The organism is Duganella sp. HH101 (assembly GCF_001758795.1).
Lineage (GTDB): Bacteria > Pseudomonadota > Gammaproteobacteria > Burkholderiales > Burkholderiaceae_D > Rugamonas > Rugamonas rivuli.
This window is the reverse complement of sequence record NZ_LRON01000015.1, coordinates 113981-169605: the sequence shown is the minus strand read 5'-3', so window position 1 is coordinate 169605 and position 55625 is coordinate 113981. Positions and strand designations below refer to the sequence as shown.

At 63.7% G+C, this 55625-nt stretch carries 56 protein-coding genes and 2 tRNA genes (1 of these 58 cut by a window edge); 42 read left to right on the top strand and 16 right to left on the bottom strand.

Going from position 1 to position 55625, the window contains the following annotated elements:
* The first annotated feature begins 581 nt into the window (after positions 1-581).
* From DUGA2_RS22505 to DUGA2_RS22470, 8 genes are all read left to right on the top strand, one after another.
* Positions 582-1463 carry a FliM/FliN family flagellar motor switch protein gene (locus DUGA2_RS22505; protein ID WP_070271680.1) on the top strand — a complete coding sequence of 294 codons (882 nt, stop codon included), beginning with the start codon at positions 582-584 and terminating at the stop codon, positions 1461-1463.
* Positions 1464-1467: 4 nt separating this feature from the next.
* Entirely contained in the window at positions 1468-1839 is a 372-nt protein-coding gene (locus DUGA2_RS22500) for a FliM/FliN family flagellar motor switch protein (RefSeq protein ID WP_210402591.1), read from the top strand.
* A complete protein-coding gene (gene fliP, locus DUGA2_RS22495) occupies positions 1836-2600 on the top strand; it encodes a flagellar type III secretion system pore protein FliP (protein WP_070271678.1) in 765 nt (254 codons plus the stop codon). Before DUGA2_RS22500 ends, fliP begins: the two co-directional genes overlap by 4 nt.
* Positions 2601-2616: 16 nt before the next feature.
* Positions 2617-2889, top strand: a complete 273-nt coding sequence (gene fliQ / locus DUGA2_RS22490) for a flagellar biosynthesis protein FliQ (RefSeq protein WP_008449457.1) — start codon at positions 2617-2619, stop codon at positions 2887-2889.
* An 18-nt stretch (positions 2890-2907) separates the two neighbouring features.
* Positions 2908-3690, top strand: a complete 783-nt coding sequence (locus DUGA2_RS22485; RefSeq protein ID WP_070271677.1) for a flagellar biosynthetic protein FliR — start codon at positions 2908-2910, stop codon at positions 3688-3690.
* Positions 3683-4822: a flagellar biosynthesis protein FlhB gene (locus tag DUGA2_RS22480; protein ID WP_008449453.1), complete on the top strand. Its 1140-nt coding sequence runs from the start codon at positions 3683-3685 to the stop codon at positions 4820-4822. The genes DUGA2_RS22485 and DUGA2_RS22480 overlap by 8 nt, the downstream gene beginning before the upstream one ends.
* On the top strand, positions 4819-6906 hold the full coding sequence (locus DUGA2_RS22475) for a flagellar biosynthesis protein FlhA (protein ID WP_008449450.1): 2088 nt from the start codon (positions 4819-4821) through the stop codon (positions 6904-6906). Before DUGA2_RS22480 ends, DUGA2_RS22475 begins: the two co-directional genes overlap by 4 nt.
* A gap of 141 nt (positions 6907-7047) precedes the next feature.
* The gene (locus DUGA2_RS22470) at positions 7048-7623 is read left to right on the top strand and encodes a PEP-CTERM sorting domain-containing protein (RefSeq protein WP_070271676.1); all 576 of its coding nucleotides are present in this window, start codon (positions 7048-7050) and stop codon (positions 7621-7623) included.
* 96 nt (positions 7624-7719) lie between these two features.
* On the opposite strand, the gene DUGA2_RS22465 is transcribed toward DUGA2_RS22470, so the two are convergent.
* The 3 genes from DUGA2_RS22465 to DUGA2_RS22455 all read right to left on the bottom strand — a co-directional run bounded on the left by DUGA2_RS22465 (position 7720) and on the right by DUGA2_RS22455 (position 11576).
* A complete protein-coding gene (locus DUGA2_RS22465) occupies positions 7720-8670 on the bottom strand; it encodes a hypothetical protein (RefSeq protein WP_070271675.1) in 951 nt (316 codons plus the stop codon).
* A gap of 101 nt (positions 8671-8771) precedes the next feature.
* Positions 8772-9656 carry a flagellin gene (locus DUGA2_RS22460; protein ID WP_070271674.1) on the bottom strand — a complete coding sequence of 295 codons (885 nt, stop codon included), beginning with the start codon at positions 9654-9656 and terminating at the stop codon, positions 8772-8774.
* A gap of 291 nt (positions 9657-9947) precedes the next feature.
* On the bottom strand, positions 9948-11576 hold the full coding sequence (locus DUGA2_RS22455) for an electron transfer flavoprotein-ubiquinone oxidoreductase (protein WP_070271673.1): 1629 nt from the start codon (positions 11574-11576) through the stop codon (positions 9948-9950).
* Positions 11577-11828: 252 nt separating this feature from the next.
* Here DUGA2_RS22455 and DUGA2_RS22450 point away from each other — a divergent pair, with 252 nt between their 5' ends.
* The gene (locus tag DUGA2_RS22450; RefSeq protein ID WP_008449440.1) at positions 11829-12605 is read left to right on the top strand and encodes an SDR family oxidoreductase; all 777 of its coding nucleotides are present in this window, start codon (positions 11829-11831) and stop codon (positions 12603-12605) included.
* A gap of 3 nt (positions 12606-12608) precedes the next feature.
* Here the strand turns inward: DUGA2_RS22450 and DUGA2_RS22445 are convergent, their stop codons facing one another.
* Entirely contained in the window at positions 12609-13169 is a 561-nt protein-coding gene (locus DUGA2_RS22445) for a LuxR C-terminal-related transcriptional regulator (protein ID WP_008449438.1), read from the bottom strand.
* A 128-nt stretch (positions 13170-13297) separates the two neighbouring features.
* Here DUGA2_RS22445 and DUGA2_RS22440 point away from each other — a divergent pair, with 128 nt between their 5' ends.
* On the top strand, positions 13298-14002 hold the full coding sequence (locus DUGA2_RS22440; RefSeq protein WP_070271672.1) for a CoA transferase subunit A: 705 nt from the start codon (positions 13298-13300) through the stop codon (positions 14000-14002).
* Between the two features lie 15 nt (positions 14003-14017).
* Positions 14018-14668, top strand: coding sequence for a CoA transferase subunit B (locus DUGA2_RS22435; RefSeq protein WP_071658962.1), 651 nt, complete (start codon positions 14018-14020; stop codon positions 14666-14668).
* 63 nt (positions 14669-14731) lie between these two features.
* Here the strand turns inward: DUGA2_RS22435 and DUGA2_RS22430 are convergent, their stop codons facing one another.
* Entirely contained in the window at positions 14732-16069 is a 1338-nt protein-coding gene (locus DUGA2_RS22430; protein WP_229214749.1) for a dicarboxylate/amino acid:cation symporter, read from the bottom strand.
* 72 nt (positions 16070-16141) lie between these two features.
* On the bottom strand, positions 16142-16936 hold the full coding sequence (locus DUGA2_RS22425) for a 3-hydroxybutyrate dehydrogenase (RefSeq protein ID WP_070271669.1): 795 nt from the start codon (positions 16934-16936) through the stop codon (positions 16142-16144).
* A 134-nt stretch (positions 16937-17070) separates the two neighbouring features.
* Between DUGA2_RS22425 and DUGA2_RS22420 the strand changes: the two genes are divergently transcribed.
* Genes DUGA2_RS22420 through DUGA2_RS22410 form a run of 3 tightly spaced genes read left to right on the top strand, consistent with a single transcriptional unit; the run spans position 17071 to position 20576 of the window.
* A complete protein-coding gene (locus tag DUGA2_RS22420; RefSeq protein ID WP_070271668.1) occupies positions 17071-17949 on the top strand; it encodes an alpha/beta fold hydrolase in 879 nt (292 codons plus the stop codon).
* Between the two features lie 16 nt (positions 17950-17965).
* Positions 17966-18316: a RidA family protein gene (locus tag DUGA2_RS22415; protein WP_008449422.1), complete on the top strand. Its 351-nt coding sequence runs from the start codon at positions 17966-17968 to the stop codon at positions 18314-18316.
* A gap of 7 nt (positions 18317-18323) precedes the next feature.
* Positions 18324-20576 (top strand): bifunctional (p)ppGpp synthetase/guanosine-3',5'-bis(diphosphate) 3'-pyrophosphohydrolase, encoded by a 2253-nt coding sequence (locus tag DUGA2_RS22410; protein ID WP_070271667.1) that lies wholly within the window; start codon positions 18324-18326, stop codon positions 20574-20576.
* On the opposite strand, the gene gstA is transcribed toward DUGA2_RS22410, so the two are convergent.
* Positions 20573-21181 carry a glutathione transferase GstA gene (gstA, locus tag DUGA2_RS22405; protein WP_070271666.1) on the bottom strand — a complete coding sequence of 203 codons (609 nt, stop codon included), beginning with the start codon at positions 21179-21181 and terminating at the stop codon, positions 20573-20575. The genes DUGA2_RS22410 and gstA overlap by 4 nt on opposite strands.
* Positions 21182-21274: 93 nt before the next feature.
* Between gstA and DUGA2_RS22400 the strand changes: the two genes are divergently transcribed.
* Entirely contained in the window at positions 21275-22144 is an 870-nt protein-coding gene (locus tag DUGA2_RS22400) for a LysR family transcriptional regulator (RefSeq protein ID WP_070271665.1), read from the top strand.
* On the opposite strand, the gene DUGA2_RS22395 is transcribed toward DUGA2_RS22400, so the two are convergent.
* The 5 genes from DUGA2_RS22395 to DUGA2_RS22375 form a co-directional block, all read right to left on the bottom strand.
* Complete coding sequence (locus DUGA2_RS22395) at positions 22134-22775, bottom strand: CatA-like O-acetyltransferase (protein ID WP_070271664.1); 642 nt, start codon at positions 22773-22775, stop codon at positions 22134-22136. The two genes, DUGA2_RS22400 and DUGA2_RS22395, sit on opposite strands and share 11 nt — an antisense overlap.
* A gap of 7 nt (positions 22776-22782) precedes the next feature.
* Positions 22783-23214: a type II toxin-antitoxin system VapC family toxin gene (locus DUGA2_RS22390; protein ID WP_070271663.1), complete on the bottom strand. Its 432-nt coding sequence runs from the start codon at positions 23212-23214 to the stop codon at positions 22783-22785.
* A 2-nt stretch (positions 23215-23216) separates the two neighbouring features.
* Positions 23217-23423 carry a hypothetical protein gene (locus DUGA2_RS22385; protein ID WP_070271662.1) on the bottom strand — a complete coding sequence of 69 codons (207 nt, stop codon included), beginning with the start codon at positions 23421-23423 and terminating at the stop codon, positions 23217-23219.
* A 77-nt stretch (positions 23424-23500) separates the two neighbouring features.
* Complete coding sequence (locus tag DUGA2_RS22380) at positions 23501-24157, bottom strand: hypothetical protein (RefSeq protein ID WP_070271661.1); 657 nt, start codon at positions 24155-24157, stop codon at positions 23501-23503.
* A 279-nt stretch (positions 24158-24436) separates the two neighbouring features.
* A complete protein-coding gene (locus DUGA2_RS22375) occupies positions 24437-25390 on the bottom strand; it encodes a cation diffusion facilitator family transporter (RefSeq protein ID WP_070271660.1) in 954 nt (317 codons plus the stop codon).
* Between the two features lie 141 nt (positions 25391-25531).
* Here DUGA2_RS22375 and DUGA2_RS22370 point away from each other — a divergent pair.
* From DUGA2_RS22370 to DUGA2_RS22315, 12 genes are all read left to right on the top strand, one after another.
* A tRNA-Val gene (locus DUGA2_RS22370) sits at positions 25532-25608 on the top strand.
* A gap of 57 nt (positions 25609-25665) precedes the next feature.
* Positions 25666-25742: transfer RNA gene (locus DUGA2_RS22365), tRNA-Val, on the top strand.
* A gap of 197 nt (positions 25743-25939) precedes the next feature.
* Positions 25940-27847 carry a threonine--tRNA ligase gene (gene thrS / locus DUGA2_RS22360; RefSeq protein WP_008449411.1) on the top strand — a complete coding sequence of 636 codons (1908 nt, stop codon included), beginning with the start codon at positions 25940-25942 and terminating at the stop codon, positions 27845-27847.
* A 19-nt stretch (positions 27848-27866) separates the two neighbouring features.
* On the top strand, positions 27867-28406 hold the full coding sequence (infC, locus tag DUGA2_RS22355; RefSeq protein WP_071658961.1) for a translation initiation factor IF-3: 540 nt from the start codon (positions 27867-27869) through the stop codon (positions 28404-28406).
* 210 nt (positions 28407-28616) lie between these two features.
* Complete coding sequence (gene rpmI / locus DUGA2_RS22350; RefSeq protein ID WP_008449407.1) at positions 28617-28814, top strand: 50S ribosomal protein L35; 198 nt, start codon at positions 28617-28619, stop codon at positions 28812-28814.
* A 21-nt stretch (positions 28815-28835) separates the two neighbouring features.
* Positions 28836-29195, top strand: coding sequence for a 50S ribosomal protein L20 (gene rplT, locus DUGA2_RS22345; protein WP_026334467.1), 360 nt, complete (start codon positions 28836-28838; stop codon positions 29193-29195).
* A 104-nt stretch (positions 29196-29299) separates the two neighbouring features.
* Complete coding sequence (gene pheS / locus DUGA2_RS22340; RefSeq protein WP_008449402.1) at positions 29300-30319, top strand: phenylalanine--tRNA ligase subunit alpha; 1020 nt, start codon at positions 29300-29302, stop codon at positions 30317-30319.
* A 67-nt stretch (positions 30320-30386) separates the two neighbouring features.
* On the top strand, positions 30387-32813 hold the full coding sequence (gene pheT, locus DUGA2_RS22335) for a phenylalanine--tRNA ligase subunit beta (RefSeq protein ID WP_070271659.1): 2427 nt from the start codon (positions 30387-30389) through the stop codon (positions 32811-32813).
* Positions 32814-32976: 163 nt separating this feature from the next.
* A complete protein-coding gene (locus DUGA2_RS22330) occupies positions 32977-33324 on the top strand; it encodes an integration host factor subunit alpha (protein WP_008449399.1) in 348 nt (115 codons plus the stop codon).
* A gap of 16 nt (positions 33325-33340) precedes the next feature.
* Positions 33341-33757: a MerR family transcriptional regulator gene (locus DUGA2_RS22325; RefSeq protein WP_070271658.1), complete on the top strand. Its 417-nt coding sequence runs from the start codon at positions 33341-33343 to the stop codon at positions 33755-33757.
* 145 nt (positions 33758-33902) lie between these two features.
* Entirely contained in the window at positions 33903-34535 is a 633-nt protein-coding gene (locus DUGA2_RS22320; RefSeq protein ID WP_008449397.1) for a response regulator transcription factor, read from the top strand.
* A 124-nt stretch (positions 34536-34659) separates the two neighbouring features.
* Positions 34660-36213, top strand: coding sequence for a CHASE3 domain-containing protein (locus DUGA2_RS22315; RefSeq protein ID WP_070271657.1), 1554 nt, complete (start codon positions 34660-34662; stop codon positions 36211-36213).
* Here the strand turns inward: DUGA2_RS22315 and DUGA2_RS22310 are convergent.
* The gene (locus DUGA2_RS22310) at positions 36110-36916 is read right to left on the bottom strand and encodes a Crp/Fnr family transcriptional regulator (RefSeq protein ID WP_070271656.1); all 807 of its coding nucleotides are present in this window, start codon (positions 36914-36916) and stop codon (positions 36110-36112) included. The two genes, DUGA2_RS22315 and DUGA2_RS22310, sit on opposite strands and share 104 nt — an antisense overlap.
* A 217-nt stretch (positions 36917-37133) precedes the next feature.
* Between DUGA2_RS22310 and DUGA2_RS22305 the strand changes: the two genes are divergently transcribed.
* The 13 genes from DUGA2_RS22305 (at position 37134) to DUGA2_RS22245 (ending at position 52170) form a co-directional block, all read left to right on the top strand.
* Positions 37134-37814, top strand: a complete 681-nt coding sequence (locus DUGA2_RS22305) for a response regulator transcription factor (protein WP_070271700.1) — start codon at positions 37134-37136, stop codon at positions 37812-37814.
* Positions 37807-39183, top strand: coding sequence for a sensor histidine kinase (locus DUGA2_RS22300; RefSeq protein ID WP_070271655.1), 1377 nt, complete (start codon positions 37807-37809; stop codon positions 39181-39183). The genes DUGA2_RS22305 and DUGA2_RS22300 overlap by 8 nt, the downstream gene beginning before the upstream one ends.
* Positions 39184-39280: 97 nt before the next feature.
* Positions 39281-39706, top strand: coding sequence for a type IV pilin protein (locus tag DUGA2_RS22295; protein WP_070271654.1), 426 nt, complete (start codon positions 39281-39283; stop codon positions 39704-39706).
* Positions 39694-40335: a prepilin-type N-terminal cleavage/methylation domain-containing protein gene (locus tag DUGA2_RS22290; RefSeq protein WP_070271653.1), complete on the top strand. Its 642-nt coding sequence runs from the start codon at positions 39694-39696 to the stop codon at positions 40333-40335. The genes DUGA2_RS22295 and DUGA2_RS22290 overlap by 13 nt, the downstream gene beginning before the upstream one ends.
* Positions 40332-40775 carry a prepilin-type N-terminal cleavage/methylation domain-containing protein gene (locus DUGA2_RS22285; RefSeq protein ID WP_070271652.1) on the top strand — a complete coding sequence of 148 codons (444 nt, stop codon included), beginning with the start codon at positions 40332-40334 and terminating at the stop codon, positions 40773-40775. Before DUGA2_RS22290 ends, DUGA2_RS22285 begins: the two co-directional genes overlap by 4 nt.
* A 1-nt stretch (position 40776) precedes the next feature.
* On the top strand, positions 40777-41976 hold the full coding sequence (locus DUGA2_RS22280; protein ID WP_070271651.1) for a PilW family protein: 1200 nt from the start codon (positions 40777-40779) through the stop codon (positions 41974-41976).
* Entirely contained in the window at positions 41976-42554 is a 579-nt protein-coding gene (locus DUGA2_RS22275) for a hypothetical protein (protein WP_083296421.1), read from the top strand. The genes DUGA2_RS22280 and DUGA2_RS22275 overlap by 1 nt, the downstream gene beginning before the upstream one ends.
* Positions 42555-42582: 28 nt before the next feature.
* On the top strand, positions 42583-47238 hold the full coding sequence (locus DUGA2_RS22270; protein ID WP_070271649.1) for a PilC/PilY family type IV pilus protein: 4656 nt from the start codon (positions 42583-42585) through the stop codon (positions 47236-47238).
* A gap of 102 nt (positions 47239-47340) precedes the next feature.
* Positions 47341-49008, top strand: coding sequence for a peptide chain release factor 3 (locus DUGA2_RS22265; RefSeq protein ID WP_070271648.1), 1668 nt, complete (start codon positions 47341-47343; stop codon positions 49006-49008).
* A 104-nt stretch (positions 49009-49112) separates the two neighbouring features.
* Positions 49113-49394 carry a hypothetical protein gene (locus tag DUGA2_RS22260; protein ID WP_070271647.1) on the top strand — a complete coding sequence of 94 codons (282 nt, stop codon included), beginning with the start codon at positions 49113-49115 and terminating at the stop codon, positions 49392-49394.
* Positions 49395-49469: 75 nt separating this feature from the next.
* Positions 49470-49868, top strand: coding sequence for a GntR family transcriptional regulator (locus DUGA2_RS22255; RefSeq protein ID WP_008449380.1), 399 nt, complete (start codon positions 49470-49472; stop codon positions 49866-49868).
* Positions 49865-50740, top strand: coding sequence for an ABC transporter ATP-binding protein (locus DUGA2_RS22250; RefSeq protein WP_070271646.1), 876 nt, complete (start codon positions 49865-49867; stop codon positions 50738-50740). The genes DUGA2_RS22255 and DUGA2_RS22250 overlap by 4 nt, the downstream gene beginning before the upstream one ends.
* Positions 50737-52170 carry a hypothetical protein gene (locus DUGA2_RS22245; RefSeq protein ID WP_070271645.1) on the top strand — a complete coding sequence of 478 codons (1434 nt, stop codon included), beginning with the start codon at positions 50737-50739 and terminating at the stop codon, positions 52168-52170. The genes DUGA2_RS22250 and DUGA2_RS22245 overlap by 4 nt, the downstream gene beginning before the upstream one ends.
* Positions 52171-52176: 6 nt before the next feature.
* Here DUGA2_RS22245 and DUGA2_RS22240 read toward each other — a convergent pair whose 3' ends face one another.
* The 3 genes from DUGA2_RS22240 to DUGA2_RS22230 form a co-directional block, all read right to left on the bottom strand.
* Positions 52177-52878, bottom strand: coding sequence for a hypothetical protein (locus DUGA2_RS22240; protein WP_070271644.1), 702 nt, complete (start codon positions 52876-52878; stop codon positions 52177-52179).
* Positions 52879-52941: 63 nt separating this feature from the next.
* Positions 52942-53346, bottom strand: a complete 405-nt coding sequence (locus DUGA2_RS22235; RefSeq protein ID WP_070271643.1) for a cupin domain-containing protein — start codon at positions 53344-53346, stop codon at positions 52942-52944.
* A gap of 89 nt (positions 53347-53435) precedes the next feature.
* Positions 53436-53765 (bottom strand): hypothetical protein, encoded by a 330-nt coding sequence (locus tag DUGA2_RS22230; RefSeq protein ID WP_070271642.1) that lies wholly within the window; start codon positions 53763-53765, stop codon positions 53436-53438.
* A 78-nt stretch (positions 53766-53843) separates the two neighbouring features.
* On the opposite strand from DUGA2_RS22230, the gene DUGA2_RS22225 reads away from it, so the two are divergent.
* Complete coding sequence (locus DUGA2_RS22225; RefSeq protein WP_070271641.1) at positions 53844-54281, top strand: cache domain-containing protein; 438 nt, start codon at positions 53844-53846, stop codon at positions 54279-54281.
* A gap of 9 nt (positions 54282-54290) precedes the next feature.
* Positions 54291-55625: the 5' portion of a methyl-accepting chemotaxis protein gene (locus DUGA2_RS22220; RefSeq protein WP_070271640.1), read on the top strand. Its footprint extends 297 nt past the window's final position; 1335 of the gene's 1632 nt are visible here — the first part of the coding sequence; it begins with the start codon at positions 54291-54293; its stop codon lies off the right edge, out of view.

Genomic DNA, 55625 nt, shown 5'->3' with positions numbered 1-55625 from the left:
CGTTCATGCAACGTTAGTCCCATATGTCTACCATATCCAGATTGCCAGAAAGCAGCAAGCCCTGCGTTGTTTATCTGTTGGCTGCTGTTCTCAATCAAGCGACACCACGCTGTCGATGTCACAGTCTTGTAAGAATGACAGCGTATGCAGGGCGATCACACGCCAACTGGTATGTATCCCAGCGGGGCGGTCCTCATGCTTGATTGTTTCCTGGAGTGAAGTAGGGCGCCTGGCAGCGGCTGCGCCGCCGAAACAGTTTTCTTGCGGCAAATATCGTTATAAATCATTCACTAAGCGCCATTTATTCATGTGTGTTGCGGGGCAGCGTCAGACTGCTGGAGCTGGGATAAGCTTACCGGCTAGCAATATTCTTGTAAAGACTTATTTGCCCGGTGGAATTGTTCAGTTAAATATTGTTGTTTGGCAATAATGTGAATTTTGATGTATGCTGCGCTATCGATATCGCCTGACTTTAAGTTACGATAGGTAATATTCCCCAAATAGTGCGTTCGAAGTAACCAGTTTTTGGCTGGATAGTGCGATGATGGTGGAGTAGCGAAGAATTCCGACATGGCGAAAACATGACAACGACAAAACAGACAGCGCCACCTCAAGTCCTGGACCCATGCCTGCTGGGGCGGCCGGTGCACCTGCTGCACATCTTTGCCGCCCAGTTGCGCGACGACCTGTCGCAGTCGATGCGGCTGAACATGAACCGCCGCTACTGGGGCGGTTTCCAGGTCGAGGATGTCGCGTTCAGCCGGCTCGAAGGCCACGAAAGCCGCAGCCGCTGGCTCAGCTTTGCGGCGCCGGCCGGGCAGATCGCCTTTTCGCTGGAGCGCAAGGTGCTGCTCAGCGTGCTCAACTACCGCTACGGCAGCGGCAAGGCCGACGCCGCCGCGCTCGACGAGAGCGCGGTGCGGGTCACGGCCACCGAGGAGCGGCTGGCTGTTGTACTCGGGCAACAGTTGGCCGGCACGCTGGCCGGCCGCATCGAATTGAACCTCCCTGTGCTCGACAAGCCGGCCCCGGCCGAAGGCGAGGCCGAGGTCGACAGCGAATTCAAGCCGGCCCCCGGTTCCCATCCGCCCAAGGGCAGCTGGATCATCACCGTCACGCTGGCCGACATCGCCAGCGGCGCCACCGGCCAGTACTGGTTCGCGCTGGACAAGGTGCTGATGGCCAGCGTGCTGCGCGGCCTGCTGCGCGACCGCGACAGCGGCGGCGGCAAGAAGGCCAAGGCCGCCGCGCCGCTGGCCCAGCGCCTGCAGGTGGGCCTGGTCGGCCGCCTGGCCAGCAAGGAAATCGCGCTGGGCAGCTTGTACGATCTGCAGGTCGGCGATGTGATTCCGATCAGCCTGAACAGAGCAGACGTGCTGCTCGAAGATTCCCGCCTCTTCACGGCCGCCGTCACCGAGCACAAAGGCAAACTCTGTTTAACCTCTTTTGAAGACGCCGAATAACATGATGAACATGAACGTAGCCAACCCTAGCGACGCCCTGCTGGAAGACCTGTCCGAAGAGATGATCATCGACCAGGTCGGCACCGAGCTGACCGATGTGCCGGCCACGCCGTCGCGGCGCGACCTGCCGGCCATGATGCGCAAGATCCCCGTGACGCTGACGCTGGAGGTGGGCTCGGCCCGGATCTCGCTGCAGGACCTGATGGCGATCGGCCCCGACAGCGTGGTCGAGCTCGACGTGCTGGCCGGCGAACCGCTGGTGATCAAGGTCAACGGCACCGCCATCGGCCGCGCCGAAGTGGTGGTGGCGGGCGAAAACTACGGCCTCAAAGTGATCGACCTGGACGGCCTCAATCTCGACATGATGACTCCATGACCTGGAGCATGACTGCGCGCCGGCGCCTGTTGCTGGCTGCGTCCGCGGCGGCCGTGGCCGCGCTGGCGCTGTGCCAGCCGGCCCACGCGGTCGACCTGCTGGCCAACGTGGTGCCCGGCGCGAAAACCGAGCTGACGGTCAAGACCCAGATCCTGATCATCATGACCTTGCTGGGCTTGCTCCCGGTGATGGTCATGATGATGACCAGCTTCACCCGCTTCGTCATCGTGCTGTCGCTGCTGCGCCAGGCCCTGGGCCTGCAGCAGGGCCTGCCCAACCGCATCATCACCGGCGTGGCGCTGATCCTGACGCTGCTGGTGATGCGCCCGATCGGCGACCAGATCTGGACCGAAGCCTTCGTGCCCTACGACCAGGACAAGATCGGCCTGGAGACCGCGCTGCAGATCGCCGAGAAGCCGGTGTCGCGCTTCATGCTGGCGCAGACCAGCAAGGCGGCGCTGCAGCAGATCGCCCACCTGGCCGGCGAGGACAAGATCACCGTGCCTTCGCAGCACGCCTTCACCGTCAAGCTGGCGGCGTTCGTGCTGTCGGAGCTGAAGACCGCTTTCCAGATCGGCTGCATGCTGTTCATCCCCTTCCTGGTGATCGACCTGGTGGTGTCGTCGGTGCTGATGGCGATGGGCATGATGATGCTGTCGCCGCTGGTGATTTCATTGCCGTTCAAGCTGCTGCTGTTTGTGCTGGTGGATGGCTGGACCTTGACCGTCAACACGCTCGTCACGAGCGTGCAGGCGTACTGACACTGAGGCGATCCTGATGCTGACTCCCGAAGTTGCCGTCGACCTGGTGGTCGAATCGCTGCACATCGTCATGCTGCTGGTGGTGATCCTGGTCGTGCCCGGCCTGATCACCGGCCTCGTGGTGGCGCTGGTGCAGGCCGCCACGCAGATCAACGAACAGACGCTGAGCTTCCTGCCCAGGCTGCTGGTGACGCTGCTGGCGATCATCCTGATGGGACGCTGGATGGCCGGCTACCTGATGGATTTCTGCGTCTCCATCTTCACCCGCGCGGCCACGCTGGTCGGCTAGCTTGGCCCAGCCATCGCCATGGAACCGATACTGAGCCAGTTGCTGCCGATGCTGACCGCGCTGTGGTGGCCGTTCTGCCGCATCCTGGCGATGTTCATCGGCGCGCCGGTGCTGGGCGAGGCGGTCACGCCGGTCACGGTGCGCATCCTGATCGCGCTGGTGCTGGCGGTGCTGATGCTGCCGCTGACCACCACCGGCGCCCCGATCGATCCGTTTTCCATGCACGGCGTGGTGGCCTCCATCGAGCAGGCGCTGATCGGCTTCGTGCTGGGCCTGGCCTTCCACTTCGCCATGTCGGTGATCGGCGTGCTGGGCTACCTGGTGTCCTCGCAGATGGGCTTCTCGATGGCGGTGATGAACGACCCGATGAACGGCCAGTCGTCGGACGTGGTGTCGGCGCTGCTGTCGGTGCTGTCGATCATCGTCTTCTTCGCCATCGACGGCCACCTGGTGATCGCCAACGTCATCGGCCAGAGCTTCAAGGCCTGGCCGCTGGGCCACGGCTACCAGCCGCTGCTGCTCAACGCGGTGGCCTACAACGTCGCCTGGATATTTTCCGCCGCCATGCTGCTGGCCATCCCCATCGTGTTTTCCACCATGGTGGTGCAGCTGGGCTTTGGTTTCCTGAACCGCGTGGCGCCGGCGCTGAACCTGTTTGCGCTGGGCTTTTCCGTGATCACCATCTTCGGCCTGATGATGCTGGCGCAGGTGGTGCGCTTCATTCCCGAGCACTATGTGCGCATGACCAATATGGTGCTGGAGCTGATACGCCAGCAGATGCAGGTGGCGATCCATGGCTGACCAGGACAGCGCCGATAAAACAGAAAAGGCTTCACAGCAGAAGCTCAAGAAGTCGCGCCAGGAAGGGCAGGTGGTGCGTTCGCGCGACCTGTCGACGGCGATCGGCATCCTGGTCAGCCTGAAGCTGTTCGTCTACCTGCTGCCCGACTACATGGCCGAGTTCCACGAAATCTTCCACCAGAGCTTTGCGCCGCTGAGCTCGACGGGCGCGATCGACAACGCCTTGTCGACCGTGTTCAGCACCTCGATGTGGCTGCTGGTGAAGATGTTGCTGCCGCTGTTCATCGTGCCCTTCTTCATCGTGCTGGGCGCGATGGTGCCGGGCGGCTGGGTGGTCAGCACCAAGCACTGGGAGCCGAAGATGGAGCGCCTCAGTCCGGCGGCCAACCTGGGGCGGCTGTTCAGCGCCAAGCACGGCTTCGAGTTCCTGATCTCGCTGGGCAAGGCCGGCGTGCTGATCGCCGTGCTGATCCATGTGGCCCGTTCGACGGTGCAGGATTACACCCAGCTGCAGCACATGCCGATGGGGCGGGCCATGGTGTCGGGCTCGAATCTGATGCTGGACGGCTTGATGTCGCTGGTCGCGGTGTTTATCATCTTCGCCTTGATCGACGTGCCGGCGCAGGCGTATTTCTTCGCCAAGAACCAGCGCATGTCCAAGCAGGACCAGAAGGAAGAGCACAAGTCGACCGAGGGCCGGCCGGAAGTGAAGAGCCGCATCCGCCAGCTGCAGCGGGCGATGGCGCGGCGCAGCGCGCGCAAGACGGTGCCGACCGCCGACGTGGTGATCGTCAACCCGGAGCACTACGCGGTGGCGCTCAAGTACGACCACGACCGCGCCGAGGCGCCGTATGTGGTGGCCAAGGGCATCGACGAGATGGCCTTGTACATCCGCCAGCTGGCGGCCGAGTTCAAGATCGAGGTGATGCCGCTGGCGCCGCTGGCGCGCGCCATCTACAACACCAGCCAGGTCAACCAGCAGATCCCGGTCCAGCTGTACCAGGCGGTGTCGCAGGTGTTGAACTATGTATTGCAGTTGAAAGCATTCCGTACCGGACGCCGTAACGCCGAGCCGGTCTATCCAAGAGAAGTCGATGTCCCCACATCCATGAGCGAGGTTAAGCAGTCATGAATTTTTTGAACAGGCTGGTCGCCGAAGCGCGTCGCCATAAGTTCGCCACGCCGGCATTCCTGCTGGTCATCCTGGCGATGATCATCCTGCCGCTGCCGCCTATCCTGCTGGACGTGATGTTCACGTTCAACATCGTGCTGGCCCTGATCGTCATCCTGGTGTCGGTCTCGGCGCGCCGGCCGCTGGACTTCTCGGTGTTCCCGACCGTGATCCTGGCCACCACCATGATGCGGCTGACGCTGAACGTGGCGTCGACCCGGGTGGTGCTGCTGCACGGCCACGAAGGCACGGCCGCGGCTGGCCAGGTGATCGAGGCCTTCGGCAAGGTCGTCATCGGCGGCAACTACGTGGTCGGTATCGTCGTGTTCGTGATCCTGATGATCATCAACTTCATGGTCGTCACCAAGGGGGCGGAGCGGATTTCCGAAGTATCGGCGCGCTTCACGCTGGACGCCTTGCCGGGCAAGCAGATGGCGATCGACGCCGACCTCAACGCCGGCCTGATCAACCAGGAAAAAGCCCAGGCCCGCCGTCTCGACGTCGCCGCCGAGGCCGACTTCTACGGCGCCATGGACGGCGCCTCCAAGTTCGTGCGCGGCGACGCCGTCGCCAGCATCCTGATCCTGATCATCAACATGGTCGGCGGCGTGGCGATCGGCGCGCTGATGCAGGACATGTCCTTCGGCGACGCCTTCAAGCAATACGCGCTGCTGACCATCGGCGACGGCCTGGTGGCGCAGATCCCGGCGCTGCTGCTGTCGGCCGCGGCGGCCATCCTGGTCACGCGCATCTCGGACTCCGGCGACTTCGAGCAGCAGGTCGGCGGCCAGGTGCTGGCGTCGCCGCAGGTGATGATGAGCGCCTCGGGCATGATGCTGATCCTGGCGCTGGTGCCGGGCATGCCATGGCAGATGTTCGGCCCGTTCGCGCTGGTGCTGGCCTATGTCGGCTACCGGCTGTTCCAGCGCGTCAAGGCGCCCGACACGTCCAATCTCGACGCCATCGAGGCGGCGCTGCGCGACGACCGCGCGCCCGATCTCGACTGGCACAGCCTGCCGGCCGTGCAGCAGCTGCAGGTGGCGCTGGGCTACAAGCTGGTCGGCCTGATCGACAAGGCCCACGGCGAGCCGCTGACCAAGCGCGTCAAGGGCGTGCGCCAGAGCCTGTCCGAAGCGATGGGGCTGCTGCTGCCGCCGATCATCGTGCGCGACGACCTGGGCCTGAAGCCTTCGCAGTATTCGGTGATGTTGTCGGGCAGCGTGGTGGCCCAGGCCGAGGTGTTTGCCGACCGCCTGATGGCGATTCCGTCGCCGAATATCTACGGCCAGATCGACGGCATCCCCGGCATCGAACCGGCCTACGGCATGCCGGTGACGTGGATCGAAACCAGCGAGAAGGCCAACGCGCTGGGCCTGGGCTACCAGGTGGTGGAGGCGCCGAGCGCGATCGCCACCCATTTGTCCAAGCTGATCCGTGAATACCTGCCGGAACTGTTCCGCCACGAAGACGTGCCGGCGCTGATGGACCGGCTGGCGGCGCTGTCGCCCAAGCTGGCGTCCTCGCTGGACAAGGCGCTGACCCACACGCAGATGCTGCGCGTGTTCCGCGTGCTGCTGGCGGAAAACGTCTCGCTGAAGGATATCGTGCCGATCGCCACCACGCTGGTCGACAGTTCCGAGACCACCAAGGATCCCATCCTGCTGGCGGCCGAGGTGCGCTGCGCGCTGCGGCGCCAGATCGTCACCGGCCTGTTCGGCCAGAAGACGGAGATGCAGGCCTTCAACCTGGGCGGCGACCTGGAGAACATGCTGTTGGGCTCGCTGAACCAGGCCCGCCAGAGCGGCAAGGTGGTGCTGGACAACTATCCCATCGATCCGCATCTGCTGGCGCAGCTGCAAGTCAATATGCCGGTGGCGCGCGAGCAGATGAAGCAGCAGGCCACGCCGCCGCTGCTGCTGGTGCTGCCGCAGATCCGGCCGCTGCTGGCGCGTTACGCGCGCCTGTTCGCGCCCGGCCTGCATGTGCTGTCGTACAACGAGATCCCGGAGAACCGCGAAGTGAGCATCATCGGCACGGTCGGCTGAGCCGGCTCGCCGCAGTGAGGGAGGTGGTTGGAGACGAGTGTTGCTTTTTCGTCAGGTGTTGGTAATCGTGCACTGACTTTTTAATAAGCATGATATCTTTTCATTATCACCAACCGTAGTACCTCACTGAAAGAGCCAAAAATGAGAAATCTGAAATTTGTGCGCGCTTTGATGTTCTTTGCCGCTGTCACCGCAGCGCTTGCCGGCGGCGCAGTCCGCGCGGCCGAGACCACCCAGGTAGTCAATGTTGCCGGCATCAAGAGCTACGACCTGTTTGGTGAGGCGGGCAACACCGTCATCGAATTGAACCTGGGCGCGCTGGCCCAAGTCACCAGCATCACCTGGAACGTCAACTACACCGCTTTCGATCCCAGCTGGCTGGCCGACATGGAAGTGCACTTCGGCCCCAGCGCCGGCAACGACGGCGTGGTGTTCACCCCGAGCATCACCGAAGAGGGCGGCTCCGAGCATTCCGAAGGCAGCGCCAGCCTGGTGGACCTGGGCCTGGACTTCAAAGTGGGCGCCGACGGCAAGCTGCGCATCGAATTCAGCGAAAACTACAAAGACCTTAACCCCGGCGAAGCCGACGGCCAGTGGGATTCGGGCAGCTTCACCATCGGCTACGTCAGCGCCGTGCCGGAGCCTTCGAGCTACGCCATGATGTTGCTGGGCCTGGTTGCCGTGGGTGCGATCGCCCGCCGCCGTCAAAACAGCTAAACGATACCGGCCGCTAGCGGCCATGCAAAAAGCCCCATCGGCACTGAGCGCGATCTTGAGCGCGTTCAGGCCGATGGGGCTTTTTTAATGCCGGGTTCAGGCCGTTTCGGTGAACAGCTCGTCCGGCGGCAGCGGCTGCGACAGCAGCACGGCCAGCTCGGCCATGGCCTTGAAGATGGCCTGGGTCAGCGCCGCCGTGTGCAGGCGGGTAGGGTGGGAGTGCTCGCCGCTGGACGGCGGCAGTTCGCGCCGCAGGCGGCAGCGCAGGATCGTCAGGCCGGAGCGGCTGACCGTGGCCGCCAGTTGCGGCAGCATTTCGCGCATGTGCTGCATGGCCGAGGTCTGGGCCGCGCCCACTTCCAGCACCACGCCGTTGCCGGTGGCCGGCTCCATCTGGATCACCACCCGGCCCACGCCCGGCAGCATCAGTTCCAGCCGCAGCGCCACGCGCGAACGGCGGCGGCGGTTGTTGCGCTCCTGTTCCTCGTCATCCTTGACGATGACCTTCAGCACCAGGCGCTCGGCGCCCCAAGCGTAGACGGCAAAGCGCCACGGCTCCATCTCCGTCACCAGCGGCAGGCCGGGGCGGCCGTCGCGCATGGCCGACGGCGTATGGTCGGCCATGAACAGGCTGGACGGCACATGCTGGCCGCTGGCCTGTTCCAGCCAGGCGGCGCGCTGCTCGCCGTAGGTGCGCACCATGACCTGCCAGGAGGCGGCCATCATCTGGGTGTCGGGCGGTTGCCAGACCAGCTGGCGCGAAAGAAAGACCTGGTTGGGCCGCATCGCGGCCGGGTCGGCGCCGTTCGGCACCTCGGCCAGGGCGGCGGCCAGCGCCTCGACGCCCGAATGCGGCAGGGGCATGCCGTCCGGGCCGTCGAGCAGCACGCCGACGGCGCCGGGGCCGCTCGGGGCCAGCGGACCGACCGGATAGTCGGCATCGAACGGCACTTCGCCGGGCGCGCGCGCCACCGGCCCTGGCTGAGTGGGCTGCCGGTCCGGGATGCCCAGCGGGCGGGAAGTAGGTCCGATGCGGTCTAAAGCCATCGAGCTCGCTCTCGAAAAAAACCGATGAAAAAAAAGCCAACCGATACTCCGGTTGGCTCCTTGTGTTCCCGACCCGCAAGCGGATCAGGAAGGCGCTACGATTACTGCAGCAAGGACATAACCAGCGACGACGTGCTGTTCGACTGTTTCAACATGGCGGTACCAGCTTGCAGCAGCATCTGGCTGGAGGTCATGTTCGACGATTCAGCGGCGAAGTCGGTATCCATGATACGGCCAGTTGCAGCTTTGGTGTTGGTCGAAATGTTAGACAAGTTGTTGTAGATGTGATCCAGGCGGTTGGCGGCTGCACCCAGCGACGAACGGATCGAGCCAACTGCGTCCAGCGCGTCGGAAATGTTCTTGATCGAGGTGCCTGCGGCGGTCGCGCCGGCTGCCTGGTTGGCGCCCGACACTTCGCTGCCTGCGGTTGCCGACGGGGTGGTGTACTGGCCGCTGACTGCGGTCAGCGCGTTTTCCAGCGTGGTGCCCATGTCGGTGCTCAGGTCGACGGTCATGATTTCGGTTTTGCTGGCGCCGATCTGGAACTGCATCGACGAAGCAATGGTGCCGCCTTTCAGCAGGGCTTGGCCGCCGAAAGTGGTGTTGTTCATGATGTTGTTCAGTTCTTTACCCAGTGCATCGTATTCCGATTGCAGAGCGGTCTGGTCGGTGGCGGAGGACGATTGGTCGGCTGCCTGGGTGGCCAGATCTTTCATGCGCACCAGCATGTTGGTGACTTCGTCAAACGCGCCTTCGGCGGTTTGCAGCATCGAGATCGAGTTCTGGGTGTTGCGCATGGCCATGGCCATACCGCTGGTCTGTGCTTTCAGACGGGTTGCAATTTGCAGGCCCGCAGCATCGTCCATGGCCGAATTGACACGGAAACCGGTGCTCAGGCGGGTCTGCGAGTTCGACAGCGCCATCTGGGTGCGGGAGATCGAGTTCTGTGCGGAAAGGGCCGCAGCGTTAGTGTGAAGGCTCAGCATGAAATAACTCCTGGTAGGTGGATTCAGTTCGGAGCAACGGATCCTTTGTGCTCTCCCAAGTACAAGACGACCATATCTGGGAGGACATTAAATGCTTTGTGGAAATTTCTAAAATATTTTCTGACGGGGACCCGGTAAAGCCCATTCCAGCCCGGTGTGCGGCCTTTCCACCGCTCGATTATGGTCCGGTTTTGCGGTGTTGGCACAAAAAAATTGTTCCAAATTGTTCTACAGATAAAAAAACAGCGCGCCACTGAGGACGCGCTGCGGTGATTTTGTTGCTTTTATGCCTTACATATTTGGATAGTTCGGGCCGCCGCCGCCTTCCGGCGTCACCCAGACGATGTTCTGGGTCGGATCCTTGATATCGCAGGTCTTGCAGTGCACACAGTTCTGGGCGTTGATCTGCAGGCGGTCCGCGCCTTCGTCGGTCTTGACGAACTCGTAGACGCCGGCCGGGCAGTAGCGCGCTTCCGGACCCGCGTACTGGGCCAGGTTGACGTCCACCGGCACGCTCGGGTTCTTCAAGGTCAGGTGGATAGGCTGGTCTTCCGCGTGGTTGGTGTTGGAAATGAACACCGACGACAGGCGGTCGAAGGTCAGCTTGCCGTCCGGCTTGGGATAGCTGATCGGCGCGAACTGCGAGGCCGGCTTCAGGCACTCGTGGTCGGCGTGGCTGTGGTGCAGCGTCCATGGCGCCTTGCCGCGCAGGATGGCCTGGTCGACGTAGGTCATCACCGAACCCAGGTACAGGCCCTTGCTCAGCCATGGCTTGACGTTGCGCGCCACGTGCAGCTCGTCGTGCAGCCAGGATTGTTCAAACGCCGCCGGGAAGCTGGCCAGTTCGTCATGCTGGCGGCCGGCGCCCAGCGCTTCGAACGCCGCTTCGGCGGCCAGCATGCCGGACTTGATGGCGGCGTGGCTGCCCTTGATGCGGCTCATATTCAGGAAGCCGGCGTCGCAGCCGATCAGCGCGCCGCCCGGGAACACCAGTTTCGGCAGCGATTGCAGGCCGCCGGCGGTGATCGCGCGGGCGCCGTAGGAAATGCGCTTGGCGCCTTCGAAGAAGGTCTTGATGGCCGGATGGGTCTTGTAGCGCTGGAATTCCTCGTACGGCGACAGGTAGGGATTCTCGTAGTTCAGGCCGACCACGTAGCCGACCATGACCTGGTTGTTTTCCAGGTGGTACAGGAAGGAGCCGCCGTAGGTCTTGCTGTCCAGCGGCCAGCCGGTGGTGTGGATGACCAGGCCCGGCTGGTGCTTGGCCGGATCGATTTCCCACAGTTCCTTGATGCCGATGCCGTAGGATTGCGGATCCTTGCCCTTGTTCAGGTCGTACTTGGCCATCAGCTGCTTGCCCAGGTGGCCGCGCGCGCCTTCGGCGAACAGCGTGTACTTGCCGTGCAGTTCCATGCCCAGCTGGAAGTCCGAGCCGGCTTCGCCGTCGCGCTTGACGCCCATATTGCCGGTGGCGACGCCCTTGACGGAGCCGTCGTCGTTGTACAGGATTTCGGCGGCGGGGAAGCCCGGGAAGATTTCCACGCCCAGCGCCTCGGCCTGCTGGCCCAGCCAGCGCACCACGTTGCCCAGCGAGATCACGTAGTTGCCGTGATTCTCAAAGCAGGCTGGCAGCAGGAAGTTCGGGGTCTTGATGGCCTTGGTTTCGGTCAGGAACAGCACGCGGTCTTCGCTGACGGCGGTGTTGAGCGGCGCGCCTTTTTCCTTCCAGTCGGGGATCAGCTCGGTCAGGGCCTTGGGGTCCATCACGGCGCCGGACAGGATGTGGGCGCCCAGTTCTCCGCCTTTTTCCAGCACGACGACCGACACTTCCTGGCCTTTTTCCGCGGCCAGTTGCTTGATCTTGATGGCCGCCGACAAGCCCGCCGGGCCGCCGCCGACGATCACGACGTCATACTCCATCGCGTCGCGCGGACCGTACTGTTCTACTAGATTTTGTGGCTGTGTCATGGTCTGTTCTTATAGTGGTCAATAAGGAGGGAAGAAAATTTAAGCACGAGTGTGCTTCTTTTTCGTCCGAAATGCAATGTGGGCGCCATTTTGAGGGACATTATTAGACACTGCAATCTAATACTGGCAATTTGTGTAATCATAACGATACGACAGCCTCGCTGTCGGCAATTCGTCACTTATACCAAACACTAGGAGTAGCTCGTGGGCATAGAAGTCAACTTTGAGGGAAAAATTGCGCTGATCACCGGCGCCTCCAGCGGTCTCGGAGCCCGGTTTGCCAAAGTGCTGGCCCAGGCCGGCGCCCAGGTGGTGCTGGCGTCGCGCCGCACCGAGCGCCTGAAGGAATTGCGCGCCGAAATCGAGGCCGACGGCGGCGCCGCCCATGTGGTCAGCCTGGACGTGACCGACTACGCCAGCATCAAGTCGGCCATCGCCCATGCCGAGACCGAGGCCGGGCCGATCGACATCCTGGTCAACAACTCGGGCGTGTCGACCACCCAGCGCCTGGTCGACGTCACGCCGGAGGACTATGCCTTCGTCATGGACACCAACCTGCGCGGCGCCTTCTTCGTGGCCCAGCAGACCGCCAAGCGCATGATCGCGCGCGCCAAGGGCGACCCGGGCAAGCAGCACCGCATCATCAACATCGCCTCGGTGGCGGGCTTGCGGGTGCTGCCGCAGATCGGCGTGTATTGCATGAGCAAGGCCGGCGTGGTGCAGATGACCAAGGCCATGGCGGTGGAGTGGGGCAAATACGGCATCAACACCAACGCCATCTGCCCCGGCTATATCTCGACCGAGATCAACGAGGAATACTTCGCCAGCGAACAGGGCCAGAAGCTGATCAATATGCTGCCGCGCAAGCGTCCCGGCAAGCCGGAAGACCTGGACGGCCTGCTGTTGCTGCTGGCCGGCGAGGATTCCAGCTTCATCAACGGCGCGATTATTTCCGCCGATGACGGCATGACGGCGACGTAAAACTCAGAGTTGGAGGCCGACCAGCTTGTGGACCAGCTCCGACGAGGTGGCGGCCGAGAACTTGCGCATCAGCTTGGCGCGGTGCATCTCCACCGTGCGCGGGCTGAGGTCGATCTGGCGGGCGATGGTCTTGCTGGTCTTGCCTTCGACCAGCAGCGCGGCGATTTCGCGCTCGCGCGGCGTCAGCTCCGCCGTGACCGGACGTTTTTCGCTGACATCCTCGAACGTCCAGATGCCCGGCCCCAGCGGTTCGGACGCCTTCATCGAATGGCCGGTGACGTGGCACCAGAACAGTTCGCCGTTGGCGCGGCGCATGATGCGCTCGTCCGAATAGCGGCCCTTGGCGTTCATGATGGGGATGATGCGGTCGCCGGTGCGCAGGAACTCGTCCATGGTCGGGTACAGCACCAGGAAGGACAAGCCCTCCAGCTGCGCGCGGGTGTGGCCGAACATCGCGGCCAGCGCCTCGTTGCAGGACTGTATGACGCGGTTTTCCGAAATGCACATGCCGACCGGCGCGTGCAGGAAAATGGATTCGTAATCGATGACCGGAGCGTTGTTCATGTGTGGGGGCGGCAGGTAGTTCTACGGTATTGTGCTTTTGATTTGCGTATTCTATGCTGAGACGCCTCGTCGCTAGCGCATTTAACAATGTTAGCAACGGATTTAGCAACAAACTATAAGGGACACCCATGAATAAAATCTATCCTGACGCCGCCGCCGCGCTGGCGGGCGTCGTCCAAAACGGGCAAACCATCGCCGTCGGCGGCTTCGGCCTGTGCGGCATCCCCGAGGCACTGATCGGCGCGCTGCGCGATTCCGGCGTGACCGGCCTGACCGCGATCTCCAACAACGCCGGCGTGGACGGCTTCGGCCTCGGCCAGTTGCTGGAAACCCGCCAGATTAAAAAAATGATCGCCTCCTACGTGGGGGAAAACAAGGAGTTCGCGCGCCAGTACCTGGCCGGCGAGCTGGAGCTGGAATTCACGCCGCAAGGCACGCTGGCCGAGAAGCTGCGCGCCGGCGGCGCCGGCATTCCCGCCTTCTTCACCAAGACCGGCGTCGGCACCATCGTCGCCGAGGGCAAGGAAATCCGCGAATTCGACGGCGAGCAGTATGTGATGGAACGCAGCCTGGTGGCCGACGTGGCCCTGGTCAAGGCCTGGAAGGCGGACAAGGCAGGCAACCTGGTGTTCCGCAAGACCGCGCGCAACTTCAACCCGAACGCCGCGATGGCCGGCAAGATCACCATCGTCGAAGTCGAGCAGCTGGTGGAAATCGGCGAGATCGACCCGGACGCCGTGCACCTGCCGAGCATCTTCGTGCACCGCATCGTGGTCAACGCCACGCCGGAAAAACGCATCGAGCAGCGCACCGTGCGCGCCAACCAAGAATAACGGAGAGCAAATATCATGGCATGGACTCGTGACGAAATGGCCGCGCGCGCGGCGAAGGAATTACAGGACGGTTACTACGTCAACCTCGGCATCGGCTTGCCGACGCTGGTGGCGAACTACGTGCCGGCCGGCATGGAAGTGTTTCTGCAATCGGAGAACGGCTTGCTGGGCATCGGCCCGTTCCCGACCGACGATGAAGTCGACGCCGACCTGATCAACGCCGGCAAGCAGACCGTGACGGCGCTGCCGGGCGCCGCCTACTTCAGCTCGGCCGACTCGTTCGGCATGATCCGCGGCGGCAAGATCAACCTGGCCATCCTGGGTGCGATGCAGGTGTCGGAAAAGGGCGACCTGGCCAACTGGATGATTCCTGGCAAAATGGTCAAGGGCATGGGCGGCGCGATGGACCTGGTGGCCGGCGTCAAGCGGGTGGTGGTGCTGATGGAGCAGGTCGCCACCGCAAAAGACGGCTCGACCTCGCACAAGCTGCTCAAGCAATGCGACCTGCCGCTGACCGGCGTCGGCGTGGTGGACCTGATCGTCACCGACCTCGGCGTGATGGAAGTGACCGACAAGGGCTTGAAGCTGACCGAACTGGCGCCCGGCGTCAGCAAGGAGCAGATCCAGGCCGCCACCGGCGTCGAGCTGGATACCTCGGCCGTCTGATCCACGCCGCCAGCAAAAAAGGCACGCCATGGCGTGCCTTTTTTTTGTTGCGTCTGAAACGACTTAGTGCGCGTGGCGGGTCAGCGGCTGCAGGTCGGGATCGGTCACGGTCGAACCCGGATTGTTCAGTTCCTTGTGCAGCGTGTCGTGGTTCAGTTCTTTTTCCCAGTGCGATACCACCACCGAGGCGACGCCGTTGCCGACGAAGTTGGTCAGCGCGCGGCATTCGCTCATGAAGCGGTCGATGCCCAGAATCAGCGCCATGCCCGCCACCGGAATGGTCGGCACCACGGCCAGCGTCGCCGCCAGCGTGATGAAGCCGGCGCCGGTGATGCCCGATGCGCCCTTCGAGGTCAGCATCGCCACGCCGAGGATGGTCAGTTCCTGCGTCAGGGTCAGGTCGGTGTTGGTGGCTTGCGCCACGAACAGGGCGGCCATGGTCATGTAGATGTTGGTGCCGTCCAGGTTGAACGAGTAGCCGGTCGGAACCACCAGGCCGACGACGGACTTGGAGCAGCCCAGGCGTTCCAGCTTGGTCATCAGCGAAGGCAGGGCGCTTTCCGACGAGCTGGTGCCCAGCACGATCAGCAGTTCTTCCTTGATGTAGTTGATGAACTTGAAGATCGAGAAGCCGGTCAGGCGCGCCACGGTGCCCAGCACCACCACCACGAACAGGCCGCAGGTCAGGTAAAAGCAGCCCATCAGCGTGGCCAGCGGTTTCAGCGAGGCGATGCCGTATTTGCCGATGGTGAAGGCCATCGCGCCGAACGCGCCGATCGGCGCCACTTTCATGACGATGCCGACCACGCCGAAGATGGCTGCCGACAGGTCGTCGATCAGCTTGGTGACTGGCTTGCCGCGCTCACCCAGCAGCGACAGCGAGAAGCCGAACAGGATGGCGATCAGCAGCACTTGCAGGATGTCGCCCTTGGCGAAGGCATCGACCACGGTGTTCGGGATGATGTTCATCACGAAGTCGATGGTCGACTGGTGCTTGGCTTTTTCGGTGAATTCGGCGATGGACTTGGTGTCCAGCGTGGCCGGGTCGGCGTTGAAGCCGGCGCCTGGGCGCACGATGTTGGCGACGAACAGGCCGATCACCAGCGCGAAGGTGGAAACCACTTCGAAGTACAGCAGCGCCTTGCCGCCGACGCGGCCGATCTTCTTAACGTCCTGCATGCCGGCGATGCCCGAGACCACGGTGCAGAAAATCACCGGTGCGATGATCATCTTGATCAGCTTGATAAAGCCGTCGCCCAGCGGTTTCATCGCGACCGCGTCGCTGGGGTAGAAGATGCCTAGCAGGATGCCGCAGGCGATGGCGAACAACACCTGGACGTATAGAATTTTGTAGAACGGCTTTTTCACGGGGTCTCCTCGCGTTTCGGGTGAGGAGACCATGATCCGTCAAAATATCAGACATCACCATTGTGGTTAACCGCATTCACAACAGTGATATCTCTTATGTAAGACTTACTGGGCGACCCAGCCGCCGTCCATATTCCAGGCCACGCCGCGCACCTGCTTGGCGGCGTCGCTGCACAGGAACACGGCCAGCGCGCCGAGCTCTTCCGGCGTGACGAATTCGCCGGACGGCTGCTTGTCGGCCAGCAGCGCTTTCTTGGCGTCTTCGTTGCTGATGCTGTCCTTGGCGGCGCGCGCGTCGACCTGCTTCTGCACCAGCGGCGTCAGCACGAAGCCGGGGCAGATGGCGTTGACGGTGACGCCGGTGGTGGCGGTCTCCAGCGCGGCGGCCTTGGTCAGTCCGATCAGGCCGTGCTTGGCGGCGACATAGGCCGACTTGCCGGCCGACGCCACCAGCCCGTGGGTGGACGCCAGGTTGATGATGCGGCCCCAGTTGTTGGCGCGCATGCGCGGCAGCACCAGGCGCGAGGTGTGGAACGCCGAGGTCAGGTTGATGGCGATGATGGCGTCCCATTTCTCGACCGGGAAGTCCTCGACATTGGCCACGTGCTGGATGCCGGCGTTGTTGACCAGCACATCGATGCCGCCGAACTTGTCGCCGGCGAAGGCGATCATGCTTTCGATCTCGGCCGGCTTGGACATGTCGGCGTTGTGGTACGCGACCTGCACGCCGAATTCCTTGGCCAGGTCAACTTGCAGTTGGGCGATTTCGGCGGCGTCGCCGAAGCCGTTCAGCAGCACGTGCGCGCCTTCCGCCGCCAGCGTGCGGGCGATGCCCAGGCCGATGCCGGAGGTGGAGCCTGTCACCAGCGCCGTCTTGCCGCTCAAAGTCTTGTTTGCCATAGTGTCCTCTGGAGGGTTGGAGATTAAAGTCCTGCTGCGCTACACTTCGGTAGGATTTTAAGCGTAACGCCCGGTAAAATGGTATTTCTGAACATCATTACATAAAACACTATAAAAACCACCAAGGAAGCCGCATGCTCGAAGCAAAAATAAAGTCTGTTCAATGCCTGTCTCTGGCTGGTTTGCACCGCATGTCTTACAAGGAATGGGGCGATGAGAGCAACCCCAATGTGCTGATCTGTGTGCACGGCGTGACCCGCGTCGGCGACGATTTCGACGCCATGGCGCGCGCGCTGGCCAACGACTACCGCGTGATCTGCCCCGACATCGTCGGCCGCGGCCGTTCCGGTTGGCTGAAGAATCCGCAGCTGTACCGCATCCCCCAGTATGTCAGCGATATCGTCACTCTGCTGGCGCGCGTGCTGCCGGACGGCGAACAATCCAGCGTCGACTGGTTCGGCACCTCGATGGGCGGCCTGATCGGCCTGGGCCTGGCCTCGTTGCCGGGCAACCCGATCCGCAAGCTGGTGCTCAACGATATCGGCCCGGTGCTGGCGCCGATGGCGCTGCAGCGCATCGGCGACTACATCGGCCAGGACCTGCGCTTCGACACCTTCGACGAAGCTGCCAAGTTCATCCGCGACGTCTCGCTGACCTTCGGCGAGCACACCGAAGAGGAATGGCATAAACTGGCGACCGACGTGCTGCGTCAGGACAAAGACGGCAAATGGGTGCGCCACTACGATATGGGCCTGGCCCTGCCGTTCCGCTCCGCCACGCCGGAATCGGCCGAAGCCGACGAAGCGATGCTGTGGGCCGCCTACGATGCGATCCGCTGCCCGACCTTGCTGGTGCGCGGCGCCGAGTCCGACCTGCTGTCGCCGGAAACCGCGGCCCTGATGACGCAGCGCGGCCCCCAAGCCAAGCTGGTGGAAATCGCCGGTGTCGGCCATGCGCCGACCTTCATTCACGACGACCAGATCGCGATCGTCAAGCAATTCCTGTTGGGTTAATGTAAAGAAGAAGAGTATGGAAATCAAACGACTGCATGTAGGCAAACGCCTGTCCGAAGTGGCCATCCACAACGGCACCGTCTATCTGGCTGGCCAGATTGCCGACGACAAGACGCAGGACATCAAAGGCCAGACCCGCGAAGTGCTGGGCCATATCGACCGCCTGCTGGCCGAGGCCGGCAGCGACAAGACCTGCATTCTCAGCACCACCATCTACATCGCCGACTTGGCCGACTTCGCCGGCATGAACGAAGAGTGGGACGCCTGGGTGCCGAGCGGCCACACGCCGCCGCGCGCCACGGTGGAAGCCAAACTGGCCGATCCGGCATGGCGCGTGGAGATCATCGTCGTCGCCGCGCAGCGCTAGGGGCATCATGGTTTCTATCACCGCGCTTACGAGCGTCACGTCGGAGCAACTGGTCCAGGGCCTGTCGCCCGACGACAGCGCGCGCATGCTGGCGGCGCTGGATTTCGCCAGCGAGGCCTACGGCGACAAGGTCTGCGTCAGCGGCCAGCCGTCGATCGATTTCGCGGTCGGCGTGGCCAGCACGCTGGCCTCCATGCGCACCGACGTCGAGACCCGCATCGCCGGCCTGATGTTCGAACTGACGCTGCTCGACACGGCGCAAGCGCCCATCATCGAACCGCGTTTCGGCCATGAGGTCAGCGAGCTGGTGGCCGGCGTGCGCCAGCTGATACGGCTGCGCGAACTGACGCAAAACCAGGGTCCGCAAGGCGCCGCTTCACGCGGCCGCAATGCCGCGCAGATGGCGGTGGCGCAAGTCGAAACGCTGCGCAAGATGCTGCTGGCGATGGCCTCGGACATGCGCGTGGTGCTGGTGCGCCTGGCGTCCTGCGTGACGACCTTGCGCTACTTCGCCGACATCAAGCTGTTCAACGACATGACCTGCGCCTACGGCCGCGAAACGCTGGACCTGTACGCGCCGCTGGCCAACCGCCTGGGGATCTGGCAGCTCAAGTGGGAGCTGGAGGATCTGTCGTTCCGCTTCATCGAGCCGGAAGCCTACAAGCGCATCGCCAAGATGCTGGAAGAGAAGCGCATGATGCGCGAGGGTTTCGTCACCTCGTCGATCGCGCGCCTGCAATCGGAAATGTCGGCCGCCGGCATCCAGGCCGAAGTGTTCGGGCGGCCCAAGCACATCTACTCCATCTGGAGCAAGATGAAGGGCAAGGAGCTGGACTTCACCGACCTATACGACGTGCGCGCCTTCCGCGTGATCGTGGCCGACGTCAAGACCTGCTACACGGTGCTGGGCGTGGTGCACAACATCTGGACGCCGATCCCGAAAGAATTCGACGACTACATCTCGCGGCCCAAATCGAACGGCTACCAGTCGCTGCACACGGTGGTGACGGCGGAAGACGGCCGGCCGCTGGAAGTGCAGATCCGTACGCAGGAAATGCACGGCTTCGCCGAGTACGGCGTGGCGGCGCACTGGCGCTACAAGGAGGCGGGCGGCTCCAACTTCGCCGGCCAGAAGTACGACGAAAAAATCGCCTGGCTGCGCCAGCTGCTGGCGTGGAAAACCGATGTGGCCGACGCGGTGGTCGGGCAGGAAGAGCAGCAGCGCGAGTGGGTCGAGAAGCTCAAGTCCGCCGCGCTGGACGACCGCATCTTCGTGCTGACGCCGCAGGCGCGGGTGTTGGAATTGCCGGTCGGCGCAACGCCGGTCGACTTTGCCTATCACCTGCACAGCGATGTCGGCCACCGCTGCCGTGGCGCGCGCGTCGACGGCGTGATGGTGCCGCTGAACACGCCGCTGAAAAACGGCCAGACCTGCGAGATCATCACCGCCAAGGGCGCGCCGGGCACGGCGGGGCCGTCGCGCGACTGGCTCAGCGATGAGTACACGGTGGCGACGCGCACGCGCTCCAAGATCCGCGCCTGGTTCCACGCCATCGACATGCAGGAAACGCTGTCGCACGGCCGCGCCATGGTGGAGAAATCCCTGCAGCGCGAAGGCAAGACGGCGGTCAACCTGGAGGCGCTGGCCAACAAGCTGGGCTTCGCCAAGGTCGACGACCTGTTCCTGTCGGTGGGCAAGGATGAATTCAGCCTGCGCCATGTCGAGCAAGCCTTGCATGACACGGGCGAGCCGACCGAGCCGGAAGACGCGGTGGTGCTGGGCAAGAGCAAGGCATCGAGCGTGGACCAGGGCGCCAAGTCGGGCGTGCTGGTGGTCGGCACCGACGGCCTGATGACGCAACTGGCCAAGTGCTGCAAGCCGGCGCCGCCGGACGGCATCGTCGGCTTCGTCACGCGCGGCAAGGGCGTGTCCATCCACCGTACCACATGCAAGAACTTCGCCGAGATGCGCGCCAAGGCGCCGGAGCGGGTGATCGTGACCGAGTGGGGCCGCGCCGGGTCGGACACGGTCTACCCGGTCGACATCTTCATCTTGGCGGGCGACCGCCAGGGCCTGCTGCGCGATATTTCGGAGATCTTCTCGCGCGAGAAGATCAACGTTATCGGCGTCAACACGCAAAGCGCGAAAGGCTTTGCGCGCATGACCTTCACGGCCGAGATCGGCGCGACCGCGCAGCTGCAAAAAGCGCTGAACGCCATCGCCGAAGTCACGGGCGTGCAGGAAGCCCGCCGCGCTTAAGGCGCTTCCGCTTCAGCCCGTAGCGCCGCCTGCACAGATGGGCGGGCGGCGATGCGGCGTTCGTAGGCGGCGACGGCTGGCCATTGGTTCAAGCTAATCTCGAAGAACTTGAACCAGCCCAGCACCGTGTACAGATAGGCGTCGGCGATGCTGAAGCTGTCGCCCAGCAGCCAGGCTTGGCGCTGCAGCGTGGTTTCCAGTAGCATCACGCGCTTCGTCAGTTTGTCGCGGAAGACGGCGCGCGCAGCTTCCGGCAAGCCGCTGTTGAACAGCGGCGCGGCGCCGGCATGGATCTCGGTGCTGATGAAGCCCAGCCATTCCTGCAGCCGCACGCGTTGCCAGCTGCCCTGTGGCGGCGCCAGTTCCGCCGCCGGCTTCAAGTCCGCCAGGTATTGCACGATGGCCGACCCCTCGGTCAGCACTTCTCCATTCCCCAGCTCCAGCGCTGCGACATAACCCTTTGGGTTGATGCTGCGGAAATCCCTGCCGTCGGCGGTCAGCTTGGTTTGATTGTCGACCCGTATCAGTTCGTAGGCCAGTCCCAGTTCCTGCAGCACGATGTGCGGCGAGAGCGAGCAGGTGTGCGGTGCGAAATATAGCTTCATGTCGGATTCCATAAAAAAGAAGAGTCCTTACTGTAGGCATCCACTGCTTGGCTGTAAAATTAATGCTCCATAAAGCAGGTATCAGATTTTCTAATGATGAATTTATCCCATTGGCGCGTGCTGGTTGCGGCTGCGGACGCCGGCAATATCTCGCGGGCGGCGGAGCAGGTCGGCATCACGCAGTCGGGCGCCAGCCAGGCCATCGCTCAGATGGAAGCGTCGCTGGGTGCGCCGCTGTTGGTGCGCGATCGACGCGCAGTCAGCGTCACCGCCTTCGGCGAGCAGGTGGTCGCGCATGCGCGTGCGATGCTGGCGCAGTTCGATGCGATCCGTTCGCTGTCGCATGCCGCGCAAGGCTTGCATGCGGGCCGCATCCGGCTGGCCAGTTTCCCGTCCCTGCTGACGACGGTGTTGCCGCCTTTGCTGAACGCCTTCAAGCGCAGCCATCCCGGCATCGATGTGGTGGCGCTGGAGGGCACGGACGAGGAGGTGGAGCAATGGCTGGCGGCCGATACGATAGAGCTGGGTGTGTTACTGAACCCGGCGCCGCAGCGGCAGGCTGTGATCATCGGGCGCGATGCGTGGGTGGCGGTGCTGCCGTCCCATCATGCGCTGGGACGCCGTTCAAGCGAGCAGGGCGTGGCGCTGGATGAACTGGCGGGCCAGCCTTTCGTGCTGGCGACCGGCGGCTGCGAGGTCAACGCGCGCAGCCTGGTCATGCAGGAGGGATTAATGTTGACGGATATCCGCGTCACGGTGCGCGACCTGGGCAGCGCTGCGGTGCTGGTGAGGGAAGGGCTGGGCGTGTCCATCATTCCCGAATCCGCGCTGCCGGAAGACAGGCGCGGCCTGCGCGTCATGCAATTGGAGCCGCGCCGCTATCGGGAGTTTGGCTTGGTCAGTTCGCCGGCGGGCCGTGCATCGCCGGCCGTGCAAACTTTTCTTGATGGCCTTAGCCGATGATGTGAGCCGCCCGCGCCGCGATGGCCTGTGCCAGCAGGTGCACGTGGTAGCCGTCGACGAAGCCATGGTGGGCCAGCACCGACATGTTCACGCTTAACTTGCCATCGTCGCGCGGGTCGCTGAAGCGGCCCCAGGCCAGCGATGGAATGTCGTAGCTCTTGTGGTGATAGATCGGATGTTCGATCGCCACCAGCTTCAGCCACGGCATGCAGGTGATGTGGACGTTGCGCCGCTTGTCCAGCGGGCTCAGCGCCTCGGTGCTGTTGACCAGCACATCGCTGGATTCGGCGAGCTTCTTCGCCTCCAGGCTGCGCGCGACGAATTCGCGCAGATCCGACGAGCGCTGGAATCGCGCAAAGTTCAAGTTGTTGTCTTGGTTGAGCACGGTGTACGAGGCCATGAAGTCATCGATCTTGATGACTTCGCCTTCAAAGACGCGGTACATGAAGTTGTCGATTTCCTTGAGCGAGTTCAGTACGCAATACAGGAACACATGGAACGGCGGCAGCTGGTTCGCCTTGCAGAAAGGCCGGAAGTCCGGCACTTCCAGTTCGAAGCTCAGGTTGACCAGCGGGTTTTCAAAGGAAGCAAAAGCGTTGTATCGGTCGCGGCGTTTTTCAAAGTTGTGCATGTAGGAACTAAAGGAAGGGATTAAGTATTTTTAAATTGGGCGTGCGTGAAAATGCATCGCCCTTGTCGCGCGTGACAACGACCAGATCATGTATCAAAGCGATCGCGGCAATCTGCTTGTCGATCGTATGCGGATCCCTTTTGTCGCCGGCAAGCAGGGAGCCCCACACGCGGCTTGCTTCGAGGTCGAATTTCAGGATGCGATCGCTGAAGTGTGAAATGACGTGGTCCAGCCAAAGCTCGTATTTTTCAGCCTGCCGCAATGCTTGCGCTCGCCCTGCGCGCCGCAGCTTCGAGATGCCAGCCTGGATTTCTCCGATGACTTGTACTGGTAAAAACAAGGTGTTGTCCTGAGCGTGGGAAAAAAACCGAACCACGCCCGCGTTTGCTGTCGGGCCTTTGCCATACTCGGAGAGTACATTGGTATCAATCAAAAACATGGCTACCTCAGGTCAAACAGATCATCGTCGCCAAAGTAGGGCATCTCAGCTAAAACCTCTTTGAAAGAACGCTTTTTTGGACGCTTGATCAGATAGGTGCGCAGAATCTCGCGGTGTTCAGCTTCCGCGCTACGTCCATTAGCAGCCGCCAAGCGTTTCAACGCATCAACGATCTCATCGTCCAGGTCGCGAACCAGTAGTTGAGACATGGCTTACCTCGCAAGTGATATCACTGATAGCAGTATAGGCGACGCTAGGTGCTTTGCAAACATGGGGAGTGCGAGCGTTACCGCTTCACGTGGGATGCAACCTGATCTATACAGGTACCCTCCTCAGTAGATGCCAATTTCATCAGGTCTGCCAAGGCTTCAATGGATGGAAGGTCTGTGATGGGAGGGTGTTTTGGTTTGGTTTGCTTGTGAGGGGTGAATGCTCCATCAAATGGCTGTTCGTACTGAATGCTGCAAGCTATCGCAAGCGCCTTATGGGTGTCGTGGTTGGCCATCGCTTCTTTTAACAAGCCCATGCCGTTGCATGCCTTGCCGCTTGCCCGGCTTAGGTCGACAACGACGGGCTGGGTAAGGTGCAAGCGATCTTCTACCTCCAGAAGGCCTACCCAACCCCTGATCGTTTGCGCTGTGTGGCGTTCCTCGCAATTGGCGTAAATCAGGTCTTTGCCGCCACCGTAAGCGGTTTGTGCAAATGGAGTGGTATCGCATGCAGAGGCATGGTAGGTCATGGCGGTAAAGCCGGTCTTTGTGCGAACTTCCGAAAAATACGCAACCCCATCAAGGTAAGGCTGAAGCGCCGACGGAAGACCATAATGAAAAGTTTGCGAGACCACCGGCTGGTGGCTGGAGCAGCTTCCTCTTCCGTCGGACATCCGCAGCAAGCGTCGCTCGGGTGCGCCGTCGATTGTCAGAATATATTGGAGCGAATTCATGGCCAATGGGTGGGCGTCAATAGTGACCTCAACCGTCGTCGGGTGATGACACCTTCACCGTTAGCGGGCCCGCTTCCTTGTTCGAAGTGATGGAGAAGGCGCGCGCATTCGTGCTTGTCGATGGGGCGTCTTGCGGCGTCAAGAACAGTACACCGCGAGCATTTGCCGGCAGACGCTTTAACGTGGCATGAACAAAACCAGCTGGTTCCACCCACGGGCAGGAGCAGGCCATCGCGAGATGGCTAAGCATGAGCGCGACGATCGTCGCCGCGATTCGGATCATAGGTGTGCCTGCGATGCGACTTCCGCCTGCAGGGTGATGTGGTCGATGCCATGCTTTTCCAGCAGCATGGCTTTAATAGCGTGCAGGATGTCCGGCCAGCGGGCGAGGTCGTCGATCTCGACGTGGCCGATCAGCGCCGGCTGGCCTGGCGACATGTCCCATACGTGCAGGTCGTGCACCGAGCGGACGCCGTCGATCTGTCCCAGGTCGGCGCCCACCTCCATATAGTCGATGTGGTCGGGCACGCCTTCCATCAGGAAGTGATAGGACTCGCGCAGCACGTCGATGGTGGACTTTAAAATCAGCAGCGCGACGAAGATCGACAGCAGCGGGTCGATCTGCATCCACCCCGTGTAATAGATGACGGCGCCGGCGATCAGCGCGGCCACCGAACCCAGCAGGTCGCCGATGACGTTCACCAGCGCGGCGCGGGTATTCATATTGCTGTCGCCACGGGACAGGATGTAGGCCAGCACCAGATTGATGAGCAGGCCGATGCCGGCGACGATAAACACCGTGCCGCCTTGCACTTGCTGCGGATGCGAGAAGCGCTGCACCGCCTCAAAGCAGATCCAGCCCACCAGCAGCAACAGCACCAGGCTGTTGACGAAGGCGGCCAGCGCCTCGGCGCGGCCGAAGCCGAACGAGTGGCGCGCCGACGGCGGCCGTTTGGCGATCAACTGTGCCAGTAAGGCCAGGCCCAGCGCGGCGGCGTCCGTCACCATGTGGCCGGCGTCGGAAATCAAGGCCAGCGAATTGGACATGAAGCCCGTAACGACTTCGACGACAGCGAATCCCAGCGTCAGCGCCAGCGACCACGCCAGCACCGACTGGCTGCGCTGCACATTGAAGTGCACATGCTGGGCGTCGCCGTCGCGGTGTTCGTGCAGGTGGGCGGACGGAGAGGGTGGCAGCTCTACGCTAGTACTGGCGCGGGTTTCGGCTTGCATCGGCTTCTTGTTGAAGTGGGAACAGCCGTAGTTTAATGGATGCGGCTAACTCGCGTATCGCATCGTCATAGTGCATTTTGTAAATGTTTCCGAATTATGCCCTTGTTTTTCTTCGAATCGCTCTCTATAATGCTGGTCTTCGGGCGGTTAGTTCAGCTGGTTAGAATACTTGGTCGACATCCAAGGGGTCGCAGATTCGAATTCTGCACCGCCCACCAGATTACGCAGTACAGTAGTAAGCAAGTAGTAAAAGCGCAGTAAAATAGCAGTACCACGGGCGGTTAGTTCAGCTGGTTAGAATACTTGGTCGACATCCAAGGGGTCGCAGATTCGAATTCTGCACCGCCCACCAGAACATGTAAGAGCGAGAAAGGCAATCCGGTTATGACACCGCGAACTACTACCAAGCTTTGGGAGTGACGCTAGTCGATCGGGATTCTTTTGCTCAAAAAAAGAGAAAACGCGGCTAGCCCGCGTTTTTTTTCGTCCGCGTTTTTATTATTATTTGTTGTACCACTACCTGGCGCCCGCGCCGAAATGGAGATCGTTATGCTTTCAGTTCGCCTTCCTGATGGTTCTGCCCGTGAATTCGACGGCCCAGTCACCGTTGCACAAGTGGCGTCCAGCATCGCAACCAGCCTGGGCAAGGCTGCATTGGCCGGCAAGGTTGATGGCAAAGTGGTGGATACCTCTTTCCTGATCGAGAAAGACTCCGATCTGGCCATCATCACCGATAAGGACCCGGAAGGTCTGGACGTGATCCGTCACTCGACCGCCCACTTGCTGGCCTACGCCGTCAAGGAGCTGTTCCCTGATGCGCAAGTGACCATTGGCCCGGTCATCGAAAACGGTTTCTACTACGACTTCTCGTACAAGCGTCCGTTCACGCCTGACGACCTGGTCGCCATCGAAAAGAAAATGGCCGAGCTGGCCAAGAAGGACGAACCTGTCACCCGCAAGGTGCTGCCGCGCGACGAGGCCGTTGCTTACTTCAAGTCCATCGGCGAAGCCTACAAGGCCGAGATCATCGCATCGATTCCTGCCGACCAGGATGTGTCGCTGTACTCGGAAGGCAGCTTCACCGACCTGTGCCGCGGCCCGCACGTGCCATCGACCGGCAAGCTGAAAGTATTCAAGCTGATGAAGCTGGCCGGCGCCTACTGGCGCGGCGACAGCAAGAACGAAATGCTGCAGCGTGTCTACGGCACCGCCTGGACCAAGAAGGAAGATCAAGAACAGTACCTGTTCCAGCTGGAAGAGGCGGAAAAGCGCGACCACCGCAAGCTGGGCAAGCAGCTGGACTTCTTCCACTTCCAGGACGAGGCGCCGGGCCTGGTGTTCTGGCATCCGAAGGGCTGGACCATCTGGCAGCAGGTTGAGCAATACATGCGCAACAAGTACCAGGTCAACGGCTACCAGGAAGTGAAGGCGCCGCAGATCCTGGACTCCAGCCTGTGGGGCAAGACCGGCCACTGGGATAACTACCGCGAAAACATGTTCGTGACGGAGTCGGAAAACCGCTCCTACGCGCTGAAGCCGATGAACTGCCCGGGCCACGTGCAGATCTTCAACAGCAATATGCGTTCGTACCGCGACCTGCCGCTGCGCTACGGCGAGTTCGGCCAGTGCCACCGCAACGAGCCTTCGGGCGCGCTGCACGGCATCATGCGCGTGCGCGGCTTCACCCAGGACGACGGCCACATCTTCTGCACCGAAGAGCAGATCGAGCCGGAAGTCGTGGCTTTCCACACGCAAGCGATGGAAGTCTACAAGGACTTCGACTTCAATAACATCGAAGTCAAGCTGGCGCTGCGTCCGGACAACCGCATCGGCACCGACGAAGTGTGGGACGAGGCCGAGGACGCGCTGCGTTCGGGCCTGCGCGCCTGCGGCGTGACCTGGACCGAATTGCCGGGCGAGGGCGCGTTCTACGGTCCGAAGATCGAGTACCACCTGAAGGATTCGCTGGGCCGCCCATGGCAGGTTGGCACGATGCAGGTCGACTTCTTCATGCCGGAGCGCCTGGGCGCCGAATACGTGGCGGCCGACAACAGCCGTCAGGTGCCGGTCATGCTGCACCGTGCGATCGTCGGCTCGATGGAGCGCTTCATCGGCATTCTGATCGAGAACTACGCGGGCGCCTTGCCGGCATGGCTGGCGCCGGTGCAGGTATCGGTGCTGAACATCTCCGATGCGCAGGCCGAATATGTGGCGCAAGTGGCTGAAAAGCTGCGCCGGAGCGGGTTCCGCGTGCAGACCGATTTGCGCAACGAGAAAATAACCTATAAAATACGTGAACATTCCGTCCAAAAACTGCCCTACATCCTTGTAGTCGGCGATAAAGAGCGGGATGCCAACACCGTCGCTGTGCGGGCACGGGGTAATGTCGATTTGGGCGTCATGTCCATCGATGCCCTGATCGAGCGACTTCAGCAAGACGTCGCCAACAAAGCCTGATCGCACAGTTCTTCATTAGATTTTAAAAGGAATCACCATAGCTACTGACAAGTCGCATCGCATCAATGGCGAAATCACTGCCCCTGAAATGCGTTTAAGTGGGGTCGATAACGAGCCTCTCGGTATCGTGAGTTTGGCCGAAGCCTTCCGCCTGGCGGAAGAAGCAAACGTCGACCTGGTCGAGATCGCGCCTACCGCGGTCCCGCCGGTATGCCGTTTGATGGACTACGGCAAATTCAAGTATTCGGAGCAGAAGAAGGCTCACGAAGCGAAATTGAAGCAGAAAATCATCGCCGTGAAGGAAGTCAAGTTCCGTCCGGGTACCGATGACGGCGACTACAATATCAAGCTGCGTAACCTCATCAAGTTCCTCGATGAAGGCGATAAAACCAAGATCACGCTGCGTTTCCGCGGCCGTGAAATGGCGCACCAGGATATTGGCTTCCGCATGCTGGAACGTCTGAAAGCCGATCTGGAGCCATACGGCCAGGTCGAGCAGTTCCCGAAGATGGAAGGCCGCCAGATGATCATGGTGCTGTCTCCGAAGAAAAAGAAGTAATCCTGCTGTAAAGGCAATATGGGAGGCGCTGCGGCGCCTCTCATAATTTGTGGTGCAGAATTGCAGCAACTGGTCTATAATTGCCGGCTGTTGTAATGTAGTGGACTCGCATCTGCTGCAAAAACAAGTGAAAGCAGGCATCTAAGCGTGACGTAGTGTCACCACCTGCAATCCTGTTTGATATGGAGCTACCCAAGAGGGTAGATTGCTATGCCAAAAATGAAAACCAAAAGCTCCGCGAAAAAACGTTTTCGCGTGCGTCCAGGTGGTACTGTTAAATCGGGTATGGCGTTCAAGCGCCACATCCTGACCAAGAAGACCACCAAGAACAAGCGTCAGCTGCGCGGCACCCGTAACATCAACGCTTCGGACGTCACGTCCGTCATGCGTATGATGCCAACCGCTTAATCTCACAACTAAGGAGTTACTATGCCTAGAGTAAAACGTGGGGTTACAGCTCGTGCCCGTCATAAAAAAGTATTAAACATGGCCAAGGGTTACCGCGGTCGTCGCAGCAAGGTATACCGTGTTGCCAAGCAAGCAGTCATGCGCGCTGGCCAATACGCTTACCGCGACCGTCGTAACAAGAAGCGCGTCTTCCGCCGTCTGTGGATCGCTCGTATCAACGCCGCTTCCCGTGAGCATGGCGTGACGTACAGCGTCTTCATGAATGGTCTGAAGAAAGCTTCGATCGAACTGGACCGTAAAGTCCTGGCCGATATGGCAGTGATGGACAAGCCAGCGTTCGCTGCGATTGTCAACGCTGTGAAAGCAAAAATCGCTGCTTAATACGCAATGATTTAGACGCCGTATCCCGGTCACGGGATAACGACTGAGAACGGGGCAAAGGTATATACCTGTGCCCCGTTTTTGATTGAGGATAAGAAAAACGCATGGACTCCCTGGAACAACTCGTCGCCTCAGCAGTGCAGGATTTCGACGCGGTCAAAGATGACGCCGCCGCACTGGAAAATGCCAAAGCCAAATATCTGGGCAAGACCGGCCAGATCACCGAATTGATGAAGGGTCTGGGCAAGCTGGACCCTGAAGCGCGCAAGGCGCAGGGCGCCCTGATCAATGCTGCCAAAGGGCAGATTGAAGCGGCGCTGACGGCCCGGCGCGATGCGCTGGCCGACGCCCAGATGCAAACCCGCTTGAACGCCGAGGCCATCGATGTCTCGCTGCCTGGCCGCGGTCGCGCCGGCGGCGGCATCCACCCGGTGATGCGGACCTGGGAGCGCGTGGAAGAGATCTTCCGCTCCATCGGTTTCGACGTGGCCGACGGCCCCGAAATCGAAAACGACTGGACCAACTTCACGGCGCTCAACAGCCCGGAAAACCATCCAGCCCGTTCCATGCAAGACACCTTCTACATCGAAGGCAACGACAGCGAAGGCAAGCCGCTGCTGCTGCGCACGCACACCTCGCCGATGCAGGTGCGCTACGCCCGCAGCCACACGCCGCCGATCAAGGTGATCGCGCCGGGCCGCACCTACCGCGTCGACAGCGACGCCACGCACTCGCCGATGTTCCACCAGGTCGAAGGCCTGTGGATCGCCGAGAACATCAGCTTCGCCGACCTCAAGGGCGTGTACCTGAACTTCGTCAAGGCCTTCTTCGAGACCGACGACCTGCAAGTGCGCTTCCGTCCATCGTACTTCCCGTTCACCGAGCCGTCGGCCGAGATCGATATCGCCTTCGGTTCCGGTCCGCTGAAGGGCCGCTGGCTGGAGATTTCCGGTTCGGGCCAGGTACACCCTTCGGTGGTGCGCAACTTCGGTCTCGACCCGGAAAAATACATCGGCTTCGCCTTCGGCTCCGGCCTGGAACGCCTGACGATGCTGCGTTACGGCGTCAGCGACCTGCGCCTGTTCTACGAAGGCGACCTGCGCTTCCTGAAGCAGTTCAACTAACAATAACGAAACGGTCGAGCGCCACCGAGGTGCGCGCTCCCGTCGGACTATCTTTGAAGGCTTGATTATGCAATTCTCCGAAAACTGGCTCCGTACCATGGTCGATCCGAAGATGACTTCGGACGAACTGGCCCATCTGCTGACGATGTCCGGCCTGGAAGTGGAAGAAGTCGAAGCCGTGGCGCCGCCGTTCTCCAACGTGGTCGTCGGCCATGTGCGCGACATGGCCAAGCATCCGAACGCCGACCGCCTCAACGTCTGCCAGGTCGACGTCGGCACCGGCACCTTGCTCAACATCGTCTGCGGCGCGCCGAACGTGCGCCCGGGCCTGAAGGTCGTCTGCGCGATGGCCGGCGCGATTTTGCCGCCCGGCGCCGACGGCAAGCCGTTTGAAATCAAGGTGGGCCAGCTGCGCGGCGTCGAGTCGCAAGGCATGCTGTGCTCGGCCAAGGAACTGAAACTGTCGGAAGAGGGCAGCGGCCTGCTGGAACTGCCGGACGACGCACCGGTCGGCCAGAACTTCCGCGACTACTACGCGCTCAACGACCTCAAGTTCACCATCAAGCTGACCCCGAACAAGGCGGACTGCCTGTCGGTGCTGGGCGTGGCGCGCGAAGTGTCGGCGCTGACCGGCGTCGCGCTGCATGTGCCGTCGTTCCGCCCGGTCGCCGTCAACAGCGCCGAGGTGCTGCCGGTGAAGATCTCGGCGCCGGACCTGTGCGGCCGCTTCTCCGGCCGCGTGATCCGCAACCTGAACGCCAAGGCCGCCACGCCGGACTGGATGAAGCAGCGCCTCGAGCGCAGCGGCCAGCGCTCGGTGTCGGCGCTGGTGGACATCTCCAACTACGTGATGCTGGAGCTGGGCCGCCCTACCCACGTGTTCGACCTGGCCAAGATCCACGGCGGCCTGAACGTACGCTGGGGCAAAGCCGGCGAGACGCTCAAGCTCTTGAACGGCAATACCGTCACCGTCGACGAATGGGTAGGCGTGATCGCGGACGACAAGGAAATCGAATCGCTGGCCGGCATCATGGGTGGCGATGCCACCGCCGTCTCGCTGGAGACCGAATCGATCTACCTGGAAGCCGCGTTCTGGTGGCCGAACGCCATCCAGGGCCGCGCCCGCAAGTACAACTTCTCGACCGACGCGGCGCACCGCTTCGAGCGCGGCGTCGATTACGCGACCACGGTCGAGCACATCGAGCGCATCACCTCGCTGCTGATCGAAATCTGCGGCACGCCGACCACGCAGGTCGGTCCGGTCGACGACCAGATCGTCAACGTGCCCAAGCGCGCGCCGGTGCAGATGCGCACCGCCCGCGCCCAGAAGGTGATCGGCGTCGCGCTGGACGACCAGACCATCGCCGACATCTTCACCCGCCTGGCGCTGCCGTTCACGCTGGCCGATGGCGTATTCTCGGTGACTTCGCCGTCGTACCGCTTCGACATCGAGATCGAGGAAGACCTGATCGAGGAAGTCGCGCGCGTCTACGGTTTCGAGAACATCCCGACCGTGGCGCCGGTGGCCGCCAACACCATGATCATCGCGCCGGAAAACACGCGTTCGCTGTTCGCGGTGCGCCACCAGCTGGCCGACCTGGGCTTCCAGGAAGTGGTCAACATGAGCTTTGTGGACGCGGCCTGGGAGCAGGACTTCGGCGGCAACGCCAACCCGATCAAGCTGCAGAACCCGATCGCCAGCCAGATGAACGTGATGCGCTCGACGCTGATCGGCAGCCTGGTGGCCAATGTGCGCTACAACCTGAACCGCAAGACCAGCCGCGTGCGCCTGTTCGAAGTCGGCGCCATCTACCTGCGCGACGACAGCATTCCGGACGGCCCGCTGACTGTGGCCGGCTACCACCAGCCGAAACGCGTGGCCGCCATGGCCTACGGCAATGTGGCTGACGAGCAGTGGGGCCAGGACAACCGCGCGGTCGATTTCTTCGACCTCAAGGCCGACCTGGAGCACCTGTTCGCGCCGCTGTCGCTGCGCTTTGTCAAGGCGGAACACCCGGCGCTGCATCCGGGCCGCTCGGCGCACGTGCTGCTGGACGGCAAGGTGATCGGCTTCATCGGCGAGCTGCACCCGCGCTGGCTGCAGAAGTACGAGCTGCCGCATGCCCCGGTCGTGTTCGAGGTTGATGCGATTGCTTTGCAGCAACGATCTGTGCCAGAATATGCAGAGATCTCCAAGTTCCCAGGCGCGACCCGCGATCTGGCCGTGGTCGTCAAGCAAGACGTTCCAGCGCAAGATCTGCTGGATGCATTTAATGCTGCCGTGCAAGTAAATCCGCATGGCAAGATCGTGCAAGCCATTGTTTTGTTTGATGAATATCGTGGTAAAGGACTAGAGGCTGACGAAAAATCGCTTGCTTTCCGCTTTAGCTTGCAAGATACTCAAAATACGCTGCAAGACGATGTGGTCGAGGCTGTGATGAGCGCCGCCGGCGACGCCGCCAAGCAAAAACACGGCGCCCGTTTGCGCACGTAAGCGCCACCGTAACTTGTTGTAAAATCGTCATTTTTGACCATTTGGGAGTCCGGCCTTTGCCGGACTCATTCGTTCTTAGATAAGGCAGGGCAGGAAAATTAATAATAACGACGTCGATTCCGCCGTACTCCAATCCGCATTGGCTGCCGATTTGCATCGGGCCATGCAGGTGGCCAAGGTACGCCAGGATGCAGAAAAAGATTTGCCTACGCTGACCAAGGCGGAGCTGGCCGAACTATTGTTCGAACAGGTCGGCTTGAACAAGCGCGAGGCCAAGGACATGGTGGAAACCTTCTTCGACGAGATTCGCAATGCGCTGGAGCGCGGCGAAGCCGTCAAGCTGTCCGGTTTCGGCAACTTCCAGCTGCGCGACAAGCCGCAGCGTCCGGGCCGCAACCCGAAGACCGGCGAAGAAATTCCGATCACGGCGCGCCGCGTGGTGACTTTCCATGCCAGCCAAAAACTCAAGGGCATGGTCGAAGAGACAAATCCGATGGCGCGCGCCGCCTGAGTGGGACTGAGCCGTGATGAATGACCGCCTCGTCAAATCCGAACTGGTTGTGCTGCCGCCGATCCCGGCCAAGCGCTATTTCACGATCGGTGAAGTGAGCGAGCTGTGCGGCGTGAAGCCGCACGTGCTGCGCTACTGGGAGCAGGAGTTCACGCAGCTCAAGCCGGTCAAACGGCGCGGCAACCGCCGCTACTACCAGCACCACGAGGTGCTGCTGATACGCCGCATCCGTGAGCTGCTGTACGAGCAGGGCTTCACAATCAGCGGCGCCCGGAATAAGCTGGACAGTCGTGCGTATGACGGCGCGGCAGCGGAGTATGATGGCGGTTTGGCGGTCGGCGGCGTGCCGCCGGCGGACCTCCCGGCGCCGCTGGACCGCGACATGATACGCGGTGAATTGCAGGCGATTTTGAGTTTGCTCAAGCAGGCGTGATGCGCACTGCTGCCGCGTGGCGCGGCTAGTGGGATGATTGCTGCTATAATTTCAATATTATTCATTCATCAGCGAGGCTGATGGACGGTGGCGTGCAGTCCGGTGGGGCCCAAGCCGCATCGACCGGACAAGACGAGGGGAAACAATGATACGCGTTGCCATTTGTGACGACCATCAGATAGTAAGAGCAGGATTCAAACAGATTTTTTCATCGGCGGACGACTTCGACGTGGTGGCGGAAGCCGGTACCGGACGCGAAGCGCTGGATATCGCGCGCCGCGAGATTTGCGACGTGCTGTTGCTCGACATCGCCATGCCCGACCAGAGCGGCATCGATACGCTGCGCACCATCCGCCAGGGCCAGCCGGATCTGCCGGTGCTGATCCTGTCCGGCTATCCGGCGCAGCAGTACGCGCTGAACCTGTTCAAAATGGGGGCCAACGGCTACCTGAACAAGGAATGCGAGGCCGACGAGCTGATCACCGCCGTGCGCACCGTGTACCAGGGCCGGCGCTACGTCAGCTCCACCGTCGGCGAACTGCTGGCGCAAAGCTTCGACCGCGATCCCAACACGGCGCTGCATACCGAGTTGTCGGACCGCGAGTTCCAGGTCTTCCTGCGCCTGGCGCGCGGCGCCACCGTGTCCGACATCGGCGTGGCGCTGTCGCTGAGCATTAAAACCGTCAGCACCTACCGCACCCGCATCATGGAAAAAATGGGCATGCAGTCGAACTCCGACCTGACCTACTACGCCATGAAGAACAATCTGCTGGATTGATCCCCCGGGGGCGCGCACGCTTGCCGCGCCCCGCAAAGAGCATCCCTTCCTTCGTCGGTCTATAATTCGGCTAGCGTGGCGTATGTCCGCCCCGGATTAACCCTAGTGAAGGAAACTCATCAGGATGTATTTCACTGTCGAAACAGCGCCGCATCATCGCCTGCCGCTGTACAAGACCGTCTTGTGCGTGACCTGCGCGCTGCTGCTGATCGTCAACGGATTCAGCCTGTTCCACAATTTGCAGGCGCTGCGCGGCGCCCAGGTTCTGCTGGGGCAGACCGCGCGGGTGGCCGACCGTCTGCAATACCTGAACGTGCTGGTGCTCGACGCCGAGAGCAGCATGCGCGGCTATTTCCTGTCGGGACGCGACGCCTATCTTGGGCCGACCAAGACCGCGCTGGCGGAAACCGAGATCGAATTCAAAGAACTGGAAAAGCTGCTGGCCGATAATCCATCGCAGCTGAAGAACCTGGCGCAGCTGCACACGCTGGTGCGCCGCCGCCTCTCCATCATGAGCCAGGCCATCGATGTCTACCGCGAGGGCGGGCTGGACGAGATCGTCAAGATCGCCAAGCTCAGCGATGGCCGCGCCAGCATGGACGAAATCCGCCTGCAGGTCGTCATCATGGAGCAGGAGCAGAACGAAACCATGGCCTCGCGCAGCGCCATGTTCTACCAGGAATATCAAAAGGCCGTGTTGCTGGGCATGGGCATCAACGCCGTCGCCATCGTCGTGCTGATCATGTTCTACCAGCTGGTGCGGCGCAGCTTCGCCAACCGCGCGCAAGTCGAGCACGCGCTGCAAAGCGCCAACGAAAATCTGGAATCGCAGGTCGAGCAGCGTACCGAACAGTTGTCGGTGCTGTCGCGCCACCTGATCAGCATCAGCGAGGAAGAGAAGGTGCGGCTGTCGCGCGAACTGCACGACGAGATGGGCGCCAACCTGACCTCGATCAGCATGGACATCGCCGCCGTCACCCAGCAGTTGCAGAAGACCGATCCCGAACTGGCGGCGCAACTCAAGCGCGCCCGCGCCACGCTGGTGGAAACGGTGGAAATGAAGCGCCGCATCGTCGAGAACCTGCGTCCGAGCTTGCTGGACAATCTGGGCCTGTGCGCCGCCATCGAAAGCTATTGCAACGAGTTCAGCCGCCTGGCCAAGGTGCGCTGCGATTGCGACGTCAGCGCCGATATCGAAAACACGGCCCGCAATTCCGGCGACCTGTCGATCGCCTTGTTCCGCATCGTGCAGGAATCGCTGACCAATATCCGCAAGTACGCCAAGGCCAGCCGCGTCACCGTCACGCTGAGCCGCAACCATGATGGCCTGGTGCTGCGCATTATCGATGACGGCATCGGCATCGCCTCCAACACCATCGTCAAGCCCATGTCGCATGGACTGCTGGGCATGCGCGAACGCGCCTTGTTGCTGGGCGGCTCGCTGACCATCCGTCGCGGCCGCAACGATGCAGGCACCTGCATCGAAGTTTCCATCCCGCTGCGCAATCGCGCGCCGGCGGAAGAGCGCCGTGCCGATGCGGCCGTGGCGCTGCCTCCGGCCATCGCCGAAGTGCTTAGCAGCGTGCTACATCCACCAGCAGACGGTCGTATTCCGTCTTCGCCACCTTATAGCACTCACCCGCATACGCCTCCAAGCCTGAGCGATCAAGCACAGTGATGTTGCCGCGGCGGTAGGTGATCAGGCCGTCGTCCTGCAATTTGCCGGCGGCGGCGGTGATGCTTTCGCGGCGCACGCCCAGCATGATGGAAATCATTTCCTGCGTGACCTTCAGTTCGTTCGATGGCGAGCGGTCCAGGCGGTCCAGCAGCCAGCGGCACAGCTTTTGTTCGATCGAGCTGTGGCGGCCGCCGACGGCGTTCTGCGCCATCTGCGCGAACAGCGCGGTGTTGTAGCGCATCAGCAGCGCGGGCAGGGCGCCGCCCTGGTTGAACGCGTCGCGCAGATGCTGGGCTTTCATGCGGTAGCCGTAACCGGCCGCCTGCACCACGGCGCTGCACATGGCGCGCTCGCCTTCGAACAGCGAGACGCCGACGACGCCCTCGTGTCCTACAACGGCGATCTCGGTGGTGGCGCCGTCTTCCATCACGTACAGCAGCGAGACGATGGCGGTGGTCGGGAAGTGCACGTACTCCATCGCGCCGCCAAATTCAAACAATTCTTTGCCGAAGGGCAGTGTTACCAGTTCCAGGTGTTCAAACAGCGATTCCAGCACGTCGCGCGGGAGTGCGGCCAGCAGTTCGTTCTGCTGGGCGCCGCTGTAGCTGACAACAGGCCGCGACGCAACGTCGAATTCTTTCGAGCGAACCGCCATGCGTGGCGCGGCGGTTTTTTCGGTTGCGTTAAGTTGGGTGTTGTTCATTTTGTTCCTCACAATCTGGCTATACAAGAGCACCGAAGCAGTGCTGCGGTGTGGGTATAACTTTAGGGGTTTTGTTAGATTGCGAACATAAGAGGAGCAGACGCACAAATGTAGGCTTGCAACATGGCACTTTGTAGTCCTGGTCCTACGCGGCCTCTATTTTTCTCCGAGGGGCGCGTGCATAATGCACAAAATCACTTCGACTGGCGCACAGATCATGCATGTACTTGTAGTGGAAGATGACGCCGTACTGGCCGATGGCCTGAGCCGCGTGTTGAGCGGCCACGGCATGGCGGTCGAGGTGGTCGGCAACGGCACCCAGGCCGACGCGCTGCTGCAGCGCGCCGAGCACACCGAGGTGGTGGTGCTCGACATTGGCCTGCCCGGCATCGACGGTTTCGAGGTGGTGCGGCGGCTGCGCGCGCGCGGCAGCCAGGTGCCGGTGCTGTTGCTGACGGCGCGCGACGCCATCGAGGACCGCGTGCGCGGCCTGGAGCTGGGCGCCGACGATTACCTGGTCAAGCCCTTCGCCACCGCCGAGCTGGTGGCGCGGCTGCGCGCGCTGGCGCGGCGCAACACGCCCAAGCCGGCCGTGCTGGCGCTGGGCGACCTGGCGCTCGACCTGTCGGCCAAGCGCGCCCGCGTGGGCGACAAGATCATCGAGCTGTCGGTGCGCGAGTGGGCGGTGCTGGAGTACCTGCTGCAGCACGGCGCGCGCGTGGTGTCCAAGCAGCAGATCATCGACGCCATCCTGCCGTGGGGCGACGACCTCACGCTCAACGCGGTGGAGGTCTACATTTCCCGCCTGCGTCTGAAGATCGCCGACGCCGGCGTATCGATCCGCACCATACGCGGCTTCGGCTACATGCTGGAGCAGACCCCGGCCGCGCATGAATAGCATACGGCTGCGGCTGCTGAAATGGCTGATCGGCCCCATCCTGCTGATCAACCTGGCCGGCGGCGCCTTGACCTATATGCTGGCCTGGCTGCCGGCCCAGCTGGCCTTCGACCAGAGCCTGTCCGACGCCGCCGCCGCGCTGGGCGCGCGCCTGGCCGTCGACCAGGGCCGGCTGCGCATCGACTTGCCGCGCCAGGCCGAGCAGGTGCTGCGCACCGACGACAGCGACGCCGTCTATTTTGTCGTGCGCGACGAGGCCGGCCAGGCCATCGCCGGCGACGCCGACTTTCCGCCGTTGTCGCAAGCCGCGCCGGGCGGCGGTGCGCAGGCCGGCAAGCCGGCCGCGGCCTTCGACGGCAGCGTGCGCGGCGAGGCCGTGCGCGGCGTCGCGCTGCGGCTGACGCTGAACGCCAACGCCGCCCCGGTGCACGCCTACATCGGCGTCGCCAAGACCCTGCGCAAGCGCACCCAGATCCGCCAGGCCGTGGTGCGCGCGCTGGTGTTGCTGGAGTCCTTGTTCGCGCTGGCTTGCGTCGGCCTGATCTGGTTCTCGGTCAGCAACGGCCTGCTGCCGCTGAACCGCCTGCGCGCCGGCCTGAACGCGCGCGACGGCGACGACCTCGAACCGATCGCCGCCGCCGAAGTCCCCTACGAACTGGAACCGGTGGTGGCCGCCTTCAACGGCCTGCTGGACAAGGTCAGCCAGGGCGCGCAGGCGCGGCAGGAATTCCTGGCCAATGTCGCGCACCAGCTGCGCACGCCGCTGGCGGGCTTGAAGACCCAGCTCGAATGGCTGGGCGAGCGCCACGCCGGCCCGGAGACCGCGCCCTCGCTCAAGCTGATGCTGTCGGCCACCGAGCGCATGATACGGCAGACCAACCAGCTGCTGGCGCTGGCCCGCGCCGAACCGGGCCACTTCGAAAAAACCCGGCTGGAGCCGGTGGCGCTGAACGCGCTGGTGGAAGACGCGGTCCAGTCCTTCGTCGACCAGGCCACGCTGAAGTCCATCGACCTCGGCTTCGACCTGCAGCCGGTGACGGTGATGGGCGACCGCTTCCTGCTGCGCGACCTGATCGACAACCTGATCGACAACGCCATCCGCTACACGCCGGCGCACGGCACGGTGACGGTGGCTTGCCGGCCGGACGGCGAGGGCGGCTGGCTGACCGTCGAGGACAACGGCCCCGGCATCCCGCCGGCCAAGCGCGAGCAGGTGTTCAGCCGCTACGTGCGGCTGGACGACAAGACCACCGGCAGCGGCCTGGGCCTGGCCATCGTGCGCGACATCGCCACCGTCCACGGCGCCAGCCTGGCCATCGCCGACGCCGCCGGCGGCCGGGGCGCGCTATTTTCCGTGCATTTTTGCTGATTTTCGCCGTTGTCAGGAATTTGTCAGCATTTCCTCAGGGTAATGCAAGCTTGGCCCGCTAGACTGCAATGCATAGAAAACTCACCGGGAGCGGGCCATGCAGCGTGCACAAAAGGGCTTTACCTTGATCGAGATTATGGTCTCCGTGGCCATCGTCGGCATCTTGATGGCGGTGGCGATCCCGGCCTACAGCGATTACGTGATACGGGGCCGCCTCAGCGAAGCGTTCACCGGCCTGGGCGGCGCGCAGCCGGCGGCCGAGCAGTTCTGGTCCAACAACCGCACCTACATCGGCTTCAACGGCGCCAGCAACTTCCCCACCAACACCGCCAACTTCACCTACGCGCTGAGCGCCGCCACCGCCTCCAGCTACACGCTGACGGCCACCGGCATCGGCAAGATGAACGGCTTCGTCTACACCATCGACCAGAACGGCACCCACGCCACCACCGGCAGCCCGACCGGCTGGGGCGTCAGCGCTTCGTGCTGGGTGGACCATAAGGGTGGCGCATGTTCCAACTGACGCCGCCGGCCCGGCGCCGCATGCGTGGCCTCACGCTGCTGGAGCTGTTGCTGACCTTGACCATCTTCGCCTTCATGCTGGCGATCGGCATACCGAACGCCAGCAGCTGGCTGCTGAACAACCGCACGCGCGGCGCCAGCGAGTTCTATGCCGACGGCTTCAGCATGGCCCGCCGCCAGGCCGTCATGCACAACAGCTTCAGCCGGATCTCGCTCACGCCCAACGTCAGCAGCGGCCAAATGGACTGGCAGGTCGACATCTGCTTCGTCTCGCCGGCCACCCAGTGCGGTGCGGCGGAGGCCGGCTGGTCGACCGTCAACGCCGCAGCCGCCAACGATCCGGAAGGCGCGGCCGGCTACAAGTCCGTGTACCGCGCCGCCGATGCGCTGCCCAATTCCGAGGTACTGCTGCCGAGCACGCTGCCCGAGGGCAGCTCGCAGGTGTACTACACGCCGATCGGCTGGGTCGACACCCGCTTCGCCCAGCGCCTGACCAGCCTGCGCCTGAACCCGGCCGCCCAGTATGCGGCCGAGGTGCCGGCGGTGGCGCTGGTGATCACGCTGGCCGGCATGGCCAGCAAGTGCGATCCGCACGCTCCCGCCAACGATACCAGGGCCTGTCCGCCATGAAAACCAACCCACACCGCAGCGCCGGGACCCGCCGGCCCGTCCGGCGCCAGCGCGGCATCGCGCTGCTGGAGGCGATGCTGGCCATCGTCATCCTCGGCATCGGCCTGGTCGGCACCATCGGCCTGCAGGCGCGCGCCTATGCGGCGCTGTCGGACGCCAGCCAGCGCGCCGAGGCTACGCTGGCCGGCGAAAAACTGCTGGGCGTGATGAACGCCGACAGCAACAACGTGCTGAACTACGGCGTCATCGAGGGCGGGGCGGCCACCCCGGCCATCAAGCCGTGGGTCGACGAAACCCAGGCCTTGATACCGGGCGCCGTCATCGGTGTGACGGTCACGCCGCAGCAGCTGCGGGTGCAGGTGGACATCTCGATCAAGTGGAAACGCAAGGCGGGCGACGCCCCCAACCAGCACCTGGTCACTTCCTATATTGCGATCTGATATGAACGCCTCTCTCTTGCGCCGCCTTCGCGGTGGTTCTCCGGGTTTTTCGCTGGTGGAACTGATGGTCAGCGTGGTGATCGGCCTGCTGGCGCTGCTGTTCGCCACCCGCCTGATCGTCAGCGGCGAGAAAAACAAGGATGCCGCCGTCGGCGGTTCCGACAGCATGCAGAACGGCATGCTGGCGCTGTTCTCGCTCAGCAGCGACGCCACGGCGGCGGGCTGGGGCCTGAACGATCCGATGGTGGCCGGCTGCGACACCACCTTCTCCGACGCCAGCGGCTACGTGCTGCCGGCCATGCCGCGCGCCGGCGCCAACATCACGCCGCTGGCGCCGGTGGTGATCCAGTCCAACGGCGCCAACCCCGACCTGATCTCGTTCAACAGCGGCACCTCGCAGGCCGGCGCCGGTTCGATCAAGCTGTTCGCCGACTACACGGTCGGCAACACGCTCACCGTCGACAGCAAGAATCCCTACGGCTTCAACAACGGCGACGTGATGGTGATCGCGCCGCTGACGCCGGGCAGCGGCAAGTGCACGCTGTTCCAGTTGTCCGGCTTCGGCCCGCCGCCCAACAGCACCATCCTGGTCAACAGCGGCGGCGCCTACCGCTTCAACGCCATCGCCGGCCTGGCCAACCCGTACAAGCAGAACCTGGCCTACATCTACAACCTCGGCTCGCCGACGCTGATGCACTTCCATACCTGGACGGTGGCCAACGGCGTGCTGCTATTGCGCGCCACCGAACTGGCCGGCGCCGAGGCGGCCGGCGTGTCCGTGACCGACAACGTGGTCAGCATCAAGGCCCAGTACGGCTTCGACGCGCGTCCGCCCGGTCCCAATCCCTACGATCCCGCGCCCGGCGCCGACGGCATGCAGATCACCGCCTGGAGCGGCACCATGATCGACGCCGACAGCGACGGCGTGGCCGGCAGCCCCGGCGACTACCAGCGCATCGCCGCCGTGCGCATCGCCGTGGTGGCGCGCAGCAAGAACACCGAGAAGCCGAACTCGGCCGGGCTGTGCACGGCGACGCCGGTGGCGCCCACGGTGTTCGCCAGCAGCGCGCCGAGCGGCGTGGCGGCGGTGCCGGTGCAGGTCAACGTGGCCGTGGCCGGCGACACGGTGTCGTGGAAGTGCTATCGCTACCGCGTGTTCGAGACCATCGTGCAGATCCGCAACGCCCAATGGAGGCCTTGATGCGCCCGCAGACCCGACAAGGCGGCATCGCGCTGCCCATCATGCTCATCATGCTGACGGTGATGCTGGTCAGCAGCATCTACCTGCTCAAGTCCAGCACCTCGACCACGCTGACCACGTCCAACCTGGCCTACGACGCGTCGCTGAGCAAGGCGACCGACCTCGGCGTCCACACCGCGTTCGCCTACCTGCGCGCCATGCCCAGCGCCTCGGTGCTGGAGAACAACCAGCCGGCCAACGGCTATGTCGCCACGCTGTCGCCGAACTGGACCGCCAGCACCCCGGCCTTCTGGCAGGGCTCGGTGACGCTGGCGCCCGACCCCTCGGGCAACCGGGTCGAGTACGTGATCCACCGGCTGTGCGACTTTGCCGGCGCCTTCAACGCGCCCGGCAACCGCTGCCTGCTGACCTCGGCGCGGCCGAACTCCAAGTCGGGCATCCCCTACGGCAAGAGCGGCCGCGCCGACAGCCCGAACTACCTGGACCAGCCGCAGCTGCACTACGTGGTGACGGCGCGCATCGTCGGCGCCCGCGGCGGCAATGTGGTCACGCAAGCCGTCGTCATGAAAGGGCCGTGAGGCCGCCGTTTTTTTGAATGGAACCATCATGAACAAGCTCTACTCCACGCTGGCCGGCCTGGCCCTGTGCGCTCCGTTGCTGGCCCCGGCCGCGACCACCCAGATCGCCCAGGTGCCGCTGCTGAACATCACCGGCACCGGCACCGTCAAGCCCAACCTGATGCTGTTGTTCGATAACTCCGGCTCGATGGACCAGACCTACACGCCGGACTACGTCAACGACAACCTGTGCCGCAGCGCCGCCACGCTGCAGGCCGGCGTCACCGCCTGCGCGGTCGGCCATCCGCCGTTCATGAGCCCGGATTTCAACAAGCAGTACTACAACCCGACGATACGCTACGTGGTGCCGATCAAGTACGACGGCAGCTACTATCCCGAGCAGAACGCCGCCAACACCAGCAGCTGGACCTCGGTCAGCGGCGACGGCTTCGGCGCCCACAAGGCCGACCTGTTCGGCAACACGGTGTCGGCCAACATCAACCTGGTGACGGGCTTCCCCGACCTCAAGTGGTGCTCGGGCGGCAGCTGCCAGTTCAACACCGCCAGCTACACCTATCCGGACGCCACCTACCAGACCGCGACCGCGATCACCACCGGCCCGTACTACTACACCATCGGCATCGGCCAGTTCTGCACCGACGATACCATGAAGGTGTGCCAGTCGACCGCGATCGGCGCCGCCGCGCCGTCCGGCTATCCGGTGGCGGCCAAGGTGCGCTGGTGCAGCGACAAGCTGCTGACCCAGTGCCAGGGCAAGCGGGTAGGGAGCTTCATCTACCCGGCCTATTCCAAGCCGGCCGGCGCCACCGCCTCCTACGGCACCATCGCCATCGGCGCGTCGGCCACGGCCACCTCGCTCAACATCAGCAGCGTGGTGGTCAACGGCAGCACCACCATCACCAACGCCGCCGTCAACGCGGCCACCGGCACCAACAGCCTGATCAAGCAGCAAACGCTGGCCAGCGCGCTGGCGGCCAACATCATCGCCACCTCGGTCGGCAAGGGCGCCGCCTCCACCAGCCTGTACTACGCCTGCGTCAAGACCCCGACCGGCCAGGCCACGGTGCCGGCCTGCAGCGTCTTCGGCATCACCCTCGGCGCCGACAACGTGGTCGCCGTGCTGCCGGTCAGCTGCACCGGCAGCGTCAGCGTCAACACCTGCGTGACCTTTGCGGACAACTCGCGCGCCGGCTGGGGCATCGCGGTGACGGCGCCGACCGTCGTCGCGACCCCCTACGCGCCGGCCAAGGCGGTGATCAGCTTTGGCGGCACCGCCACCTCGTCTTCGCAGACCGCCATCCTCAAGAACCTCAGCTATGCCGGCACCGTGCTGGTCGGCGGCAGTTCCGGCAGCACCCCCAGCTACCTGAGCCTGGGCAAGAGCCAGACGCCGACGCTGATCGCCGCTGCGCTGGTCGGCAAGATCGGCACCGGCGGCACCATCAAGGCCTACCTCGGCAGCAGCAGCAATTGCCCGCCCGGCTACAACAACACCAGCGTCTGCCTGCTGAACTGGGGCGCGACCGACAACACCGGCACCATCAGCGCCTTCACGATGGACAACCAGGGCACGGTCAGCTGGTCCACGACCGCCTCCAGCGGCTATACGGCGGCCGTCAACGACGCCATCCCGGCCACCACCGCGGCGCTGTCGGCCGGTTCCGGCGCGCCGAATCCCTTCGTGCGGGTCAATATCGTCAGCGGCCAGACCTATCCGAAATCGGCCGACCGCACCGACTGCGGCGGCAGCAGCTGCACCTACGCCGAGGAGATGACCAACTTCGCCAACTGGTATGTGTACTACAAGAGCCGGCTGCAAATGATGAAGACCTCGGTCGGCATCGCCTTCTCGGCCATCACCGCCAACTACAAGGTCGGCTACGTCAAGCTGTCGAACGCGGGCGCCGGCGCCGCCATCGACCAGAAGCCGGCCGATTTCACCGGCAGCGCGCGCTCCAGCTGGTACACCACGCTGTACAACACCACCACCTCCGGCTCGACGCCGATCCGCACCGCGATGGACAACGTCGGCCGCATGTACGCCAACCTGACGCCGTACAACTACGCGGCCGGGCAGGAAGTGGTGCAGTACCCATGCCAGCAGAACTTCATGATCTTGACCACCGACGGCTACTGGAACGGCAGCTCGACGGCCAACGTGGTCAACAACGACAACGTCGAGAACGCCTCGCGCTTCTGCACCCAGGCGCGCGGCTGCGTCGATACGCGGGCGCAGTCGCAGCCGTCGATCTCGGACGTGGCGCTGCACTGGTACAACGGCGGTTCCAGCACCGGCACGGTGTCGCTGCGGCCGTCGCTGGAGCCGGACATGAGCAAGCCCGGCTCGGTGCCGGCGGCCGGCGGCGAGAACACCCACCTGCACATGAACACCTACACGCTGGGCCTGGGCGTGGACGGCGTGATGACCTACGAACCCAACTACGACAGCGCGCCCAAGGCCGGCGGCGATTTCTACAACCTGATCACGGCGGCCACCAGCGGCTGCCCATGGAACGGCAACGGCGCCTACGTCTGGCCCGATCCCGACGTCGCCAACGGCGCCAGCACGGTGCAGGAGCGGGTCGACGACCTGTGGCACGCGGCCATCAACGGCCACGGCAAGTACTTCAGCGCCCAGGATCCGAAGGACGTGGTCAGCGGCCTGAGCGAGGCGCTGTCGAATATGCAGGTGCACGTCGGCGCGGCGGCGGCGGCGGCGACGTCGACGCCGAACATCACGCTGACCGACAACGATATCTTCTCCGACACCTTCACCACCGTGAAATGGTATGGCGAATTGTCGGACAAGAAGATCGACAGCACCGACGGCAGCGTCGGCAACGCCACCACCTGGACCACCAGCGACACGCTGGGCAAGAAGGTCGGCAACAGCAGCGACACCCGCACCATCTACATGTACAACACGTCCGGCGCCAACGCCAGCACGCCCGATGAATTCCGCTACGCCAATATGAAGGGGCCGGCCGGCGGCTGGTTCGCCAACAAGTGCGCGGCGCTGGCGCAATGCGTGCTGCTGTCGGCGGCGGACAAGGCCATCGTCAACGACGGCAACAACCTGGTCAACTACCTGCGCGGCCAGCAGCAGTATGCCGACGACAGCCTGTTCCGCGCCTACACGCTGACGGCCAACACGCCGTCCGGCGCCGCCGGCCCCATCCCCATCGTGCTGGGCGACATCGCCTCGTCCAAGCCGGCCTTCGTGCGCGACCCGCGCAACAATTTCCCGGACCCGGACTACGCCGTCTTCAAGGATACCTACGGCAACCCGGCCAGCGCCAAGTACCGCACCGGCACCGTGTTCACCGCCGCCAACGACGGCATGCTGCACGCCTTCGATTCGGCCACCGGCGTCGAGCTGTGGGCCTACGTGCCGCGCATCACCATGAAGAAACTGTATGCGCTGGCCGGCACCACCTACGGCACCAACCACCAGTTCACCACCGACGGCTCGCCGGAAGTGGCGGACATCAAGGCCGGCGCGCTGGGCTGGCGCACCGTGCTGGTGGCCGGCCTGAACGGCGGCGGCCGCGGCTACTATGCGCTCGACATCACCGACACCAAGAATCCCAAGCAGCTGTGGGAGTTCTGCGCCGACACCACGGTCTGCCCGCTCAGCGACGGCGACCTCGGCCTGACCTTCGGCAATCCGCAGTTCGGCACGCTGGCCAACGGCCGCTGGGTGGTGTTCCTGACCTCCGGCTACAACAACGTGCCCGGCAGCGACGGCGTCGGCACCGGCAGCGGCAAGGGTTTCCTGTACATCCTGGACGCCTACACCGGCGAGCTGCTCAACAAGATCAGCAACAACTCGGGCGACACCACCACGCCGTCCGGCCTGGCCAAGATTTCCGCCGTCAGCGACGATCCGGGCGCCGATCCGCGCATCCAGTTCGTCTACGGCGGCGACAACCAGGGCCAGATGTGGCGCTTCAACCTCAGCGACCCGTCCGGCGCCATCACCGTCAACCTGATGGGCAATGCCGGCGCCACCAAGCCGATCACCACGCGGCCGGACGTGACCACCTGCGCGGTGCAGGTGACAGCCGTCGTCGGCGGCGTGTCGACCGTCACCACGTCCGGCGTGCGGGTGGTGCTGTTCGGCACCGGCCGCCTGCTGGACGTGCCCGACACCTCGGACACCTCGGTGCAGAGCCTGTACCTGCTGAAGGACACCGGCAGCCAGATCGCCAACATCCGCGGTTCGACCATGGTGCAGCAGACGCTCAGCCTGCTGGGCAGCAGCAGCAACGTCAACACCTACCAAGTGACCAACAACCCGGTCGACCTGACGCAGAAGGAGGGCTGGTACTTCGACTGGTCGGTCAACGCCGGCGAGCGCATGAACCTGGATCCGCAAATCGTCAGCGGCGTGGCCAACGTCGTCACCAACCTGCCGACCTCGTCGTCGTCGTGCTCGGTGGGCGGCTCCAGCAATCTGTACCAGGTGAATGTCTGCAACGGCCAGGCGATCGGCAGCCATCCGATCGGGGCGACGCTGTCGAACACCTCGGCGGCGGTCGGTTTCATCATCATCCGCCTGCCGAACGGCCAGCTGAAGATGATCACCACGCTGGCCGACGGCACCAACAAGACCTCGCCGCTGTCGGAGCAGATCTCGGCCGACGCCCACCGCACGGGCTGGCGCAGGGTGAAAGGGGAGTAAATGCGGGGCCGGCCCGGGCTGGCCCGGGCAAACAGTTCACACGGCGGGGCCAACTATCGGTAAAATCGAGGGTTTTGCAGCCCCGCCTCAGATCGCGAACAAATGGTCAACGATATCGAAAACGCAACACCCGAGAATAACGACGACGCCGGCTCCACGTCCGGCGCCCGCACGCCGGCCCTGATCGCGCGTGAAGTCCAGCGCCGCCGCACCTTCGGCATCATTTCCCACCCGGATGCGGGTAAAACCACGCTGACGGAAAAACTGCTGCTGTTCTCGGGCGCGATCCAGATGGCCGGCACGGTCAAGGCGCGCAAGAGCGGCCGCCACGCCACCTCCGACTGGATGGAAATCGAGAAGCAGCGCGGCATTTCGGTCGCCTCGTCGGTGATGCAGTTCGAGTTCCGCGACCACGTGGTCAACCTGCTCGACACCCCCGGCCACCAGGACTTCTCGGAAGACACCTACCGCGTGCTGACGGCGGTCGACTCGGCGCTGATGGTGATCGACGCCGCCAAGGGCGTGGAAGCGCAGACCATCAAGCTGCTCGACGTCTGCCGCATGCGCAACACGCCCATCGTCACCTTCATGAACAAGATGGACCGCGAAACCCGCGATCCGCTGGAACTGCTCGACGAGCTGGAATCGGTGCTGAAGATCCAGTGCGCGCCAGTGACCTGGCCTATCGGCATGGGCAAGAACTTCCGCGGCGTGTATCACCTGCTGAACGATACCATCATGCTGTTCAAGGCCGGCGAGGAAAAGGCCGACGGCGCCTTCGAGATCATCAAGGGCATCGACAATCCGCGCCTGATGGAGATGTTCCCGCTGGAGATGGACCAGTTGAAGATGGAAGTGGAGCTGGTGCACGGCGCCTCGCATCCGTTCGACCTGGAGCAGTTCCTGGCCGGCGTGCAGACGCCGGTGTTCTTCGGCTCGGCGATCAACAACTTCGGCGTGCGCGAGATCCTGTCGGCGCTGGTCGACTGGGCCCCGGCGCCGCGCGAGCGCGACGCCACGGTGCGCGCGGTCGATCCGAAGGAAGAGCCGTTCACCGGTTTCGTGTTCAAGATCCAGGCCAATATGGATCCGGCGCACCGCGACCGCATCGCCTTCCTGCGCGTGTGCTCCGGCCGTTTCGAGCGCGGCATGAAGGTCAAGCACCTGCGTCTGGGCCGCGAGATCAAGGTGTCGTCGGTGGTGACGTTCATGGCGTCCTCGCGCGAGCAGGTGGAAGAGGCCTACGCCGGCGACATCATCGGCCTGCCCAACCACGGCAATATGCAGATCGGCGACTCCTTCTCCGAGGGCGAGCTGCTGACCTTTACCGGCATCCCGTACTTCGCGCCGGACTTCTTCCGCTCGGTGCGCATCCGTAACCCGCTGAAGATCAAGCAACTGCACAAAGGCTTGCAGCAGCTGGGCGAAGAGGGCGCGGTGCAGGTCTTCAAGCCGGTGCAGGGCGGTGAGCTGGTGCTGGGCGCGGTCGGCGTGCTGCAGTTCGAGGTGGTCGCCAGCCGTTTGATGAACGAGTACGGCGTCGACGCCGTGTTCGAAGGCACCAGCATCAGCAGCGCGCGCTGGGTCTCCAGCGACGACAAGAAGGCCCTGTCGGACTTCGAAGATGCGCTGGGCCACAACGTCGCCTACGACGCCGCCGGCAACCTGGCCTACCTGGCCACGTCCGGCGTCAACCTGCGTCTGACGCAGGAACGCTGGCCCAAGCTGCAATTCCACGCCACCCGCGAGCACTCGGCCAAGCTGGTGTAGGGAACGGGGAGTGCCGGCGGCGCACGGTGCGCCGCCGCACATATCCGCCGCAGCGATCGCTCTATGCTGGCGCTATTGAGCATGCCAGCCTATCGGAGACGATCATGGAACACCGTACGACCGGACGCGTGGTGGGCGTCATCTACCCCCATCGCATTCTGCCAGCCGCCCCGGCCCGCCCGACGGCGCCTGTGCCGCGCCAGCCTTTGCGGCTGGTGGCGCGACCCGACAAGCAGATGGCGCGGCTGGTGGAAAACGGCCTGGCCATCTACGCCTTGCGCGGCCATATCGACGCGATCAACTATTTTGCCGCCGCCGGCATTTCCCTGCGCACCATCTCGCGCGTGCTGTGGCAACCCGGCCAGCGCCGCTCCCATCCCCTCTGAGATAACGATTTTGTTTGACAACGCGCGTTTTGCGGATTAATGTATTAGTCAACTAATACACTGATACAAAGCCCGATGACTTCCCATACCCCCTCGCTGTACTCGATCGCCACCGGTTCGGCCGAGCCGATCTACCGGCAGCTGATCGAGCAGACCCGCCGCCTGGTGGCCGCCCGCGTGCTGGCGCCGGGCGATGTGCTGCCTTCCGTGCGCGAGGTCGCGCTGGCGCTGGCCGTCAATCCGATGACCGTGTCCAAGGCCTACAACATGATGGAGACCGAAGGCCTGCTGTCGCGCAGCCGCGGCATCGGCATGCTGGTGGCCGAGCGCAGGGCGCACGCGCACAGCGCCCACGAACGCGAAGCCCTGCTGCGGCCCACGCTGGAGCGGGCCGCCGCGGAAGCCCGCCAGCTGGAACTCGATCCCGACGCCGTCCTCGCACTGTTCAAAAAAATCCTGAAGGAACAAGCATGAAACCATCGATCGTCAATGTCGCCAACCTGCATAAATCCTTCGGCAGCCAGCAGGTGCTGCAGGGTGTGAACTGGGATATCGCGCAGGGCAAGGTGATCGGCCTGCTGGGCCGCAACGGCGCCGGCAAGTCGACGCTGCTCGAATGCCTGCTAGGCCTGCGCGAGGGCGACAGCGGCGCCAGCACGCTGTTCGGCCAGCCCGCCACCGCGCTCGGCGACCAGGTGCGCGCGGCCATCGGCTACGTGCCGCAGAAGTCCGAACTGTTCGAGTGGCTCACGCCCTTGCAGATGCTGGACTACTTCAAGGCCCTTTACCCGCGCTGGAACGCCGCCAAGGTGGCCGGCCTGCTGGAGCGCTGGGGCTTCGCCGGCGAGGCCCGGAACCAGCAGATCGGCCGCCTGTCCGGCGGCGAGAAGCAGCGCCTGTCCATCATCCGCGCGCTGGCGCACGACCCGGCCTTGCTGGTGCTGGACGAGCCGGTGGCCAGCCTCGATCCGGTCGGCCGCCGCGACTTCCTGCACGAACTGGTGGACGGCGTGATCGAGCGCGATACGACGGTGATCTTCTCGACCCACATCCTGTCGGACCTGGAGCGGGTGGCGCTGGACGTGGCCTTTCTCCAGGGCGGCAAGATCACGCTGCAGGCGCCGCTGGACGAGCTGCTCGAAAGCGCGCACCGCATCACCGGCACGGCGGCGTCGCTGGCGCGCTTGCAGTTCCGCGACGAGATCCGCCGCCAGCAGGACCGCAGCGGCGGCGTCAGCATCCTGGCGCGGCTGAGCGGGCAGGAAGCCGCAGACCTGCGCGCCGGCCCCGATCTGCGCGTGGAAACCCTGAGCCTGGAAGACCTGTTTGTCGAGGTAACGAAATGAACGCCGCCTACACCCAGTTGCTGCTGCAGGTGCTGCGCGACCGCTGCGCCAGCCGCATGATGTTGCGCATGACGGTGCTGGCGCTCGCGCTGACCGTGCTGGCGCCGGTCGCCAGCAGCATGATCGACCGGCGCGACGCCGGCTGGGCGGTCATGGCGGGAGCGCCGTCCTTCCTGATCCTGCTGTGGTGCGGCGCTTTTCTGAAGAGCGCCGTGCAGCAGAACCATCCGGCCTACGCCTGCCTGGTGCCGCAACTGCGGCGGCGCCTGGTCGTGCTGACGATGGTGGTGTGGGGCATCAGCGGGGTGCTGGTGGCTGCCATGGCGGCAGCGGTGGTCGGCCATTTCGGCTACGTGCTGGTCGCCGCCGCCTTCTTTTTCTGCTACATGCTGTTCGTGCAGCGCTACGCTGCGCTGGCGCTCCTGCCGTCGCTGCTGATCCTTGGCTCGGTGTCGGTGCTCCGCGAGCCCTTGCACGCGTTGTGGGCCGTGGTCGGCCCGATGGGCGAGCCGGCGCTGGCCGGTATCGGCCTGATCGCGGCGGTGGCCTTGGGCGGCGCGGGCCTGCGGCTGGTTTTCCCGCGCGGCGGCGACGACCACTGGGCCTGGCACGCGCGCCACGCCATGCTGCAGCGCCGGCTGCAGGGCGAATCGCTGAAGCGCGGCGAGAGCGACAACTGGAGCCGCTGGGGCATGCGGCTGCGCGTGGGTTATCGCTCCGCGCTGCGGCGCGACAGCAGCGGCGGCGCCGCGCCTGGCGCCATGCTGCTGCATACTTTCGGGCCGGCGGCGCATGAAGGCGGCTACCACGCCTATGCGGTGCTGGTCACGCTGGCCGCGGCGCTGGCGGTGCTGTGCTCCGGCGGCGACACCTTTGCGGTGCGGGATTTGATGCGCACGTCGGTGATGCAGGCTTGCGTGCTGGTGGGAGTGATGATGTATGCGTTCGAACTGGCGAAGGGCGCGACCCGCCACGGCGCCGAACAGGCCATCTACTGCCTGGCGCCGGCGGCGCCATCGGCTGCGCAGCTCAACCGCGTGATGGGGGCTGCCTTGCTGAAGCGCTTCCTGCGCGTGTGGCTGGTGGCGGTGCTGTGCGCGGCGGTTCTCGACATGGTGATCCAGGGAGCGCCGCGCCTGTATGCGTCGACCTTTGTGCTGTCTGCCTCGCTGCTGCCGTTCGCCTGTACGCTGCTGCGCAATTATGCGGTGCTGCCGGCAGCGCCGTCGCAGATGGCGACGCTGGTCGGCACCTTCCTGGCGACCGTGGCCTACCTGATCCTGGTTGGCGTCGAGCGCCATGTGCAGCAGTTCCCCTTGTTCTGCATTGGCGTGGCGATCGCGCTGGCCAGCCTGGTGCTGCTGCGGTGGCGCTGGCAGCGGTTGGTCGGCTTGCCGGCGGTGCTGCCGGCCGGCCGCCTGCTGGCCTGACGGCGCTTAATTGGACTGGAACACCAGTCCCAGCGTGACCACCGGTTCGGCCGCGCCGCGCGCCAGCCTGCGGCCCCAGGTGGCGTCGATCTGCAGACGGTCGGGGATCAGCGCGCGGGCGATGCCGAACTGGTAGCGCGAGCCGCTGTGCTGGCGGCCGTACACTTCGGCCGTCAGCGTGTGGCGCTCGTCCAGCTTGAACTGGGCGCCGCTGCCCCAGGTGGCGTAGTGGCGGCGCACGCTCTCGAGGTGCGTCAGGCCCAGGTTGAAGTGCAGCAGCAGCGCGTCGCCGCGCAGCGATACGCTGAGCGGCACGTTGACCGAGAGGTCGCCATCGCCGCCGCGTCCTGCGCGGAACTGGTCGGCCAGCACCAGGCCCAGGCCCCAGCCGTCGGTCTCCAGTGGCTTGAACACGGTCTTGGCCTGAAGGCGTCCGTAGTGCGTGGTGCGACTGTGCGGGCCGGAAGTGTCGTCGGCCCAGGCGCCGCCGAACGCCAGTTCCCAGCTGCCGCCCACATTGCAGGCCGGCGTGGCCCAGTATTCGGCCAGGTCGCCGGCGCGCAGCGCGTAAGTCTCCAGCTGGCACTGGCCGGGGGCGGCGATGACGGCATCGTCGACCGTCATCGGACGGCCGGCGTGGACGGCGGGGCAGGCCAGCGTGCAGGCCAGCGCGCACAGGACGGCGGCCCGGGGAGGCGAAAAAGTCATCGGTGCTCAGTATTCAATGGTGGCGCCGCCACTGTAGCGCCGCCAGATGAAACTGTGATGACACTATTTGGCCGGCGTGGCCAGCGGTTTGCCTTTGTCGACCACGTACACGCCGACCAGCTTGAGCGTGCCGCTGCCGACGTTGAGGGCGTCGTGGATGGTGCCGGCCGGGATGACGAAGGATTCGCCGGCCTTGACGCGCCGCGGGTCCTCGCCGTCGATGCGCAGTTCGCCTTCGCCTTCGAGCACGTAGCTGATTTCGTCGCCCGGATGCGTGTGGCGGCCGGCGGTGGCGCCGGCGTCGAGTTCGACCCTGGCGACGACGGCCTCGCGGCCCGGCACGGAGACGTCGGCTTTCTGGACCACGGTGCGGCGGATGCCGGAGGCCTGGGCCGGGCCCACGGCGGCGGCCAGCAGGACGGCGATCAGGAGGGGCAGGGCATGGCGGACGTGCGGGGCAACAGGCATGGCGTATCCTTTCTGGTGGAGGAAAACGGCGGGCGCAACCCGTGCCGATGTCAGCCGGGTGCCGACCGATTGTACGCCGGTGCGTGCCGCTAGCGGTGGCGTCCCAGCCACAGGGCGTCGGCCACCGAACCAATCCAGCACACGATGCAGATCAAGGCGGCGCCGTTGGTGGCGGGATTGTCGATGCCGGAACTGTGCACGCGTTCGAGGATCAGGATAGGATCGAGCGGCAGCTTGCCGCTTTCGACGTCGGCCACCAGGGTCGCGGCCAGCGCCAGCGTGGCGCGCAGCAGGTAGCCGGCCGCCAGCAGCGTCGGCACGATGAACAGCAGGCCGCGCACGCCGCGCCGCAGCACCAGGTGGCCCAGTCCGGGAAACACTAGGGCCGAAACCAGCGCGGCTTTGATCGATGCTTTCATGGTGCTCCGTTGACTAAACGCAAGATTGCGCCGCTGCATGCGGCGTACAGTACACCATCTTACCTGCCGGAGGGAATCATGCGCGCTGTATTCGGTATCGTTTTGTTGCTATGCTCGCTGCAGGCCCTTGCCGCCCCCAACGAGAAGGATGCGATGGCGCTGGCCGAGAAGGGCGCACAGTTCGTGCGCGCACACGGCAAGGCCGAGATGATCGCCCGCATCAACCGCAAGGATCCGGATTTCAACCAGGGCACGCTGTACCTGGCGATGCGCGACATGGACGGCATCACCATCGCCCATCCTACCACGGCGCTGATCGGCAAGAACCTGCTGGACGTGCCGGACGCCGACGGCAAGCCGTTCCGCCAGGAGATGCTGGCGCTGGCCAGGGGCAAGGGCTCCGGCTGGGTCGACTACAAGTTCCGCAACCCGCAGACCGGCAAGGTGGAGGCCAAGAGCACCTATGTGCTGCGGGTCGGCGATGTGGCGCTGGAAGCCGGTATCTACAAGCACTGAGCCGTGAACATGCTCAGCAAACTGCGAATAGGCCCCAAGCTGCTGCTGGCGCCGGGCGTGGTGCTGATCCTGCTGATCGCACTGTCGGCGGGCGCCTTCGCCGGGCTGGTGCGGCAGCACCACCGGCTGGAAGACATGGTGCAGCAGCGCGCCGTGCGGCTCAAGGCGGCGGCCGACCTGGTGGCCGGCGCCAACCGCGCGCATACCGAAATCTACCAGCTGCTCACCTGGATCAACGCCAGCTTCTCGCCGGCGCGCATCGATGCGCTGGTGCGCGACATCCACGCCCGCCACGCCGCGCTGGACCGCCAGTTCGCGCAGCTGGAAATGGCGACCCAGAACGATCCGGCCGAGCGCCGCTTCGTCGCCCAGTCGCAGACGGCGTACGCCCTGTATGTGAAGTCGATTGCCGACGTCATCGAATTGAGCATGGCCGACCAGTCGATGGCGACCAACGCCATGTCCAAGGCCGAGCGGGGCTTCGACGTGGTGGCCAAGCGGCTGGAGGAGTTGTCGCGGCTGGAGCAGTCGCTCAACGCGCGCGCCTACAGCGACGCGGAGGCCGAGTTCAAGACCCTGTCGACCGTGATGCCATCGGTGGTGGTGTTGTCGATCACGCTGTCGCTGCTGGTGACGATGGCGGTGCGGCGGGCGCTATTGAAGGAGGTCGGCGAGATCGGCGCGGCCGCCCTCGACCTGGCCGAGGGCAACCTGACCGTGAAGAACCGCGTCTACGGCAAGGATGAAATCGCCGAGACGGCGCGCGCGCTGGACACCAGCATCCGCAATCTGAACACGACGCTGAAGACGATACTGGCGTCGGCGCAGTCGATCGACACGGCGTCGCGCGAGATCGCGATGGGCAATGTCGACCTGACCCAGCGCACCGAGGCGCAGGCCAGCACGCTGGAGGAGGCCAGCAGTTCGATGAAGGAGCTGAGCGCCACCGTCACCAAGACGGCCAACAACGCGCAGCTGGCCAACCAGCTGGCGCGCTGCGCCACCAACTTCGCGGTGCGCGGCGGCAGCGTGGTGCAGCGGCTGGTGGTGACGATGGCGGCGATACGCGGCAGCTCGCGCAAGGTGGTGGAGATTGTCGGCGTGATCGACGGCATCGCCTTCCAGAGCAATCTGCTGGCCTTGAACGCGGCGGTGGAGGCGGCGCGCGCGGGCGAGCATGGCGAAGGCTTCGCGCAGGTGGCGGGCGAGGTGCGCGCACTGGCGCGGCGCTCGGCGGTGGCGGCGCAGGAGATCAAGGCCCTGATCGCGGAGTCGATGGCGGAGATCGAGGGCGGCAGCCGTTCGGTGGAGGAGGCCGGCAGCAGCATGGCGGAGATCGTGGCG

Coding starts and splice junctions, on each gene's coding strand:
- DUGA2_RS22410 (WP_070271667.1), top strand. CDS start 18,324: ATGGTTTCTATCACCGCGCTTACGAGCGTCACGTCGGAGCAACTGGTC.
- DUGA2_RS22440 (WP_070271672.1), top strand. CDS start 13,298: ATGAATAAAATCTATCCTGACGCCGCCGCCGCGCTGGCGGGCGTCGTC.
- DUGA2_RS22445 (WP_008449438.1), bottom strand. CDS start 13,169: ATGAACAACGCTCCGGTCATCGATTACGAATCCATTTTCCTGCACGCG.
- DUGA2_RS22255 (WP_008449380.1), top strand. CDS start 49,470: ATGACTTCCCATACCCCCTCGCTGTACTCGATCGCCACCGGTTCGGCC.
- DUGA2_RS22465 (WP_070271675.1), bottom strand. CDS start 8,670: ATGGCTTTAGACCGCATCGGACCTACTTCCCGCCCGCTGGGCATCCCG.
- thrS (WP_008449411.1), top strand. CDS start 25,940: ATGCTTTCAGTTCGCCTTCCTGATGGTTCTGCCCGTGAATTCGACGGC.
- pheT (WP_070271659.1), top strand. CDS start 30,387: ATGCAATTCTCCGAAAACTGGCTCCGTACCATGGTCGATCCGAAGATG.
- DUGA2_RS22475 (WP_008449450.1), top strand. CDS start 4,819: ATGAATTTTTTGAACAGGCTGGTCGCCGAAGCGCGTCGCCATAAGTTC.
- DUGA2_RS22460 (WP_070271674.1), bottom strand. CDS start 9,656: ATGCTGAGCCTTCACACTAACGCTGCGGCCCTTTCCGCACAGAACTCG.
- DUGA2_RS22430 (WP_229214749.1), bottom strand. CDS start 16,069: ATGGTCTCCTCACCCGAAACGCGAGGAGACCCCGTGAAAAAGCCGTTC.
- DUGA2_RS22385 (WP_070271662.1), bottom strand. CDS start 23,423: ATGTCTCAACTACTGGTTCGCGACCTGGACGATGAGATCGTTGATGCG.
- DUGA2_RS22265 (WP_070271648.1), top strand. CDS start 47,341: ATGGTCAACGATATCGAAAACGCAACACCCGAGAATAACGACGACGCC.
- DUGA2_RS22380 (WP_070271661.1), bottom strand. CDS start 24,157: ATGAATTCGCTCCAATATATTCTGACAATCGACGGCGCACCCGAGCGA.
- DUGA2_RS22375 (WP_070271660.1), bottom strand. CDS start 25,390: ATGCAAGCCGAAACCCGCGCCAGTACTAGCGTAGAGCTGCCACCCTCT.
- DUGA2_RS22390 (WP_070271663.1), bottom strand. CDS start 23,214: ATGTTTTTGATTGATACCAATGTACTCTCCGAGTATGGCAAAGGCCCG.
- DUGA2_RS22280 (WP_070271651.1), top strand. CDS start 40,777: ATGAACGCCTCTCTCTTGCGCCGCCTTCGCGGTGGTTCTCCGGGTTTT.
- DUGA2_RS22435 (WP_071658962.1), top strand. CDS start 14,018: ATGGCATGGACTCGTGACGAAATGGCCGCGCGCGCGGCGAAGGAATTA.
- DUGA2_RS22455 (WP_070271673.1), bottom strand. CDS start 11,576: ATGGAGTATGACGTCGTGATCGTCGGCGGCGGCCCGGCGGGCTTGTCG.
- DUGA2_RS22295 (WP_070271654.1), top strand. CDS start 39,281: ATGCAGCGTGCACAAAAGGGCTTTACCTTGATCGAGATTATGGTCTCC.
- DUGA2_RS22270 (WP_070271649.1), top strand. CDS start 42,583: ATGAACAAGCTCTACTCCACGCTGGCCGGCCTGGCCCTGTGCGCTCCG.
- DUGA2_RS22240 (WP_070271644.1), bottom strand. CDS start 52,878: ATGACTTTTTCGCCTCCCCGGGCCGCCGTCCTGTGCGCGCTGGCCTGC.
- DUGA2_RS22320 (WP_008449397.1), top strand. CDS start 33,903: ATGATACGCGTTGCCATTTGTGACGACCATCAGATAGTAAGAGCAGGA.
- DUGA2_RS22235 (WP_070271643.1), bottom strand. CDS start 53,346: ATGCCTGTTGCCCCGCACGTCCGCCATGCCCTGCCCCTCCTGATCGCC.
- DUGA2_RS22480 (WP_008449453.1), top strand. CDS start 3,683: ATGGCTGACCAGGACAGCGCCGATAAAACAGAAAAGGCTTCACAGCAG.
- DUGA2_RS22230 (WP_070271642.1), bottom strand. CDS start 53,765: ATGAAAGCATCGATCAAAGCCGCGCTGGTTTCGGCCCTAGTGTTTCCC.
- DUGA2_RS22330 (WP_008449399.1), top strand. CDS start 32,977: ATGCAGGTGGCCAAGGTACGCCAGGATGCAGAAAAAGATTTGCCTACG.
- DUGA2_RS22415 (WP_008449422.1), top strand. CDS start 17,966: ATGGAAATCAAACGACTGCATGTAGGCAAACGCCTGTCCGAAGTGGCC.
- DUGA2_RS22420 (WP_070271668.1), top strand. CDS start 17,071: ATGCTCGAAGCAAAAATAAAGTCTGTTCAATGCCTGTCTCTGGCTGGT.
- DUGA2_RS22315 (WP_070271657.1), top strand. CDS start 34,660: ATGTATTTCACTGTCGAAACAGCGCCGCATCATCGCCTGCCGCTGTAC.
- DUGA2_RS22470 (WP_070271676.1), top strand. CDS start 7,048: ATGAGAAATCTGAAATTTGTGCGCGCTTTGATGTTCTTTGCCGCTGTC.
- DUGA2_RS22260 (WP_070271647.1), top strand. CDS start 49,113: ATGGAACACCGTACGACCGGACGCGTGGTGGGCGTCATCTACCCCCAT.
- DUGA2_RS22305 (WP_070271700.1), top strand. CDS start 37,134: ATGCATGTACTTGTAGTGGAAGATGACGCCGTACTGGCCGATGGCCTG.
- DUGA2_RS22310 (WP_070271656.1), bottom strand. CDS start 36,916: ATGAACAACACCCAACTTAACGCAACCGAAAAAACCGCCGCGCCACGC.
- DUGA2_RS22285 (WP_070271652.1), top strand. CDS start 40,332: ATGAAAACCAACCCACACCGCAGCGCCGGGACCCGCCGGCCCGTCCGG.
- DUGA2_RS22290 (WP_070271653.1), top strand. CDS start 39,694: ATGTTCCAACTGACGCCGCCGGCCCGGCGCCGCATGCGTGGCCTCACG.
- rplT (WP_026334467.1), top strand. CDS start 28,836: ATGCCTAGAGTAAAACGTGGGGTTACAGCTCGTGCCCGTCATAAAAAA.
- gstA (WP_070271666.1), bottom strand. CDS start 21,181: ATGAAGCTATATTTCGCACCGCACACCTGCTCGCTCTCGCCGCACATC.
- rpmI (WP_008449407.1), top strand. CDS start 28,617: ATGCCAAAAATGAAAACCAAAAGCTCCGCGAAAAAACGTTTTCGCGTG.
- DUGA2_RS22395 (WP_070271664.1), bottom strand. CDS start 22,775: ATGCACAACTTTGAAAAACGCCGCGACCGATACAACGCTTTTGCTTCC.
- DUGA2_RS22250 (WP_070271646.1), top strand. CDS start 49,865: ATGAAACCATCGATCGTCAATGTCGCCAACCTGCATAAATCCTTCGGC.
- DUGA2_RS22275 (WP_083296421.1), top strand. CDS start 41,976: ATGCGCCCGCAGACCCGACAAGGCGGCATCGCGCTGCCCATCATGCTC.
- DUGA2_RS22245 (WP_070271645.1), top strand. CDS start 50,737: ATGAACGCCGCCTACACCCAGTTGCTGCTGCAGGTGCTGCGCGACCGC.
- DUGA2_RS22505 (WP_070271680.1), top strand. CDS start 582: ATGACAACGACAAAACAGACAGCGCCACCTCAAGTCCTGGACCCATGC.
- DUGA2_RS22425 (WP_070271669.1), bottom strand. CDS start 16,936: ATGGCAAACAAGACTTTGAGCGGCAAGACGGCGCTGGTGACAGGCTCC.
- pheS (WP_008449402.1), top strand. CDS start 29,300: ATGGACTCCCTGGAACAACTCGTCGCCTCAGCAGTGCAGGATTTCGAC.
- DUGA2_RS22485 (WP_070271677.1), top strand. CDS start 2,908: ATGGAACCGATACTGAGCCAGTTGCTGCCGATGCTGACCGCGCTGTGG.
- DUGA2_RS22500 (WP_210402591.1), top strand. CDS start 1,468: ATGAACATGAACGTAGCCAACCCTAGCGACGCCCTGCTGGAAGACCTG.
- DUGA2_RS22400 (WP_070271665.1), top strand. CDS start 21,275: ATGATGAATTTATCCCATTGGCGCGTGCTGGTTGCGGCTGCGGACGCC.
- DUGA2_RS22225 (WP_070271641.1), top strand. CDS start 53,844: ATGCGCGCTGTATTCGGTATCGTTTTGTTGCTATGCTCGCTGCAGGCC.
- fliP (WP_070271678.1), top strand. CDS start 1,836: ATGACCTGGAGCATGACTGCGCGCCGGCGCCTGTTGCTGGCTGCGTCC.
- DUGA2_RS22325 (WP_070271658.1), top strand. CDS start 33,341: ATGAATGACCGCCTCGTCAAATCCGAACTGGTTGTGCTGCCGCCGATC.
- fliQ (WP_008449457.1), top strand. CDS start 2,617: ATGCTGACTCCCGAAGTTGCCGTCGACCTGGTGGTCGAATCGCTGCAC.
- DUGA2_RS22300 (WP_070271655.1), top strand. CDS start 37,807: ATGAATAGCATACGGCTGCGGCTGCTGAAATGGCTGATCGGCCCCATC.